This is a genomic window from Hominimerdicola alba, from assembly GCF_900109655.1.
Taxonomy (GTDB): Bacteria; Bacillota; Clostridia; order Oscillospirales; family Ruminococcaceae; genus Hominimerdicola; species Hominimerdicola alba_B.
In genome coordinates, this window is sequence record NZ_FOAT01000007.1 from 115,344 (window position 1) to 161,685 (window position 46,342).

Consider the following 46,342-nt stretch of genomic DNA (forward strand, 5'->3'; position numbering starts at 1 on the left):
CGCACCTCCGAGATGTGGACATCCCCTGCGCCCCGCCCTCGGGCATCAGGCTGCAAGAGGTTAGAAAAAGCGTCCGAACTTCGAACCCCTTTTCTAACCTCTGACATCTTATACAGACATCAGGGGATAGAAATATAATTGCTTATCATTATTATTCAGAAGATATCCCGCACAAGTCCCCGACCAGCGGGGACTTGATGCAGCATATAAATTTCGTAAAAGGATCAGTCACCGACTGTCAGAAGATAATTACTTACCTGCTGCTACGTCGATTCTTCTCTGGATCTCCTTGTTGAATGCGGGCAGCAGAGTGCCGTCAACATCGCATCTCTTCTTGTATTCGCTCAGATACTTATCCCAAGCGGCATCGAAATCTTCAGCGATACAAACCTGAGGCAGATACTCATGCTTAACAGTTGACATTTCTGTCCAAACCATACCCTCATCGGTCTCGGTTGTCAGAGCGTTGGAGTAAGACCACATGGGGAACCATGCCTCGTTTTCGGGAGCCTCGTTCAGCATCTCAACGTAGGTCTTAACGCCGTAAGCGTCGAAGCACTCCTTGATCTCATCGTTCAGTGACTCATAGAACTCAGCAGCCTGGTGGTTAGCGTCACAGCCGTTGACACCGTCGTGATCCATACCGTTGGAGTAGTTGGGGAAGTAAGCGTAAGGACACAGGTTAGCATTGATGTAAGTCTGATCGTTAGCATTGTTTCTCATCTCATCGGTACGAGTGAATATGCCGTTCTCGTCCTTGTTGTAGTTAACGCCTTCGATACCCCAGTTTCTCAGAGTGAGGATCTCGGGTTTAAGAAGGTCGTTCATGAACTGCATAGCGCCCTCGATATCCTTACAGGATTTGGTGATACCGATACCATTGGAAACGTCCAGAGCAGGATTGGTGTGCCAGTGCTCCTCAACGCCCTTGTCAATAGTGATACCAACAGGTACATATGTGCAGTCATCAAGTTTGCCGTTAGCCTTTATAGCCAGCTCAGCATCGTTGAAATCCCAGTGCTGGTCAACCATACCGCAAACTCTGCCGGTGGAGAGCTTGGAGATGTAAGCGTCATACTTCATTGTGAAGGTCTCGGGGTCAACGATACCCTTCTTGTACTCTTCGTTCAGCTTTTTGAAGTATCTCTTAGCTGTATCAGTGGTGTTGTAGTCGATAGCCTGATGAGTTTCTCTGTCAACTATGCAGCAGCCGTCGTTCGGATAACCGTCAAGGAAGAAGGGAGCATTCTCAAGGCAGAAGTATCTCCAGTCATCGCAGAGTATCTCATAGCCGATATTGGGAGTACCGTCTTCCATGGTAGGATTAGCTTCAATGTATCTTTCGATAAGATCGAAGTACTCGTCGAGGGTCTCGATCTTAGGATAATTTGCCCACTTCAGAACTCTTGTCTGGATCCAGAAAGCTTCGTCATTGTGTACGCAGGTTGTATCGTGATCCCAGGTCTTGCCGAACTGAGGAATGATGTAAACGTGACCGTCTTCAGCTCTGATAGAGTTCCACTCAGCCTCGGTGTAGAAGTTCTTTATGTTGGGATAATCGTCCCAGTAGTCATCGATAGCGATGAATGCACCTGCATCGACCATGCTCTTCATACCGGAAGAAGCATCTACGAAGTCAGGATACTCGTCGCCTGCGATCATAACGCCGATAGCTTCTTCAGCGGTCTGACCGGTCAGCCATTCCATCTCGCACTTAGCGCCGATCTTTTCAGCGATCTTGTCCTGTACAACATTTCCGTCATCGACCTTGTTGCCGGGAACTGCGAAGAAAGCTGAGAATACCTTTACTTCAACTTCTTTACCGTCCTCAGTCTTGACTGTATCAGTCTTCTGCTTGCCCTTGTTGGTGTTGCCGCAGGCTGACATACCAAGTATCATTGCTATGGCCATCAGACCGGCAGCTGCTCTCTTGAGTCTTCTCATAATTAACAACCTCCAAAAAACGTTTATTTTAGCTTTGCACATAATAGCTAAATTTTGTTTTGTTTTCGCTAAGATTATTATAGCAAATAAATCTGCTTTTGTGAATAGTTATCAGGAAACTAAGCAATAATTGCAAATATATTTTAGCAAATCAGCAAAATATGTTTAATCCGACAACAAACTCATTTGTACATAGCAAAAATTGTATCGAAGAGCGCAATTTTTGAGTTGTAAATAATTGCGCAATATAGTAATATATAAAGATTTAAATTGACGCAGTCAAATTTCAATACAAATCCATGTCAAAACGCACAAATTTGTACGCATCTTTAAACATCGATTCAAGTCAAATTGTCTGTTTGATGACTTAATTTATTTGCGTCAGTTTAGATTGACAACAGAGCTTATATGTGGTATAATTTAAACAGGAAGTAAACTGCTCTTTAACAAATATATAAAACTGCGCAAACCTATTACTAAACTGTTTACGTTCCCGAATTTAAGGAGAAGCTATGGCTACATATGTAATGAGCGATCTGCACGGTGAATATGACAAATACTGTGAAATGCTTAAAAAGATAGATTTCAATCCCGAAGATACTCTGTTCATTCTCGGCGATGTAGTGGACAGGGGTCCGAAGCCTGTTGACATACTTCTTGATATGATGAAGCGTCCGAATGTCTACCCGTTGATGGGCAATCACGACCTGCTGGCGCTGGACGTTCTTAAAAAGCTGAATATCGAGATAAATGAGGACAACTTTACCCAGAATCTGGATGCAGGCACGATGAATGAGCTTATCGACTGGCTGAAGGACGGCGGACAGACCACGCTAATGCAGTTCCGCAGTCTCACCAACGAGGAAAAGGCTGATGTACTTGACTATATGGACGACTTCCGGCTGTGCGAATTCGCTGAAGCAGGGGGCAAGACATTTGTTATGGTACACGCTGGTCTGGGGAATTTCAAAAAAGGAAAAAAGCTTCGTGATTACACTCTCAAGGAGCTTCTGATGGACAGACACGACCCTGAGATAGACTGCTTCGGCGAGGACGATATCTACGTTGTGGCAGGACATACGCCAACCATGATATATACGGGAAAAGCGGAGATTTACCATAAAAATCACAACATCTTCATCGACTGCGGTGCCTGCATGGGCGGACGGCTTGCCTGCCTTTGTCTGGACACAATGGAAGAATTTTACGTCTGAATATTTTTACGCGGAGCGTGGCAGAGGAATCTGCCGTGCTCCTTTATTTTTTCCGCCGCGACCTCATCACAGCCATCCGGAATGTAGGCATATACACCGTTCAGGATGTAAAGTTCTCCGCCGTTATCGCCGTATTTCAGGCGATTATAAGCTTTTTGGGGGTCACCATAAAACTCAGCAGGCAGGCGCAGAGTCAGCTCGATACGCACCCCATCACCGCGGTTTATCACCCTTATATCACCGCTTATCTCAGCATCAAATCTGGTCATCAGCTGTGCCCTGAGCGCCGCTAGAAATATCTTTGCGGAAATGTCACGGGCTTTCAGGGAATCAAAGTCAAGACCAAGCTCGGAAAACTCGGCATTATCAACGCGAACTGTCACACGCGGACCACTGCGTTCTATCTCCATAAACTCACCCCTATGCATACTATGCCGCGGCTGAAAATTTTGCCACAGCGCGGAATTATTCAACATGACATCGGATTTGTCCACCCACAGGCAGTGTTTTGAGTGATATAATATATGCAGAAATATTTTATCTTACGGAGGTACACATCTATGCTGAAAGCACCGAATTTAGAGGATTGCAGGGTCACAAGCGGAGTTTTCCGCGAGCGTATGGAGCTCAACAAAAAGTATCTGAAAGAGCTTGACCCCATATGTTTATTGCAGAATTTTTATTTGGAGGCAGGAATAATCCTCCCCGATATGCAGGTGATATCCGAGCCCGAAAAGGCAAATCTGCACTGGGGCTGGGAATCTCCCGCCTGCCAGCTAAGAGGGCATTTTCTTGGACACTGGATGTCTGCCGCGGCTATGTTGTCGGTGAGCGATGATGACAGCGAACTCAAAGCAAAGCTGTCCAAAATTATAGACGAATTGGAGCGCTGCCAGATCCGCAACGGCGGGAAATGGGTTGGAAGCATACCCGAGAAGTACTTTAAATTTATGGAGAGCGACGACTACATCTGGTCTCCCCAGTACACCATGCACAAAACGCTGATGGGACTGGTGGATGCCTACCGCTATGCGGGCATCGAAAAGGCGCTGAAGATCGCCGATGCACTTGCTGACTGGTACATCGAGTGGGCGAAAAGCATTGAAAATACAGCTCCTTTCACGGTTTTCAAGGGCGAGCAGGGCGGTATGCTTGAGGAGTGGTGCATACTTTTTGAGCTGACCCGCGACCCGAAGTATCAGAAGCTGATGGATATTTACCGTGAAAACGCCCTGTACCACAAACTTGAACAGCACAGGGACGCCCTCACCGACGACCATGCCAACGCAAGCATACCGCTTTCTCACGGTGCTGCTGAATTATACGAATCAACAGGTGAAGAGCGCTGGAAGATCATCAGCGAAGAGTTCTGGGCGCAGGCTGTAACTCAGCGGGGTATGTTCGCCACATCAGGCGCAAATTCCGGGGAATTCTGGATTCCTGCTAACTCTCAGGGCAGCTATCTCGGGGATACAGATCAGGAGTTCTGCACGGTTTACAATATGGTTCGTCTGACTGATTTTTTGTACAGAAGAACAGGCAACACCGATTATGCCGACTACATCGAAAGAGCCCTCTATAACGGGTTCCTTGCACAGCAAAATATGCGCAGCGGAATGCCCGCATATTTTCTGCCTTTAGCAGCAGGAAGCCGCAAGAAATGGGGCAGCAAAAGGCACGATTTCTGGTGCTGTCACGGCACGATGGTACAGGCGCAGACCCTCTATCCGCGGCTGATATGGTACACCGAGGGCAACACCGTTACCGTTGCCCAGTATATCCCATCCGAAGCCAAACTGGATATCTGCGGCAGCAAGGTCAGGCTTTCCCAGTGTACAGAGCTTAAAAACCTGAATAATCAGGTGTTCTTCGATGAGGACGAGGGCGGTGAGAAGAGCAGATGGTCACTGAGGTTTGATATCGAATGTGATACCCCCACAGAATTCACGCTGAGATTCAGACTTCCATGGTGGCTGAAAACCACACCGCAGGTAATTCTTGACGGCGAACCCATACAGGCGGATATTGCGGACAATTACCTCATGATCTCAAAAGCATGGCAAAAAAGTACCATACAATTATTGCTCACTCCCAAGCTCACCGCCGAGCCCCTGCCCGATATGCCCGAGACTGCCGCACTCCTCGACGGTCCCATCGTGCTGGCGGGCATGACCGACAAAGACATTGGTTTGCAGGGCGATCTCTCCGCACCTGAGACCTTCCTGCACCGACGCACCACTCACGAGTACAAGACATACGTCTGGAAACAGAACACCTACGTCACACGCCACCAGCCTGTAAACATCGAATTCAAGCCGCTCTACGAAGTTACTGACGAGGTGTACACGGTGTATTTCAGCAAGAGATAACAATTAGCTTTGCAGACAAAAAAGCAGCAGCACAAATTTGTACTGCTGCTTTTTCATGTATAAAATTGTACGTACACCATTAGTTTTGTCCAAGAAGTGTCTGGTCAAACCTGAACAGCGCATCATTTATCTCGAAGATATCGTATATGCCGTGGACGATGTGATACCTTACTATCAGATCAAAGTCCAATGAATTGGACAGTGCATATCCCGCCTTGGAAAGCAGATCCTCAGTCTCGCGGATATCCAGTTTCAGCGCCACCGCGAAAGCCACCGCAGTCTGCTTTTTGGGCTTGTAATGGACATCACTGCGTATCTTTGAGAACAGCTTGCGGTCGATATTTGCCCGCTTGTAGGCTTCAACATCGGTCATCCCACGTTCATCGATGAGCCTAAGAAGCGCCTGTGAGAAAGATTCGTCCCGCATCGAGAAATAGTCCTCTGCCGCGCATTCTTCCGCGGCATCACAGGCATCATAATTCGGTACAGCTGATTCTGTCTTTTTCGCCCGACCGAACAAGCCTTTCTTTTTGGGCTTTGCTTCCTCGTCTTTCAGCACAGCGGCAGCCGCGGCGAGCGCATTGAAGCAAGCCGCATTTCCCATCATCTCACGTCGTCCCCGCTCCTTGTCCTCGCGGATCTTCGCGTAGGCATCGTCGATGAACTGCCTTATGCCCTCAAAACGCTCTGCGCTTATCTCAAAGCTGTCCTTGTCGAATATCACCAGCGTGATATCCATTTCGTGGTCTTCAAGGAATCTCCGCGCTTCGCTTTCGGCGACCTCTATCGCTTCACGTTTTGGATAGCCGTACACCCCCGCCGATATCAGCGGAAAAGCTATGCTTTTACAGCCCAGACTTTCAGCCAGCGCCAGAGAATTTCTGTAACAGCTTTGAAGAAGTTCCCTCTCGCCCTGTTCACCGTCCTCCCAGACAGGACCCACCGTGTGGATAATATGCTTACAGCCCAGACCGTAGCCCTTAGTCGCCTTTGCCTGACCTGTCTCACAGCCCCCGAGAAGCCTGCATTCCGCAAGAAGCTCGGGACCCGCCGCGCGGTGTATCGCGCCGTCAACTCCCCCGCCGCCCAACAGCGAGCTGTTTGCTGCATTCACTATCGCGTCCGCCGAAAACTTAGTAATATCGGCACGCACCAGACAAAATGGCATAACTATCCCTCCGTTTACTGATTTTCCGTTTCCCCGTTATCCTCTAACGAAAGCTGACCTAGGTCATCGCCGTAGGCGCTCTGCATAAGCATCGTCCTGAGTGCGGTGCATCTTCGGTTCTTGCCGTTATTCATTATCATGAAGCCTATCCTCTGGGCCGTGCCCAGTATCACCAGCAGTTTCTTCGCCCTTGTGACCGCGGTGTACAGCAGATTTCGGTAGTAGAGGCTGTCCATGCCGTCATAAAGTGTGAGTATCACCGCATCGTACTCAGAGCCCTGGCTTTTATGTACCGTGACAGCGTAGGCAAGTTCAAGGTCGTCAAGCATTTCGCCGCTGTAATCGGCTATCCTGCCGTCAAAATCTATGGTGACTATCTTCAGCAAAGGTCTGACACCTATCACAATGCCGATATCGCCGTTGTAGACACCCTTTCCGTTTTCCTCTTTTCCGCCGTCAGTTTTCGTCCAGCTTATCTCGTAGTTGTTCTTCGTCTGCATGACCTTGTCACCCACGCGGTAGATGGCGTAAGGCGTTTTCAGCTCGTCCTTTTTCTTGTCGGCAGGATTCAGCTCCTCCTGCAATATCTTGTTCAGCTCGGGAGTGCCGATGCGCCCCTGTCTTGTGGGGGAAAGCACCTGAATATCCCTTATGGGGGAAAAGCCGTACTTCTTCGGCAGCCTGTCACTGCAAAGCTCCACCAGAGTTGTGTAGATATCCTCAGCTTCGGGGCGGCGCAGGTAGACAAAATCCCTATCCCGCTTTTTGAGATCTATCATATTTCCCGAAACTATCCTGTGGGCGTTCATGACTATGTCTGATTCCTGTGCCTGCCTGAAAACTTCCGTCAGCCTGACCACCGACATAACTCCGCTGTCGATGATATCCTGCAATACATTTCCGGGACCCACAGGCGGAAGCTGGTCGCTGTCCCCCACGAGTATCAGTTTACAAGTAACACTCAGTGCCCGCAGAAGCGCTTCAAACAGCACGCTGTCCACCATGGACATCTCGTCCACCACCATGACCTCGCAATCCAGAAGGTCGTCCTCATCGTGTACGAACATCATTCTGTCGTCGTCCGACGGGATAACTTCCAGCATACGGTGGATAGTCTTGGCTTCAAATCCTGTCATATCGCTTATGCGCTTTGCCGCACGACCTGTGGGCGCGGCTATCATTACATCAAGCCCCTGCTGTTCAAACAGTGAGATTATGGCGTTCAGGGTAGTGGTCTTGCCTGTGCCGGGACCGCCCGTCAGCACAAGAAAGCCCTCGGATATGGCAAGATTTATCGCCTTTCTCTGCTTCTCCTCGTACTTGATGCCGCTCTCCTGCTCCTCCATGTCGATTATCTCGGAGTAGTCTATCTTGTTATCGTGGGTTATACTGCGCATAACTTCCAGTCGGCGGGAGATATACTCCTCAGCCTTGTAATAGCAGTGGAGCATGGCGTAATTCACGCCGCTGATATCCAGCTCGAATATATCCTGCTCCGATATAGCGACTTCTTTCACCTTGTCGAAAAGCTCTCCGCTGACATTCAGCAGGCGCACAGTTTCACGCTTCAATACTTCCATGGGGATACAGGTATGACCGCCCTCACGCGCCGCACTTCTCAGCACGAAAGCCATACCCGCCCTTATCCTCTGCTCGCTGTCGCGGGGTATAGCCTCGCTTTCGGCTATCTCGTCCGCCTTTGCAAAAGCGAGCTCGATACCATCGGTACAGAGTATGTATGGGTTTGACTTTATCAGACCTTCCGCCGCATTGCCCAGCTTTCTCCAGGCGCGCACCCCGAATTTCGTGGCAACTCCGTTCTTGCTCATGTAGACCAGCAGAGCACGCGCCGCAAAGGTCTTTTTGAAATCATCATGTATCGCATCGGCTTTTTTGGGGTCTATGCCCTTGACTTCCGTGAGCTTCTCGGGCTCGTTCTCGATAATCTCAAGTGTCTTGCCGCCAAATGCCGCCACCAGCCTTTTTGCCATAACAGGATTCACCGAATCCAGCGCACCGCTGACAAGATACCTGAGTATCGAAGCCTCCCCCGTGGGCAAACTTCTCTCGAACATCTGAACTTTGAACTGCCTACCGAAAGTGCGGTGCTTCACGTATTCACCTGTGAGTATTACGCTTTCGCCCTCTTCGATGTTGCCAAGCTCACCCACAGCCTTTATCAGGTCGTCCCCCGTGTTTACGTCGATCACACAGAAGCTTCCGTCATCGCTCTTGAACTGAACGCGGTCTACCTCGCCCTCTATCTTTTCCGCTTCACTCATTTTTGACCTCCCATGTGTCCGCCTTGACCTGCTTATCTTTCTGCCCGCAGATGATATCTGCAAGCTCATCTGCCGCCGCAAGGATAATTCCATACTCCGCGGCAAATTCCCGTATACGTCGGCTGAATCTGCCGTCAGTGCTGACAAGTATCACCTTTTTACCGTACTCCCCTGCCGCTTCCTCGTCCCTGATGATACCGAGGATATCCTCTTCGCAAGATATATCTTCACCATACCGCACAACTACCGCGGCGCGGCATTTTCTCTTTCTGCTTGATATCATCTGCACCGCCAGCGAAAACGCCGTCAGCAGAAATATCATCACCGCAACTACTGCCATAGGCTCACCCCCATATATCCTATGCCCGCGAGCCTAAAACGTTACGCCCCCAAGACCCGCAAACCGCGGTCTCGAGGGCATTAACAACATCACTTGTCGATTTTCAGAGATTTATATATATCGTCCATTTGATTTTTCATCTTGTCCTTGCGTTCGCTTGAACACAGCACGCTGAACTGATATACTTTCTCGTCAACTACCTCGATATGCATCTCAACGTAGTTGTTGGTCATGGCAGTATCATTATATGTGAATTTGAGCACGCCGTTCTTATTTTCGATAAGCTCGTAATCTTTAAGCTGTTCGGTGAATGTTTCATCCAGTCCATCGGCAAAATCCGTTTTCAGCGTTACCAGCTTATCCTTGCCGTCATAGTACTCCATCAGCGCATCAACGTCATTTGAAGCGGGAGTCATGCCAAGTTCGGGAATGAGTGTCGTCACATCATATATCACATAGGTGAATTCAATATCTGTATTTGCAAAGGATCTGCATTTTTCAGACCTCAGGACTTCAAAGGTAAAATCATCCACCTCCCTCATGGAGGCCGGGAGTGTTGCCTCGAAGCCGTCAACCTTTATCGTTGTACGTTTTCTGTCGTATATAAAGAACACCAGTGTGAATATCGCAAGTGCCAGTGCTATCAGGATACAACTGATCATTTTCGGATCAATACTCGCAAAGATAGTTCCGCGCCTCTCCTTTACGGTTATACCGCCGAACTGCTCTGCTTTCTGCCTGAATTGATCCTGTGGAGTTATTCCCTTGTTCAGGCTGACTTTATTATCAACGTCAACTCTTATGGTATCACCACAGTTATTGCATATCTTATCGCCGTCATTTATGACTGCTCCGCAGGTCTTGCAAACCATAACTCCGCCCCCTTAGTTTTTGTATTCTATGGAATCATACATCTTTTTGAATTTGCTTATATACTTATTTTCGTTTTCTGTACGGCAGTATGCAATGTACATATAACAATTATCATCCCTCAGATCGATCATCATGTCGCAGAAATGATTTTCGCCATCTACATCACAGTAGAACCTGAGGTGGTTATCAAGCTGATCCTTTCTCTTATAATTTTTCAGGCTTTTTTCAAAGCCACTGTCCATAAGAGTAAAAATCAAGTTGTATAAAGCCTCGTTGTTATCTTTTCCAAGGTTTAAAGCACTTGTATTTTTTTTAATATAAGCAAACCTCATTTTCCCGTTCGAGTACATATGTGAGTCATCCGCATCTATACTATCAAACACAGAGCTCGTTTCCACTTTCAGTTTCTGCGGAAAAGTAATGCTGATATCTCCGAAGCTTTCTTTATGCTCGGAATTCATGTTATACTGATAAACAAAAAATGTCAGCAGGAAGACCAGCACAGCCACAAGAGTCAATATAAGCTTGCGCACATCCGGCGAGCTTTTTTGGGTTCGGGTATAACTGTTGTTCCCGAAAGACGAGTTCATGCCGTAATTCCCATAACCCGAACCGCCGTTCATGGTATTTCCGCCATATCCGTTCATTCCGTTACCGCCGTAGCCGTAACCGTAGCTGTTCTGCTGGGAATAGCCTGCATTGTTGTTATATGCAGGTCCCATTTCCGATCTTCTGGTACCGCAGTTTTTGCACTCGTTGTCATAGTCGCCCAGGGGCGCACCGCAAATAGGACAATTCATATTCTGTTACTCCTTTACTTTTCATCTTTTTGTTACGCATTTATGTATATTCTGTTATGCGAATATCCCGTAACCCGACTCATTTTCATATAATTACAGCTATGCAGGGCGCACCCGTAGATACGTCCTGCATAAAGCCATTATTGATATAGTTACCGACATTGAAACTGCTGCTTTGCGAACTTCGCAAGGTGCAATATCTGATGTTTTTTACTATAAATATTATTCCTTGTTGGCAGCTCTCTTAGCAAGATCTGCAAGAGCGTCTTTTCTTGAAAGGTTGATCCTGCCCTGCTCGTCGATCTCCATTACCTTTACAACGATCTCGTCGCCGATGGATACAACGTCCTCTACCTTCTCAACTCTGGACTTGTCCAGCTTGGAGATATGTACAAGACCATCCTTGCCGGGAGCGATCTCAACAAATGCGCCGAAGTTCATGATACGAACGACCTTGCCCTTGTAGATAGCGCCGATCTCGGGATCATTTGCGATGGTGTTGATGATGTTGATAGCAGCCTGTGCCTTCTCCTTATCGAGACCGCTGACAAATACGCTGCCGTCCTCAGAGATATCGATCTTGACATCGCACTCAGCGGAGATCTTCTGGATGACCTTTCCGCCGGAGCCGATAACTTCTCTGATCTTATCAACAGGAACCTTGGTGGAGAGCATCTTGGGAGCCCACTTGCTTACCTCAGGTCTAACCTCGGGGATAGCCTTGAGCATGATCTCATCAAGGATATACATTCTTGCTTTTCTTGTCTTCTCGAATGCGCTTGCGATGATATCCATAGTCAGACCATCGACCTTGATATCTACCTGTATAGCAGTGATACCGTTCTTGGTACCGCCAACCTTGAAGTCCATATCGCCGTAGAAGTCCTCAAGACCCTGGATATCAACCATTGTCATCCAGCTGCCGTCTTCCTTGGTGATCAGACCGCAGGAAATACCTGCAACGGGTTCCTTGATGGGAACGCCTGCGTCCATCAGAGCCAGGGTAGAACCGCAGATAGAGCCCTGAGATGTGGAACCGTTGGAAGAAAGTACCTCGGATACGCATCTGATAGCGTAGGGGAATTCCTCAACGGAAGGCAGTACAGGAACAAGAGCTCTCTCAGCCAGTGCGCCGTGACCGATCTCACGTCTTCCGGGGCCTCTTGAAGGTCTTGTCTCACCTACAGAGTAGCTGGGGAAGTTGTACTGGTGCATATATCTCTTGCTGGTCTCTTCATCAAGACCGTCAAGCTTCTGTGCGTCGGAAACAGGGCCGAGAGTACAGATAGTCATTACCTGTGTCTGACCTCTGGTGAAGATACCTGAACCGTGAACTCTGGGCAGTACGCCAACTTCAGCAGCGAGCGGTCTGATCTCGTCGATGCCTCTGCCGTCAACACGCTTGCCCTCATAGAGCCAGTTTCTAACGATCTTCTTCTGCAGCTTGTAGAGTACTTCCTCGAGCATAGCGCCCTGATCGGGATACTGCTCGTCATACTTCTCGTGAACTGCATCATATATAGGCTGCATTCTTGCATCTCTTACGTTCTTGTCATCGGTATCGAGAGCCTTCTTAACGTCCTCGCCTACCATAGCCTCGATCTCGTCGAAGAGGTCGTGGTCAACTTCCATAGACTCGAACTCGAACTTAGGCTTGCCGATCTCCTTCTGGATGCCCTTGATGAACTCTACCATCTTCTTGATCTCAGTGTGACCTGTCTCGATAGCCTTCAGCATCAGATCATCGGGTATCTCCTCAGCGCCTGCCTCGATCATAACGATCTTCTCAGCAGAACCTGCAACTGTCAGATTCAGCTTGTTGTTAGCTCTCTGCTCAAGAGTGGGGTTCAGTACCAGTTCACCATCAACATAGCCTACGTTGATGGAAGCAACAGGTCCGTTCCATGGGATATCGGAGATAGATATAGCGATAGCAGCAGCAATCATACCTGTGATCTCGGGTGAGTTATCGGGATCAACTGCCAGTACTGTCATAACAACAGTTACATCGTTTCTCATATCCTTTGGGAACAGAGGTCTGATAGGTCTGTCAACACATCTTGAAGTCAGTATAGCCTTATCGCTTGCCTTGCCCTCTCTCTTGGTGAAGGAGCCGGGGATACGGCCTACTGCATACATCTTCTCCTCAAAATCAACGGAAAGAGGGAAGAAGTCAACGCCCTCTCTGGGCTTCTTGGAAGCTGTAACGTTAGCCATTACAACGGTCTCGCCGTATCTTACCCAGCAGGAGCCGTTGGCAAGTCCGCAGGTCTTGCCAGTCTCAACAACGACGGGTCTGCCTGCATAAGTAGTTTCAAAAGTCCTTGCGTTCTCAAACATATTAATTATCCTCCTTAACACTGTTCGGCAAAGGCTTTAGCATAAAGCGCAGAGTGCACATATTCCCGACTTTTACACTCTCCGATCAATGCTAAAAAACCATCACACGAACATAATTTTACTGTTTTTAAAAACACCAAAAGGCAGTGACGGATTACCGCCTCTGCCTTGATGATCTTAACTTGATTACTTACGGATACCCAGCTTGTCGATAACAGTTCTGTATCTCTCGATGTCGTTCTTCTTCAGGTAGTTGAGAAGGTTTCTTCTCTTACCGATCATCTTGTACATACCTCTTCTGGAGTGGTTATCCTTCTTGTGGACCTTCAGGTGTTCTGTCAGGTCGCTGATTCTCTTTGTCAGGATAGCGATCTGTACCTCGGGGGAACCTGTGTCGGTCTCATGAGTTCTGTTAGCCTCGATTACGGCTGTCTTTTCGTCTTTTCTCAGCATAATTTTGTACCTCTTTCTTAAAATATTTTCCTCTGCGTCGGCATACGGCAGGTACTTTCTTCTTACCGAAGCGTGACCCGTATTCTGATGCAGGGATACTTATGCCTGTGCGTTCTTGCCACGCACAATATGACTTATATATTATACAATATATCCCGCTGTTTGTAAAGAGAGTTCACAGAATTTTTACATATTACTCCGAATCTTTCTTTTATCAGAAACTTATACGCGCATCAATTTATTTTCCTTGAATTTCGCTTTTCCATTCTCCGCTTTGAACTTTTATGAAGCAGAAAGCCGAACGAAAGCACCAAAAACACAATCAACCCGATCAGGAGATACCAATTATATACCGTTACAAAATGTTTATCATCACTGCTTCGGTCAACAGTTAATTGGTCGTCAGATATATCATACTTTATCTCACCACTGATATATCCGCTCTTATCATTCAGCGCTTCAAAAGGCTCGGACACCTGAATGATATGACCCCTTTCATCAAGCACTGCAATTTTGAAAATTCTTTTCTTCTCATATATTTCATTCATCTCGGTAATATCAAGGCTAAGGTCTTTACCCATAGTGAAGCAGTTTACCGAGATCATAGTATCGCGCCATTTCATTTTATCTATAACAATATCTGTATAGACATCTTTATAATGGCACGAGAAACTTATATAGCCATCTTCGTCCGAATAATTTTTCAGTTCCTCAGCGTTAAGTTCAAACTGCTCCATATTGTTTTGGTTGAGATCCGTATAATAAGCATCGGAGCTGTCCATTTTCACAAGCAGGTCGATATAATATGCATCGTTAGTTAAATGGTGTAGCTCAACCGAAAGATTGTCTGCATTTTGGCGCGCAAATGCCGTAATTTCGGACATACACAATACTATTAAAGCCACCACAAATATTATCATTTTTTTCATAGGTTTTCCTCCGATATTCTTATCATCAAGTCTGCGTTGTACTACCGCTGACATTATATATACGTTTCAGAGAAAGGATTTTATGGTGTTATTTTTTACAAATATTGGCGCAGTGAGGTGTTAGATTTTCACAGAATTATGATCGGTGGACAAGGTCACTCCTCGTTTCTCGGGCAGAGACAGCGACTACGTCGGCTGTGACGCACCGCCGATTTCAGGCGCGGCAATAGTTTACGCAGATAGAAAGAGCGTGGACGTTTGATTGTCCACGCTCTGATCATCTTGATATTGCAACGCCTTTATATCGTCCCCTGTGAGTGTCTTGTTACATGACAGCCCACATTCACCGATACAGGAAGTCCTGCTATATGTGTGGGTGCTTCCTCGATATTTACAGCAAGGCAAGTCTGTGTGCCGCCGAAGCCCTGAGGACCTATGCCCAGCTTGTTGATCTTTTCCAGTATTTCCGCTTCGAGATCAGCATACAGCTTCTTGTGGTTTCTCTCGCTTACAGGTCTGCAAAGGGCTTTCTTTGCAAGGTAAGCGCACTTTTCAAAATCGCCGCCGATGCCTACACCTATCACTATGGGTGGACATGGATTAGAACCTGCTTTCGCACATACGCCCACTACCCAGTCAACTATCTCTTCTCTTGTAACAGAGGGTGTCATCATCTTCAGCTGAGACATATTCTCACTGCCGAATCCCTTAGGCGCTACCATGATGTTCACCTTGTCACCGTCAACTATTTTAAGGTGTACCACGGGAGGTGTGTTGTCACCTGTATTCACTCTCTCCAGCGGGTCGCTGACTATGGAACAGCGCAGTCTGCCGTCGATGTAGCCGCGGGATACGCCCTTGTTCACAGCCTCGTTCAGCGAACCGCCCACAAAGTGAACGTCCTGACCTACCTCCATGAATATTACCGCCATGCCTGTATCCTGGCATATCGGTATAGTCTCATCGCGGGCTACGTTTATATTGCTGATGATATCATCAAACACGTTTTTGCCCACAGGCGAGCTCTCCTTTGCAGCCCCCGCCTTTATGCACTGCTCCATATCCTCGGGCAGATAAAGGTTCGCCTTGATGCAAAGCTCTCTTATAAGCTCTTCTACTTCACTGACATTGATCTCTCGCATAATAGCTCCTCCTGTTTTCGCAGACGATATCAATCGTATTCTTCCGCGATGAATCTGTAATCTTCGGTCTTTTCCAGCGCAGGTTCTGCCATGCGCCTTATACCGTTTATGACTGTTTCTATTGCTGTATCCGTAAGCTCCTGACCCGTACCCGCAGGGGAACACATTATCATTATGCTGATAGTGTAGGTGTCCCAGGGTATGCGCTTGGCATTCGGATAATCGCCGCTGTTGTTTTTTACGTATTCTGCCAGACGTTCCGTCCGTTTTTCTTCGGGGATACTTTCCAACGCCGCCTGCATTTCTTCGGGTGTGCCTATTTTCACGGCTAAGTCTGTCCACATATCTCTGTGATATTCCACGAACAGCCTTGCAGCCTTTTCGTGACGTGAAACAAGCTCCGCCGAAAGTATCTCCACGGTCTGTTCGGCAAAATCCAGAACTTCTGCTTCTGCTGTTTTCTCATCAGGAAGATGGATATACAGCAGCCTGATTTCTTCGCCGTCATGAAGCTCAGCGAACCTGATATCGCCATTTTCGTCATAGGTGACTTTTAGCTGACGCTCAAATGTATCGCAGCTGAGTTCGTAAAGCTCCACCCGACAGCCACTTGCGGGAACATTGTACATCATCATATCGCAGGGACACACGGCGAATTCGATACATTCACCGCCGCTGTCTTTCAGCTCACCAAAGCTGTAACAGCCTGTCTTGAAATGCATTGGTATGCGGTAGTTTTCAGCCATAGGAAATATCCTCCGTTACTCTGCGGTCAGTCGTCACATACACTGTATGTGAACATCTGGGGTAACTTTTCTTTTCTCAGCAGATATATCGCAATTCCCACATATATAATAACGCCTAAGTACTTGGATGGATCTGACATTGTAGTGTTGATAGATTCAACTATATCCGCGTTGTTTTTCATGCTTGAGGGAAGCACAACGCATATATCCATGAATGCGTGCAGGAAAACTGTTATCCAGATATTTCCCCATCTTGCGTATACGGCGGCGAGGAAAACGCCCACGCCTGCGGTGGATATCACCTGAGGGATAACGGCATCAATGCTTACTCCCGCAAAAATGTTCAATAAATGATACAGTCCAAAAAGCACGCCCGATGTGAAAATAGCGGCTATGGTGCCTTTGGTGCTGTCTCTGCCGAAGAGGTCTCTCAGCACGTTGAAAATTATCCCTCTGAAAAGCAGTTCCTCGCATATGCCCGCCGCAAACAGCAGAGCCAGTATACACCAGACCTGTTCAGAACCGAAATTCAGCCCTGTTGGTGTGACGATTTTCACCTTATTGTCAGAAGTTTCCAGAAACAGCGCATTTAATATAGAAGTTACACTGCCGTAGATCATGAAAAAGCCTGTGATAAGTCCGCCGAAAAAGCCGTTGCCCTTTGTGTACAGGACTTTCTTTTTATGCAGAAGCGCAAGTATAGTGGAGTAAAACACCAGCGTTATCAGCGCGCATATGAACTGTGCTTTATAGCCTGAAATGTCAAGAAATTTGCATATCTTGCTGCCAATTATCGAGGAAAGCAGAAAACACCCTACTGAACCGAGGATTATTCCCGCCGATATCAGCACCCTTTTTGCAGTCAGCAAATTATCGCTTTCCTGAATATTATCCTGTAAAAATTCTTTTTCCATAATTATTGTCCCTTCTATTTAATTCTGTCATTCTTCAAAACTGAATATCTCTTCTACCGATACGCCGAATACTGCAGCTATGTCCATAGCAAGCTTCAAAGAGGGGTTGTACTGCCCTTTTTCAAGCCTGATGATAGTTTCTCTTCTCACGCCCACAAGTTCTGCAAGGTCGCCCTGCTTCATATCCCTTGAAGCCCTGAGTTCTTTTATTCTTGTTTTAAGTTCGGGCATATCATTCCTCCTCAGCTTCGGGAGTTCTGTCGAGCCAGAGATAGAAAGCATTCCTCAGCACATAATAAGCACCTATCATCAGGTAGCCGTACCACATGACCATTTCTCCTGTTATGCACACATTAGCTTTATGGGCGCGGTTGCACGCCATATGAACTATCATGCCAAAGACCATGGTGAAGATTATCAGACCCTCAGCCGAATATGCCGTAGCTTTCAGCATAAGCTCCTTGGCGAGTTCGTCCCCGGGCTCTTTTTTGTATCTGCACGAGATCATCATCAGCACGACATACACTGCTGCCGCCGCCAGAACAGTCGGGGTCTGCTGTTTTATGCTGCCTATCGATCTTGATATCATTGCCGATACAGCTATCACCGTCATGACCACACCCAGCAGCAGGTTTACAAGTGCCTGTCCCTTGACGCTTATGGGCTTTCTGGGGTCGGTCTTATAGCGCTCGCGGGCTATCTTTTCAAGCATTTCCCGTCTTTCGGCGCGTGTAATATCTCTGCGTTGATACTCCTTGTACAGTTGTCTGATCTTGTCATTGTCGCGCATAATAACGCCTCCGTATTTCTCCTTTGTTCTGCTGTCTTTTTGTTTTTTATCAAAGCTTTGATATTCCGCAAGAAGTGATATATTCATCACCTTATGTGACAATAATATCACACCGGATTGCATTTGTCAATCCTTGATGTGATAAATTTATCACTTTTGTAACATCTCACAGCAGAGGAACGGACAACGGACAGCCGATAGTGCATATCGCCTAACATTTCAGCCTGTTTATATACGCAAAAAAGCCCTCAAAAGAGAGCTTTCCGCGTTTAATGGGTATATATGAGAGAGAGTAATGCTGGTTTATGTGCGCCTCACTTGGTTATATCAACGCTTGCGCACTTGATGCCTGTCAGCTTTTCGCTGAGTTCATCGGGCTGAGATGTACCTGCAAACAGTCTGAACTTATTGCCGAACACCTTTCTCACGCCGTTATCGTCAACTGCAGTGAATGCCTTTTCGGGCACTTCTATCTCGAATACAGAGGTCTCGCCTTCATTCAGCTTAACGCGCTTGAATCCGCACAGGCTTACATTGGGTACTGCGTGCTCGCAGTAGTCCTTCATGTAAAGCTGGATAACGTCCTCGGTAGCCTTGCCGCTGTTTTCTGCGGTAACAACTGCCTTGCCGTCCTTGTATTCTACCTTTGTTACCTTTACGCCGCCGTAGGTAAGACCGTAGCCGAAAGGATACAGCACGTTATCGGTGGTATAGCGGTATGTTCTGCCCTTCATGGAATAATCAGTGAATTCGGGAAGCTTGTCGGTATCCTCGTAGAATGTTACAGGCAGCTTGCCCGAGGGTGAAACGTCACCGAAGAGAACTTCTGCCAGCGCCTTGCCGCCCATTTCACCGGGATAGAATGCGTGTATCAGTGCATCGGGCTTGCTTTCGGGATTTATAGCCGAACCTGCGCATACAACAGTTACAACAGGCTTGCCCAGTGCCATTATCTTCTTTACCAATTCTCTCTGGGGAGGAGGCAGTGTCAGACCGTTCTTGTCGCCGGAGGAGAACTCGTTGCCTGTATCGCCCTCTTCGCCCTCGATAGTAGCGTCAAGACCCAGACAAAGGATGGTCATATCAGCGAATTTAGCTGCTGCAACAGCCTCGGCATAGCGGTCGCCTGCCTGTGCCAGATTTGAAACTCTGTCCTTGTACAGGTGACAGCCCTCAGCAAAGATGACTCTTCCGCTGAATCTGTCCTGTATGCCGTTGAGGAATGTGATATATCTGTCGGAGAGACCGTTGTAGTTGCCCTCCAGCGCTGTTCTGCTGTCCGAATTGGGACCGATCACAGCGATAGTCTTGTACTTGTTTTCATCGATAGGCAGTATGCCGTTGTTCTCCAGCATAACAAGGGACTTCTCAGCACACTCCAGAGAGATAGCCTTGTGTTCCTTGCAGGCAACCTTATCATAGGGGATATCGTCGAACTCGGTCTTCTTATCGAACATACCAAGTCTCATTCTTGTGCGCATCAGATGTACGCAGGCAGTACGGATATCCTCTTTAGTCACAGCACCCTTTTCGAGTGCGACCAGAAGGTTCTGATAAGTACAGCCGCAGTTAACGTCGCAGCCTGCTTTCAGTGCCATAGCGGTTGATTCGATGGCATTTGCTGTTACCATGTGGTTCTCGTGGAAATCGCGGATAGCCCAGCAGTCAGAAACGAAATAGCCGTCAAAGCCCCATTCCTTCAGCTTTGCCATCAGGTAGTCACTTGCGCAGGCAGGCTCGCCGTTTACACGGTTGTACGCGCCCATAACGCTCTCTACCTTTGCTTCCTTTACCAGTGCCTCAAATGCGGGGAGATAGGTCTCCTCCATATCCTTAGCGTTTGCCTTTGCATCAAAGGAATGACGTATAGCCTCAGGACCGCTGTGTACTGCGAAATGCTTTGCGCAGGCAGCAGCCTTCATGACCTTGCCGTCACCCTGAAGACCTCTTACAACAGCCTTGCCGTTGCGTGCGGTGAGATAAGGATCCTCACCAAAGGTCTCGTGACCTCTGCCCCAGCGGGGATCACGGAATATATTTATATTAGGTGCCCACAGAGTAAGACCCTTATATATATCACGGTCTTCCTCCTTAGTGTAGACATTGTATTTTGCTCTCACTTCCTCAGAAGTTACCTCGGCGGTCTTCTTTGTCAGCTCGTCATCGAACATAGCTGCAAGACCTATTGCCTGTGGGAACATTGTAGCAACGCCCGAGCGTGCAAAACCATGTATGCCCTCGTTCCACCAGTTGTATGCGGGTATTCCCAGTCTCGGAACGGCAGGTGCATCATATCTCAGCTGAGATGCCTGCTCCTCCGTAGTCATCTCATCTGTGAGCGCTTCTGCTCTTTCCTCCGCAGAGAGGGTTTCATCAAGGTACTTTTTCATGACCTTCCTCCTAACCTTTCATTTCATATCATATCGGATCATCCGATCATTTGCCAACAGCCGCTCTTATCTTATCCAGCTGAGGCTCTATATCTCCCTTGTTATCCAGCAGATGCCATGTCTCTGTGACCTCGGCAGTCTCGCCGGGCTGATACTTTCTCTTTTCGCCAAGTATCTCACATTCAAGGAATTTGCTGTTTGTATACATTTCAAAATTACAGGAATAATCGGGGTATTCAACAAACTGATACTCACCGAAGCACTTAACGAATATCTGCTCGTTAACAGCGTAAGCCGCAAAGCCGTCCTCAACATTGAAACCTGCCTTGAAAGCGCCCTGTATGAACTTATCCTGTCTGATGCGGACATACTCGTTAGTCAGCTTGAAGCGTGGGTCGTTCACATCGGAATAATCCCAGAGGCTCATAACTCTGTTAGGCAGATATCCCGATTTTCTGGTACACATAGGTATAACAGCCGTACCGCCTGCGGTAAGACCTGTTATGGACCACAGTGCGAAATCAGCTTCCTTATCACCGATATTCTTAATGCGCTGTGTAACTGTAACTATCGGCTTGCTTGCATCGAGAGTAATAACAGTTTCAAGCTGCTTGCCGAATGGCGTAGCGGGGGGTGTGAATGTTACGGTATCGCCGTCTGCTTTGTATGCAACGGGGTCATTATCGGGATTATAGGTCTCGGGGATAAGCTCGGGAGCTACCCAAAGTCTGTGACCGCCTCTGTTGCGCCAAGTTCCGTACCCCTCAACATCAACAGTGAAGCTGCCCTCTTCGTCTTCCAGCATAACATTTTCTTTGCCGTTAAGCGCGAAGTAAATAACTCTCGGACCGAACTCAACAGTCACAGCGAGAGCACAGGACTCATTCTCTATAAACACGCATTTACCGTAGCTTTTATACTCTTTTTCAGATATCTTAACGCTCATAAAAAGCACCTCCGCTTGCATATTGTTCTTTGATTATACACTGTATGCCCGATTTTTGCAACTCAATTCTTGCGTTATCGGTTACAAATATTGCTTATTTATATAAAAAAATTGTGATAAATTACGGAATTCTCTGTTGAATATATTGAAAAATCAAAAGGTTTGTGTTATAATATGTAACAAGGTAGAGCAATTATTTGTCTGTCAGGTGTAATGCAGACAAGTCATTTTGGAATATCAGATAGTAATAAAGTGGAGTTATTTTTGCGCGGCATGGGTAGTAAGCCGCGACATCAGACGGGGGTAGAAACGATCATGATAGTACATCTGGACGGGGATTTTGAGACAGTCGATTATATCGAGAACCGAAGTGTGCTTATCTACGACAATGTAGATACCGAAGAATATCCTACGCACTGGCACAATGCGATAGAGATAGTGATGCCGCTGACAAACGGTTATACGATGATATGCGACGGTAAGACTTACGAACTGCACGAGCGGGATATAATGATAGTACCTGCGGGCACACTGCACGCAATGAAAGCGCAGTCGGGGCGCAGGCTCATCATGCTGTTCGATAACAGGAGCATAAGCTCGAATCCTGCGTTATACGACCTTTACTCGGTGCTGAAATCGCCTGTGATGATAGGCGAGGAATCCGACGAAGAGCTCAGGATATCTCTGGGCAACCTTATTAAAGAGGTATACACGCTGTACAGCAATTTTGATGTTCTTTCAGAAGTGTATATCTACATCAAGCTGCTGACACTGCTGGCGAGGATCAAAGAAAATCAGATAAGCGCTGTGAAGTATGACGATGAGAAATATCTGGAGAAATTCGGAAGCATCATCAAGTACATCGAGCAGAACTATATGTACAACATCACACTTGATGATCTGGCAAGAATGGCAGGTTACAGCAAGTATCATTTTTCGCGAATATTCAAGAAATACAGCCGAACTACATTCATCAGCTTTTTGAACCACAGAAGGATAAAGGCAGCGGAGATGCTGCTGCTTGACGAGAATATCTCGGTAACAGAAGCGGCTATGCAGGTAGGTTTTTCCAGCCTGACTACCTTTAACAGAGTATTCAGGGAGATAAAGGGCTGTACACCCACGGAATTCAGGAAGCTGTATAAGCTGACGAATGTTTCTGGGGATTGAGTAAAAACATGCAAATATACACAACGAGCGTGGACGTTTGATCGTCCACGCTCGTTTTTTCCTTATTTCTGCGAATCTATCCGCGTCATAGTTTCCTGCGCTTTCCGCCATGCTATCCCAAGCACAGCAAAGTCAGCGCCCCTGCCAACAATTATGAATTGTCATATTCTGCTGCTATGTTCTTGCCGTCGCATTTTGCGATAACGCTGTCCGTCCTCGTCAGAAAGACCTCAGCACCGCATTTTTTAAACAGGTCAACAGTATCCTTGTCCTCGGGTTCTTCATCGGAACTCGTTATCACAGCTATCTCCGCCTTGATGCTCTGGGCAAAGGGTTTCAGCTGTTTCTGCCAGTGACCGTGGTATGGCACTTTCACAAATCGGTAGGTTTTATTGTTGTTCTGCGTGAACTCTGCCAACCTGTCATTCTCGGCATCTCCCGCGAACAGCATATTCACATCGCCGAGAGTTACTTCCGTTATCAGCGAGGAATTGTTGCTGGGCTCTTTTTCATATGCTTCCTGCGCTGGCGGGTCAATGGTGAACACAGCTTCACCCAGGGTGAAAGTCATATCCTCACGGACGGTCTGCGCCGTTATTCCTTGGTTTTTCAGCTCTTCAAGATAATTATCGTACTCTTCGCTCTCCTTGGGAGAGTTGCTTTGCAGTACCGTTCCCACCTCGCAGGATCTCAGTATCTTAGCAGCACCGCCCACATGGTCTTTGTCAAAGTGGGTGATTATCAGGTAGTCCAGTTTTTTTATGCCCTGTTCTTCCATATATGCAGTTATGTGCTTGCCGAAGCCCTTTTCACCGCAGTCGATAAGCACTGCCCAGTCATCGCCGTAGATAAGTTCAGCATCAGCCTTGCCCGCCTTGAAGCTGTATATGGTCAGCCCTTTGCCGACTTCGTCTATGCTGACTTTGTTCGTCTTCGCGGTACAACCCGACATAAATGCCGTAAGCGCTGCAGCCGCGATGCAGAGAAATTTTTTAAGCATAAACATTTTCCTTTCCATTCCCTTGTATCTACAATTTTTTATCTGTTTTTGGGATATTATTCTTCACCGCTGTTATCTGTATTGTAGGGGCCATCATATCTGCTGTCAGCCGAAGGGTTCAGCTTTCGCAGATACTTCTTTTGGGCTATCAGGAAACACAGCACGCAGTACAAGCCTATGCATACAAGCACTATACTGCCTGTTATCCTGAAAAGCTTCGACTTGAAATACGCCTTAGTTATCCTCGCCCTTTCCTTTACGGGAGAGCGCTCGACTTTCGTGGTGGAGATAAGGTCTATCTCCGCAAGGGTCTCGCCCTTGTAGATAAGCTCCATCTTGCCCAGAACATCGCCCTCTTCAACGGGGGCAACGATGTTCTTCCGCACGGTTATCCTCTTTTCAACATCATCTATGGGGATATTCACAGGCCACATTCTGCTGTAGCCGCCGGCAGGTTTTAGGTTGGCGTAATCGCGCTTTTTACCGTAGCTCACCTTTACGTCCCTGACCTCGCTGAATTCGTTGATGAAATCCTTCTGCACAAGGGTATCAAAAGCCCATTCGTACAGATTTATATGGTCGATGAAATTGTAGTACACCACATCGTCCGCATACATTGATTCGGGGTCAGCTTCACCCTTTTTGATATCCTCGGGAAGCTTCTCCATGGGCGCACCCATTGTTACCGCCAGATAGGTTATGCCGTCCCTGGTGGCATAGCTGGCGAAACAGCGGCCTGCGGCTTCGGTAGTGCCTGTTTTTATGCCGCGGCAGTCTGTGTAGTAGTAGTCTGTAAACTCGTTTATCATGTAGTCTGTGCTGACTATGTATGTGCCCTCTGGGTGATAGTCAGTGGGCGCCATGGTAAATGATGGACTGCCCACAAGTTCCCTGAAAACAGGGTACTTGTCGAGAGCGTACCTGCATATGGTGGAGATATCCTTTGCAGTGGAGTAATTCTGCTGAGTGAACAGACCGTGTGCATTGGAGAAATGAGTGTGCTTCAGCCCTATCTCTGTACACTTTGCGTTCATCATATCCACGAATGCGGGGATATTGCCCCCAACGTTTATAGCAATTATATTCGCGGCTTCGCAGGCAGACGGTATCAGCAGTGCCGCCAGCAGGTCGTAAGCGCTGACAGCTTCATTTGGCTGGATATCAGCAGTAGCCGCACCTGTGTCGTAAAGCTCGTCAAAAGCTTCTGTACCCGCGGACATCATCTTGCTTTTCAGGGTGCTTTCATCGCCCCCGAGCGTGTCCAGAAGAACAACAGCCGTCATCAGCTTTGTAAGCGAAGCAGGCGGGACTTCCTTTTCACCGTTGATATCCACGATAACTTCGCCCGAATCCATATTCACCATATAAACGCATTCGGAATACAGCCTTATATCCCTTCGTTCACCGTCAGCATCCACAGCAGTTGGCACAAAGCTAAGCGCCGACGCGCGGAAACTGCCTATATCAGCAAATATCAGCACAGCGCACAGCAGTGCCGATATAACACGCAATTTATTTTTCATCTATATATGACCCTCTTTGTTCGGAAATTCAATATTATCAGTATAGCACAATCCCGTGTCATTTGCAAGCGGCTTTTGGCGAAAATGGGGTGAAAAATTTCATGACGAGGAAACTGCCAAAGAACCAAAGCGCGCGGTTTATGCGACTGCGTCGGCATATGCCTCGCGCTAGCAGGCTTGCGGGGAGCCACAGTCAGCAAAGCTGACTGTTAAGGGCAGAGCCCTCGCATCAAGGCACAAAAGCGACGTGGCAACAAAGCAATAAATAGAACAGGGTACTACCGACCAAATATGGCGCGGCAATAAAAGAGTTCAGAGCGTGGACAAATCAATCGTCCACGCTCTTTCTATCTGCGTAAATATATTGCCGCGCCCGAAATCAACGGCGGTAGCACAGCCGACGCAGTCACTGTTAGTTGATTTCTCGACCCGAGGAACGAGGGGCGACCTTGCCCTCCGCAGTACAATAAGCAAGTGAAAATGTTCCACGTGGAACATTTGTTCACAAACAATGAAATGATCATGCGACCGCAAACGACTGTATCCCACCGCATAGACCCGCACTATCAGCAGAACGTGGTCACACTTCCGAAAGGTCGGGGGCGAAAATAACAGGTGTGCCGTTTTTGATATCCAAACGCAGATTCTTCCCGCAGCCCGAAAGTATATTATCACAGAGGATATCCTCTGCTTCCTGCTCGGCGAAGCGGCGGATATCTCTTGCAGAGCCGCCAGATGAAAGACATTTTTCGGCGGCGTAGGCTTCACATTCGGGGGATATCTCAAGCTCATAGCCCAGATTAGCGGCGCGTGCTGATAGCTTTGCAAGTTCACGGCGGGCGATACCGCAAAGGGTCTCTCTGCCCAGAGGCTCAAAGACGATAATGCCGTCCATACGGTTTATAAGCTCGGGGGAAAGCACCTTTTTCACCGCCTGCTCGATATCCCGCCGGAAGCTTTCACCGCCGCGGCTGAAAAATCCCGCGTGCCTGCTTTCTGCCAGTTCTGCCGCGCCTGCGTTGGTGGTGAGTATCACCGTGAGTTCGGATAATTCGGCGGTTCTGCCTGCGCTGTCGGTGATGACACCCTCTTCAAGCATTTGCAGTAGCACCCCGAAAATATCCCTGTGGGCTTTCTCTATCTCGTCAAAAAGAAGTACACCGCATGGGTGTCGGCGGATAAGCTCAACCAGCCTGCCGCCGTCCTCGTAGCCCACATAGCCCGCAGGCGCACCTATCAGCTTGGCGACACTGTGGGGTTCCATATACTCGCTCATGTCAAGGCGGATAAGGCTTTCCCTGCCGCATATCAGATTTGAAAGTTCCCGCGCAAGAAGAGTTTTTCCCACGCCCGCCGCGCCTGCGAAAACAAAGCTGCCCACAGGTCTGCCGCCCCTGCCAAGACCAAGCCTGCGCCGCCTTATTGCCCGCGATACCGCCGCTACTGCCCGCTCCTGACCTATGACCGCTTCACCAAGCTGTTCTTCAAGGTGCCTGAGAGTTTCACGCTCGTCTGTATCGGCGGCGGTGCATTTCATCCCTGTGCATCGGCTGACGGTCTGCTCAACTATGCCGCGTGTGAGGACTGTCCGCCTGCGGGCATTGGAGATAGCATCAAGATATCCGCTCCTGTCAATCTCACCCGCCAGATACTTTTCAAAGGCGCGTTCGGGTATCTTCTTAGTCCCCGCTTCAAGCTTTGCCGCACTGCACGCTCCGTCAAGAAGCTCCACCGCCTTATCGGGGAAATGCTTATGCTTCATATACCGCCCGCTGAGTTCCACCGCACAGCGGCATATCTCGGGGGATATGGTCACATCGTGGAAGTCCTCCAGCCTGCCTTTCAGCCCCAGCAGCATGGTGTATGCCGAATCTTCATCGGGCTCGCAGATATCAACGCGGCAGAAACGCCTGTCCATAGCCCCGTCTTTTTCGATGGTGCGGCGGTATTCCTCGGAGGTGGTGGCACCTATCACCTGTATCCTGCCGCGTGCAAGGTCGGGTTTGAGGATATTCGCCGCGTCGATGGCGCCCTCAGCCGCACCCGCCCCCATGATGTTGTGAAGCTCATCTATAAAAAGTATGACGTTCCCCGCCTGTGCGGCTTCATCGATGCAGGCTTTAAGGCGTTCCTCAAAATCCCCGCGGTACTTCGCACCAGCCAGCAGAAGAGTTATATCCAGTGCGAATATCCGCTTATCCGCCAGCTGAGATGGCACGCTCCCCGACACTATCTTCACCGCAAGACCCTCGGCAAGGGCAGTCTTGCCAACGCCTGCTTCACCCACAAGACAGGGATCGTTCTTTCGGCGGCGGCAGAGTATCTCCATCATAAGGCGCATTTCTTCATCCCGCCCTATGATAGGGTCAAAACCCATACATACAGCAGGGTCGGTGAGTTCGGTGCCGTAGCGTGAAAGTGTTTTCAGCCGCGGATAGTTCCTGCGCAGGACATCACTGCGGGTGCTTGTGAAGCTTTCGGAAGCTATCCTGCGCTCATCAGCCCGAAGCCTGCGGAGTATCTGCACAGCACAGGAATTTCCGCAGCGCAGAAGCCCCGAAAGTATATGCTCGCTGCCCACGCTTTTTCCGCCGAAATTTTCGGCAGTTTCCAAAGCGGCACAGATGTTGGCTGTCTTGGCAGTTTCAGGGGTCATGCAGGGCGTGCCCCTGCCGATGAGTTCATCTATCTCGCCGCTGACACCCTCGTATGTCACACCATACCGCCTGAGTACAGCCTCAGCCGCACCACCGCAGCAGGTCAAAGCAAGCAGAAGATGTTCGCTCCCGAGGTAGGTATGTCCCCTCTCCCCTGCAAGCACCGCCGCCCTGCGCAGGACTTCTCTTGCTGTTTCCGTATAATTCTCATAGCTCATGCAAAACACCTCCGCTGAAAGTATAGGCTTATAAGATAAAAGTATTCGGGAGACGGGGAAATATGACTGGCGGAAACAAACTTGCGGGGAATGACAAGGAAGGGAGCTTTGGGTCAAGAGTTAAACAATAGCAAACAAGCGTAAAACTGCCAAAGAGACAAAGCTCTCCGCAAGCCTCGCGCTTTAATTCGCACACTACTTTGTTGTGCTTACCTCGCTTAGTCTGCGTCATAGCTTCCCACGCTTACCGCCTTGCTATCCCCAGCACAGCCAACCCGCGCCCCCTGCCATGAATTATGAATTGTGAATTATGAATTGAACAGCAGTAACCTTTTTTCATCCCCCGCATAATATGTACCATAAGGCTCACGGAGCCTTAAATAAATCACAAAGGAGAAATACTATGAATTTCGGAAATAACAACTGCTTCTGGATCATTATCCTTATCCTCATCATCTTTATGGCAGGCTGCGGCAATAACGACTGCGGATGTGGCTGCGGATGCGGTAACAACGGCGGCTGCGGCTGCTGATATCCCGGCATGAGAAATGGGGACAGCTGTACTGCTCGGCTGTCCCCGCTTTTTATTATAGGATAAGGCATATCAGCCCTGAACAGCCCTCGTTTATCATGCGCTCGACTGTTTCTTTAAGGCGCATACGTGCATCATCGGGAAGCTTTGAAAGCTTGGTGTGAAGCCCCTCGCTGACAAGTTCATGCAGTGATTTGCCGAAGATGTTGGAACTCCATATCTTGTCGGGGTCTTTCTCGAAATCGCTCATCATGTACATAACAAGCTCCTCGGACTGTTTTTCGGAGCCTACTATGGGGGCGACCTCGGTGTTTATCTCGGTGCGCAGCAGATGTATGGCGGGTGCCTTGGCTTTCAGGCGTATGCCGTATTTGCCGCCCTGACGGATTATCTCGGGCTCTTCCATGGTGAGTTCATCGGGTTCGGGCATAACTATGCCGTAGCCTGTGCGCTCCATTTGGGATATGGCGTCCTTGTATTTGGCGAAACGCTTGCGTATCTCCACAAGCTCCAGTATTCGTGGCAGAAGTTCGTTCTCGCCGTTGATCTCCAGACCTGTGGCTTCGCCTATAACGCGGTAGAAAAGGTCGCTGTAAAGCTGTGCCGAGATAACCGCCGAGCCGCTGCCCGCATCGATATTCTTCACCCCGCAGTTTTCGATGTACTCACATTCTCCGATGGTATCGGCGCACACAGCTATCTGCCTGAGAGTTTCCACACCCTCTGCGGCTTCACGGATATGGGCGAAAACTGCTTCTTTCAGCCAGTGACCTTTGCCAAGGGTGTTTATCCACTCAGGCATGGCTATGCCTATCTCGCGGACAGGGAAAGAGTACAGCACGTTTGCCATTATCCCGCGGATATCCTCTTCTTCAAGGTCGGTGCAGTTGACGGGCATAACGTCCGTTTCGTACTTCTTGCTAAGTTCTTCGCAAAGTCTGCGGGCTTCGGCACTGTGTGGGTCAGCGGTGTTCAGCAGTACCGCAAAAGGCTTGCCTGCGGCTTTCAGCTCGCTTATTACCCTTTCTTCCGCTTCCTCATACTCGTCGCGGGGGAGATCGGTGAAACTGCCGTCGGTAGTTATCACAAGACCTATGGTTGAATGTTCGGTGATGACCTTGCGCGTGCCAACCTCAGCCGCCATATTGAAAGGTATCTCGGTATCGAACCAGGGTGTCATGACCATCCGCGGGGCTTCTTCCTCGATATAGCCCTGTGCTGAGGGTATTATGTAGCCCACGCAGTCAATCAGCCGCACATTGAAGCTTGCGCCGCCCTCAAGGGAGATGTTCACCGCTTCCTCGGGTATGAATTTCGGCTCGGTGGTCATTATGGTGCGCCCCCCTGCGGACTGTGGAAGTTCGTCCTGCGCCCTTTCGCGGCGGTACTCACTGCCGATGTTGGGTATCACCAGCTTTTCCATGAACTGTTTTATGAATGTGGACTTGCCTGTTCTCACAGGTCCTGCCACCCCTATGTAGATATCCCCACCTGTTCTGCGGGCTATGTCCGTGTATATGTCCCTGCTCAATTCATTTGCCCCCTTATCCTCTTATGACTATCATTCTGCCGCCGTCAATGCTGTCAGCGCCCTCGGGAAGACTGTTGTCTTCCATGATGGCTTCAACAGTAGTACGACAGCGCTTGGCTATATCCCAGATATCCTCGTTTGTACCGCATCTGCAAAGCCTCAGCGCACAGCCGCTGTCACGCCGGGCAGGCTTTTCCTTATCAAGCGTAACACTGCCCACCAGCTTAGTGCCCGAGCCGCTGAAAAGCTTATATACTATGCGGATATCCGTCCTGACTTTGATACTGCCGCCATCTCCAAGATAGTAGGAACAGCCAGCTGTTTCGGCATAGGCTTCAAGAGTGCAGTCGGTACAGCCCTCGGGGAAAGCGACTTCGGCTTCGTAGGGGCTCTGACCCTCGATGCAGAAAAGTCCACCCTCGCTGCCTTCGCCCATGACAGAGCAGGTAACACTGCCCGATATACGGAAAGTGCCGTTTTCAGCCCTTACAGCTGGTCGGGTACAATAAGCATAGTGGTCGTATACCGCGCCCACAGTGCCATCGGGGGCGGTGAGGGTACATTCAGATGTGCAGGAGAGTTTCTGCTCGCCGCCGCTGTCAGCTGATATCTCAACCATGTCATCGGGCTGACAATCGTATTCGGTGGAATAAACATCCGTGACACCAACACCTGTGCCAAGCTTTTCGGCAGTGCAGAAAACATTCAGGTCGAGTTCCCACTCCACCGTCTTTTCTTCACCGCTGCCCGCCGCCAGACCACAGCCCGCAGGAGTTACTCTTACACTGACAGTGTAGCTATCGTCCAGCCCATCCATATCTATTATGCGGCTGAAAGGCAGGGTAAAGCGGAGATTCTGCACGCAGTCCGCACCGGTTTTATCTATGCAGGCACAGAGGGCTTCAAGCTCGGCTTCGCCCTTTACCGCCAGCTTTCCCGCAACAATGCGCTGTTCCGTCCTTGTGACCGTACAGCCTGTGCGCAGTACTGTTCCAATGGCGGGCTTGTCATCAGGCAGAGCGGTCTGCTGGATGACGGTTATGCGCTTGGATGCAGAAAGCCTTTTAACAGGGTAAGTGACGGTCTGCCTGCGCAGCTGTATGCCGCAGCCCGAACCACCTGTTATGACTGTCTTTTCGCGGCGGCAGCTGACTTTGACAGCGGCGCACACCGTCCCGCGGACATCTATCCGCCTGCTGCCCTTTGCCCTGCATGACAACCCTCGGCAGGCAAGGTCTATCATCACCTCGGGAGAACTGCAGTCCCCCTCGATATCTATGGTACGGCTGAGTTCCGCATTCTGCTCGATACAGTTTATGCGCCTGCTTCCCTCGGTAAGGTACAGCACTTTCACCGCCACCGTGATATCAAAGGTCAGCCGACCGCCGCTGATGCTCTGGGATGTCAGCTGAGGTTCAGCCGTACACCTTAGTATGCGGAAAACATCGGGGTAGTAGTCTGGCAGGACAATGTCCCGCTCCAGCGGAAGTTCCTCGGTGCAGTCCAGTGCTTTTTCCGTCACGCAGACAGTATCCGTGGTTAGTCTGAGTTCATCGTTCATGTATGTTTCCTCCTGTTTCTCGGATAGCCTTTTGCTATAAACATGATATGCCAGACTTTGCAGGTTTATTCCCCTTTGCAGATACAGCTTTACTTTCGGCTGAAAATGTGGTATGATACTAAAAAGTATTTTCGTCCCGCTGACGCATAATGATGTGTATATTAATTCAATGGAAGAAAACATCACCATAAAACATTTACGGAGGTGGCGCTATGCTGAAATTTCTTGGCAGAGGTTCGGCTTTTCATACAGATAACAACTGCGCGTTTTTTATGCACGAGGGCAGGCTTGTTATGCTGGACTGCCCCATGTCGGCTTTCCACAAAATGCGAAAGACAGGTGCTGAAACGCTGGCGGGGTGCAGACCCGAAAATATCACCGTGCTTATAACTCACACTCATTCCGACCATATAGGCGGGCTGGGTATGCTGGTGCATTTCAGCTATTTTGTGTGGCATATCCCAGTGGTGATAGTGGCGGCTAATGACGAGATAAGGCAGGATATCCGCTTTGTGCTTGAAAGGCTGGACGGCTGTGAAAGCTCTGCATATACTATCATCTCTCCCGACGGCACGGGCTTCACGCCAATAGCTGTGCATCACGCTATCCCTCTTGAAGGCAGGTGCTTCGGGTGGAGTTTTGATATAGACGGACAGCGTGTAGTCTTCACGGGTGATACCTGTTCCCTTGAACCTTTCATGCCATATCTCACCGATGGCGCGTACCTTTACACAGAGGTGTCGGCTTATAACTCGCCTGTGCATCTGCATATAGATAAGCTTCTAGCACTTATGCCCGAAATGAAAAGCAGGAACATCAAGGTGTTCATAATGCATCTTGACGATGAAAAAGCCCTATGTTCAGCCGCCGAGGAGATAGGCGCTGTGCCTGCGCCCCTTTATGTTCAGTTGTGACGTCGCAACCGAACATAAAACTGTTGCAATTCCGCTAAAAATATGTTATACTGAACATCAGAAAAGTTACGGCGGGACAGGCATAATATCTGCCCGCCATGAATAATATATACCGAACAGACGGCAGTACCGCGTGCACTGTGCAGTCGGGCTGACAGGCAGCAGATGATGCATCTGCGGGACAAGATCGTTCCGCGGGTGTATTTTTATAGGGAGATGATATAATGAGTGTTGAGATAATAAATACTGAAAACAAGCATGAAAAAGAGGCGATGAAAGTCTCGGTGGTGAGCATCATCGTGAATATAGCCCTTTCACTGCTGAAACTACTGGCAGGCATACTTGCAAAGTCGGGGGCGATGATATCCGATGCTGTTCATTCTGCTTCGGACGTTTTCAGCACATTTGTGGTGATAATCGGCGTTAAGCTGGCAGGCAAACAGCCCGACAAGGAACACCCCTACGGTCACGAGCGAATGGAGTGCGTAGCTTCGGTGATACTGGCGGTGGTACTGGCGGGAACGGGTATCGGCATTGGTTACAAGGGTATTCAGAAGATAGCTGGAAGTCAGACAGAAAAACTTGTCGTACCCGGTGCACTGGCACTGGGGGCGGCGGTGATATCTGTTATAGCCAAGGAGCTGATGTTCCATTACACTAAGCGCACGGCGGTGAAGATAAATTCGGGGGCGCTGATGGCTGATGCATGGCATCACCGTTCGGATGCGCTTTCGTCCATCGGTTCATTTGCGGGTATCCTTGGCGCGAGAATGGGTCTGCCTGTGCTTGACCCTCTGGCGAGCGTTATAATCTGCGTATTCATCGAAAAAGCGGCGCTTGAGATATTCATTGATGCTGTCAACAAGATGATAGACAAGTCATGCAGTGATGACACCCTCACCAAGATGCAGGAAGTTATCCTCGGCACTGAGGGCGTGCTGGGCATTGACGAGCTGAAAACAAGGCTTTTCGGTGCTAAGATATATGTTGAAGTCGAGATACGCATGGATCCCGCCAAGACCCTTGTGGAAGCCCATGACACAGCAGAAATGGTACACGATCAGATCGAAGAGACTTTCCCCGAAGTAAAGCATTGTATGGTACACGTTAACCCGGACATCTCGGAATAATTCATAATTCACAATTCATAATTGTTGGCAGGGGCTCGGGTTTTGCTGTGCTTAGGATAGCATAGCTGTAAACGATGGGAAACTATGATGTGAACTGTGCTTTAAAGTTCAACAAAGCCATTATCTGACAACGCTATAATTCAAAAACAACATAAGGACGATAACGAATATGTCAAAGAAGAACAAAACGAAGGATCAGAAAATATCACCAAAGGACAAGAAACCATCTGTCATTTGGCTATTTGTCGCACTGCTCCTGTTTGTGCTTATGTCACTGTTCGGTGTGGTTATGATAAAAGGGTCTGTTGATGAGATATCATACAAAAAAGCCTGCACAGTTGAAACAACCGGTACTGTGGGAGAGGTCTCCGTTAAAAGTAAGAAAACAAGGGACAGTAAAGGTCGTCAGCACACCAGCTATACCTACACCGCAACTTATACTTATGAAATAGACGGAGAATCCATAAATGATACTCTTGTGTCATCTAACAAGCTGAAAGATGGTCAGACTGTCAAGGTCAGATATGACCCTGACGATCCCGCACATAAATATGTGAAGGGGCATGAGCAAGCCGGAAGTGTGGGTATGTTTATCTTGGGTATTGTCTGGGTCGGCATATTTCTTGTGATAATCTATGCTATTATACGGGCGATCATACATAAGTTATTTAAAAAGAAAACTGATGTTACAGATAAGGATAATGTGTGATCTTTTTGATTTGATCGTATACTGCGAACTCGATGACAGTAACTGCAATAATATCCGCTGATAGTTTGAGCGTATGCATTAGTTTGCATACGCTCGAATTTTAGTTAGCGGTGACTGCATCGACCGCGTGCCTTTTGGCAGGGCGTATATTACCATGTTCTATTGACAGCACTATTAACGCATCGCTTTTGCGGCTTGAGCTGAGGGCTCTGCCAACAATTATGAATTGCCACAAGGTTTACAATATCAAAAAAGGATAAAAATATTACATAAACGGATATTTTTACAATAAGTATTAAAATGCTTTTATGTTTTTGGTGAGTATTTCTCAAAATCATCAAAATATACATAAAATATCAACAGAATAAATACAATAAAGGCTTGTAAATATTTAAGTGGTATGTTATTATAATTTACAAAAGATGTTGCTTTTGATCAATATTTTTTTCAGGAGGTTATAATATGAGAAACGCAATAAAACGAATCGCAGCGGCAGCAGCTTCTCTGTCTGTTGCGCTGAGCGGCTTTGCAGGCATCCCTCAGCTGACTGCAAGTGCTGCATACGGTCAGGGGGGCAACGGCACCGCCATTATGGAGTATCTCGACCGCGGCATTTACGCTATAAAGTCGGGCAACGGTATGTTCATCAGTTGGAGATATAATGCCAATGATGCTGACGAGAGCGAGTTCCGCCTTTACCGCGATAATCAGCTCATCTACACCAGCAAGGCGGGTCAGGCTACCAATTACTGGGATGCTTACGGCAGTTCAAACTCGGTATACCGCGTGGATACCTATGTTTACGGTGTCCTGAAGTCTTCCGAGACCAGCAATTTCACATCGGGCTCCAATTATTTCGATATCCCGCTGAACAATCCCGATTCAAGCAAATATTCACCCAACGACTGCTGTGTGGGCGACGTTGACGGCGACGGTCAGTACGAGATATTCCTGAAATGGGATCCCAACGATTCACAGGATAACTCAAAGACAGGCTATACCAGCAAGGTATACATCGACTGCTACACCCTTAAAGGCAAACAGCTGTGGCGAATCGATATGGGCAAGAATATCCGTGCGGGTCAGCACTATACACAGATGTGCGTAGCTGATTTTGACTGCGACGGCAAGGCTGAGCTCATCACCAAGACCTGCGACGGCACTATCGACGGCACAGGCAGTGCTATCGGAAATGCCTATGCCAACTATGTTGACAGTTCAGGAACTGTTCTGACAGGTCCCGAGTACCTGACACTTTTCGAGGGTGCAACAGGCAAGGCACTGGATACCATTGATTTCCCTGTACCCAGAGGTACTGCAACAGGCAATACCGCAAAGAGCACATGGGGCGATAACTACGGCAACCGCTGTGAGCGCTACAATGCGGCTATCGCTTATCTGGACGGCGTACACCCCTCTGCTGTATACGGCAGAGGCTATTATACAAGGCTTTCACTTTCCGCGGTTGATGTTCGTAACGGCAAGCTGGTTAAGCGTTGGGTATACGATTCGGGCTTCAACACCAGCGACCCCGCTTACGGTCAGGGCAACCACAACGTTATGGTAGCTGACTTCGATAACGACGGCAAGCAGGAAGTCTGCATGGGTGCATCATGCTTTGATGACAACGGTTCTCTGCTGTGGACAACAAGACAGGGGCACGGCGATGCTATGCACGTAGGCGACCTTGATCCCAACCACGAGGGTATCGAAGTATTCCTCTGCCACGAGAGCGGAAGCTATGGCATATCCCTTATCGACGGCAGAAACGGCAACAAGATCTGGCACTATGACGGCGACAAGGATACAGGCAGATGCTGTGCCGATAATATTCTGGCAGGCAACGGCTCCGCTGAATTCTGGGGTTCAAGACCCGCAGGCGCTGTTTACAACGCACATGGCCAGCAGATAGCAAACAAGCAGCCTTCCACCAACTTCCTTATCTACTGGGACGGCGACCTTGAGCGTGAACTGCTGGATAACATCTACATCACAAAGGCGACAGCAGCTAACAACTATCAGACCATATTCACAGCTGACGGCTGTGCTTCAAACAACGGCACAAAGGCTGTTCCCTGCCTTACTGCCGACCTCTTCGGTGACTGGCGTGAAGAGCTGGTACTGCGCACCGAGGATAACTCCAGACTGCGCATATTCTGCACCAATACCGAGACAAATGTCCGCATGACAACACTGATGCACGATATGCAGTACCGTATGCAGAACGGCTGTCAGCAGTCCTCTTACAACCAGCCCCCTCATACAAGCTACTATCTGGGCAGTGATGCGGCTGTTCCCGGCAGACCAAATATCAAGCTGAACAACACTCCTCCCGAGCCTGTTAACGGCAAGCTGATAAAGAACTTCCTCGTTAAGGACAGCGCTAATGCTGACGGCTGGAAGCTGATGTCTTCAAACACCACAGGCGGACTTATCTACGGCGACAGAGATTTCACCTATACATCTCTGGCTTCTGATCTCCAGAACTGCGAATACATCATGACAGCCTGCAACTCCAAGAACACAGATGCTGATCTTGCAGAGTTCACAGCTGACAAGGATATGGAAGTTTATGTAATGGTAGATGACCGTGAAACATCAGCAAGCATGATACCCTACTGGCTCAGCGGCTACACCAAGACTTCCCTGACAGCAAGCTCAAGCAACGATGTAACATTCACCGCTTACAAAAAGGAGTTCAATGCAGGCGATAAGGTAGTACTCGGCACTAACGGTATGACAGGCTATGTTGTAAACTACACCGTATTCGTTAAAGAGAAGTCACAGCCCAACTGCCCTCCTCCTTCCATGAATATCAGAGTTAATTACAACACTCAGTACCACCAGATACAGTTCGTCTGGGACAAGGTCAGTGGCGCTGACAGATACGGTATCGCTGTATATCTGGCAGGCAAGTGGAGAGTCCAGACTTCCAGCATCACTACAAACAGCTATGTAACTCCCAAGAACCTGACACCCGGCATGACATACAAAGTAGCTATCGCAGCCAGGGTAAACGGCAAGTGGGATACAATGGATGCTATCAAGAATTATGTAACTGTTACTGTAAGGTAATATAGTTACCCCGATAAAATACATACTTCCCAAAACGAAGAGAGCTCACAGGCCGATGCCTGTGAGCTTTTCTTCTGCAAAAATAACAGCCCACGTCTTCACGAGGGCTGTTTATCTTATCCGTATAAACGGAATAATATTTTTCCGACGGGCTGCCAGGTCAAAAGGAGAAATGAGCAAGCTTCTTGATAACACAAAATTTAAAAGCAGCCCAATCGGCTTTGGAGAAAAGAGTTTAGGAAGGTTTTAAACATTTTTTGTAAATGACGCCGAAACTATCCACATACCGTTCGCATATACTGTGGTTCCTGCAAATGTGTACGCCATATGAATACAGACTTCATCATTTACTGTAATACGGCAGCCCTTTTCTTTTGGACTCATGGCAAAATTTCCAGAAGTTTCCACCGTGTTGCACATCGTTAAGGTTAACTTACGATATGATTTTGTCTAAAAATGCCAACCTTTCTACTGCCATCATTATAGCACATATAAATTTAAATGTCAATAGAATTTATAAATTTTTATTTTATAACAAATTAATAATATAAATTATCTCACCAGTACAACATTCTAAACATCTTTTTGAGGTACAATATCAATAGTTGACAGTATTCTTCCCCCCGCCGCAGGCGGAGGGAAGAATACATCTAAAATAAATATGTCGTTTACTATAACAATATCAATGCATTATCTGTAACTGCCGTACTTCTTCTTGAATTCTGTCTTGTTTTCGTACATGGCTTTGTCGGCACGCTTGAAAACGAAATCCAGTGTCATATCATCGGATGCTTTTTCTGCCATGCCCACAGCCGCCGAGAATCTGTCCCAGGGGTCGGCTTCGGTGTGGGAATAGCTTTCTTCAAAGTCATTTTTGATCTGGTCAAATATCGCCCAACGGTTCTGATAATCAGTGCCCTGCAGCAGTACCAGGAACTCGTCGCCGCCTATCCTGTACACGGGAGAGTGTTTGTAAGCCTCGCATATCATGCGGCAGCAGCCCCTTATATAATGGTCTCCCGATTTATGTCCGTGTTCGTCGTTTATCTGTTTGAGATTGTTCATATCCACCATTACTATGGCAAATTCCTTCGGGTAGCTAGGTGTGAAGTCCTCAGTCTTCTTGATGTATGCCGCCTTGTTGCCAACACCTGTGAGAGCGTCCTTGTAGGTCTCTATACTCAGCTGACCTATCTGCTGCTGTTTCGCCTTTATGTCCTCTTCGGCTTTCAGCTTGTCAGCCTGCAGATTGTAGAGTTCGTTCAGCTTGTCGATGGTATCTATCTCCATATGGCGTATACAGCGGTATATCTCGCCTATCTCATCATTGCGGTCGATATCTAGGTCGATGACACCCGCTTCTTCATAGCTTAGATGTTCCGAGGGCTTGAACTTTTTTATCTCCCTTGTCATAGCGTCGAGAGGACGTATCAGCAGTTTTTTGATGAAAAGCACCGCACCTGTCAGCACCACAGCCACAAATCCCAGTGAACCCAGCACAAGGTATACCAGCAGTCTCCTTCGTGCTTTCATAACATCGTCCATGCCGAAATCACAGCCAACTACACACACACATTCGCCCTTTGAATCGTAAACAGGCTCAAAATCCGAGCAGAGCCAGCCCCAGTCGCCGTTGGATATGGTAGGCTCGGGCAGGGCGGCAAGATCCATACCTTGAAGTTCTTTTTCGCGGTCTTCACAGTAGCCGATATCGTAGAGAGGCGATGTATCATCGTTAACAAGATACATATCCTGCACAGCATTCTTATCGCCGTAAGCAAGCACGTAGATATATTTCATATCCTTGATATTGCTCACATACTGCGATATATAATCACGGGTACGGCAGTACTGCTCAAACAGACCTTTCTCTTTCAGGTATTCCTCGATGGGAGCGTCGTTCTTGTCTTCAGCCGCTTTTGCCCTGATCTGCTGGTAGTTTTCATCTTCCGCCACGGCTTTCAGCTCTGCAAGATAATCGCCGTCCATGAAAGAAGCAACATTCTTTGCGTTGTCTGATGCACACTGCTTATAATATGAGTTTATTCGGCTGACGCTTGTCATGAAAGCTATCATGGCAGTACCCGCCGCCACCGCGAACACCGTCAGCGTCACGAAGATGTACATTTTGATTTTTATAGAAAAGCGTTTCTTATCATCGGTCATATATTTACTCACCTCTTTGGTTGTTTGATGTTCAAAGTAGTTCATCTATATTATACTATATTTTAATAATTTAGTCAATAATATTGTTGAATTTTTTCAATTAATTATATTCAGCCCTTGGTTTGTAAAAATGAAAAACTTATTGCTAAATGCTTGACTATCATTTATGAACGTGGTATAATATAACTAATAATCTTGGATAATTTTTTGTTTTTTGGTAATCAAGCACAAAAATTTCTATGTGTTTAAAATTTTTTGGTCGAAGAGTCGGTGGGACAGTAATTTAACGGCAATTTTATAAAGTGGTGATAATATGAACAGCAAAAGCAAAGGTATACTGCTGATGAAGGAATACCTTGAAAAAGCGTCAGGGGCGGGGAGCATGAACGAGCTTGCAGACCTTGACGAGAGATACAAAGCTATGCTTGCCGATGTGGGTGAAGACGGATTGATGGAGCTCCATCAAGCCTTTTCCGTTTACGCCCACAGCGTCATGCAGCAGCTTGAAGAGAAGAACAGCTCGGGCGGTGCTGCCGAGCTTTCGGGTGCTGCAAGGAACGAATATCTGAAAGTGCAGCAGTTGCTTGATGTCAATCAGCTGACCTACCATTTTCAGCCTATAGTACGTGCCGATAACGGACAGATATTCGCCTATGAAGCCCTTATGCGCGCTGACGGAGTCGAGGGTATAACCCCATTCCATATACTGAAATACGCAGAGCTTTCGGGCAGGCTCAGCGAAGTGGAAGAATACACTTTCCTGAATGTGCTGAATCTGCTGAAAGAGAACAGCGAAAGTCTCCACGGCAGACCTGTGTTCATCAACAGCATAGCCAATGTGCGCACTTCTCCCGAAAAGGAACAGGAGATAGAGCTTCTGCTTGAAGACCATGCTGATATCGTGGTGGTGGAGATAACGGAGATATCGGAATTCGATGACAGCAAACTGGAAAAGATAAAGGAAAAATACGATTCTCTCGGCATACCCATAGCCATAGACGATTTCGGCACGGGATATTCAAACATATCAAACCTGCTTAGATACACGCCGAATTTCGTCAAGATAGACAGAATGCTCATCACGGATATAGCAAACAATACCAATAAAAAGCACTTCGTCCGTGAGATAATAGATTTCTGCCACGAGAACGGTCTTAAAGCCCTTGCTGAGGGCGTTGAGAATGCAGAAGAGCTCCGCACGGTGATACTGCTGGGTGTTGACCTGATACAGGGATTCTACACTGCACGTCCCTCGGCGGAGATAATACCCGAGATACCCTACGAGCGCCGTCAGGAGATAACCGAATACCGTCAGGAGCTTGAAGAGGGCAGACGGCTGAAGATATATTCGGCTGAGAAGTACGAGAAAGTATCACTGGAAAGACTTGGCAAAGAGGGATACAGCTGTATACACATCGGATTCAGGTACCATGACGGCAATGTTACCATAGTCGGTTCGGAGAATTACGATTCGGGCATACATATACTCTGCTCGGACGGCTTCAACGGCATGGTGATATTGGAGAATGCCCATCTTTCAAACATCGTAGGCAGGCCCTGCATAGACATCGGCAACGAGAGCTGTATAACCCTGCGCCTTTTGGGCAGCAATAAGCTGACAGGGGGTGGCATAAGGGTGGATGAAAGCTCCACGTTCATCACCGAGGGTACGGGCGACCTTGATATACAGCTGGGTGATGCTGACTACTACGGCATCGGCAACGACCTTTCGTCTGCCCACGGCAGGCTTGAATTCGGGCATGACGGCACTATATCTGTAAACGCCAAAAGCCATACGGGTGTATGCATCGGCTCGGGCAGAGGCGGTGAGATATCCATCGGCAGGGGCAGATACACGTTAAAGACGGCAGGAGCTTCCAGCGTTGGCGTAGGAGCTTTTGACGGCAATTCAAAGATAGAGATACTGGGCTGTGACCTTTCAATGGCTCTCAACGGAGCTTTCAACGTGGGCATCGGTGCTGTGGGCGGCAGTGCGAAGATACATATGATATATTCCAGCGTGAATATCACCCTGAACAGCCAGATGGCCACAGGCGTAGGCACACTCACCTGCGGCAATGCAGATATCCATATCGAACAGCTCAACATACACGAGAATATCCATGGTTCCGAGGTTACAGCCCTCGGGGCACTCAGGGGCGATTCGGATATAAGAATAGAGAGCGCCAATGTAGATATCTCGGCTGACGGCGCAAGAGCGCTGGCTTTCGGTTCGGTAAACGGCAAGACCGATATTTCTACCGACGGCATCACACTTACTGTTGATATTGCGAACTCGCTTGGTTATATCACCACAGCCAAGAACATCAGTAATCTCGGCGGCAGAACTTCCATAACCCTCAACGGCAGCGAATGCAATACTATCCTGGTGAGCAGCAGTAAAAGAGAATAATACCACTGTCAGAAAGATCTCATCTTCGGGAGGAGGTATAGAACTTGAAGATATTCCGTACCAAAAGGCTGATAATATTTACCGCTTTGCTTCCTCTTGCAATACTGCTGTTCGTCATCGCGGGAGAGATCTTCATAGGAACTCCCGAGAGCGAAGCGTCGCCTGCCTGTGATCTTTCGGAAGGCTGGGTAACGGAAGACGGCGAAGAGATATCCGTAAAAGCGCCGCCGAAGGAAAAGGTGATCATAAAGCACAGCCTTGCCGATACAGAAGTTTCGGGAAGAGACCTTTGCCTGCAGACCCATGACGGTGATATAGCGGTATGGTTTGATGGCGAGCTCGCCTACGAATTCAGTTATTCCGCTTCTGCACCGCTGTACGGATTCTCCTACGGTATGCGCGTACATATGATAGCTATCCCCGATAATGCTTCATCGGTAACGCTGGAGATAACACCGCTGTATAAAAATTCTGCGCCAAAGATAAAAAATATCAAGATAGAAGAATCGGGCGTATTCCTCAATGACCTCTACCAGAAAGAGCTTCCCGGATTTGCAGTCTGCGTGCTGATACTGCTGTACGGTTGTCTGATGCTGATAGGCGGCTGTATACGGGGAAACTCTTCCGAAAGCAACAGCGTTGATTTCTTTTCACTGGGAACATTCGCGGTACTAGTGGGAGTGTATGCCGCCAACGAGACACTGGTGCTTCAGCTGATAACAGAAAGGTCGGCTTTTGTGCGATTTTGTGCGGCGCTGGCGCTGATGTTCATATCATACTTCCCTGTGTCATTCGTGGCAAGCGTTACGCATCAGCGGGATACGGTATTCCTGCCAATAATGTTCGTGTATAATACCCTAAACTTTATAGCGACCTCCGTGCTTTCGCTAATGGGTAAAAGTGATGTGGCACTTATGCTGACTTTCTCGCACATCGGCATAGCTGTGGCGCTGATAATGACCATAGTACTGATGGTGCGGGCATTCAAAAAGACAGATACAAACCGCAACCTGCTGTATATGGTAATAATCGGAATGGGTTCGGCACTGGCGGGTGCCGCTGCAGATATCCTGAGATTCCGCCTGGTAAATATAAGGATATTCGGCAACAGCTTTTTTACACGTATAGGCGTGCTGGTCTTCCTTATAATGATGGGCATATACCTTATGAGCGAGCGCACACGTCTTGCGGTAGAGAAAGAACGCTCGGCACTGATGGAAAAGCTGGCGTACACCGACAGCCTTACAGGTCTGAACAACCGCCTTGCTTTCCACCGCAAGGAGAACGAGATACGCACAGAGCATATCAGCTGTACCATTATACAGCTGGATATCAACGACCTTAAAAAGGTGAACGATGTGTACGGCCATGCCGAGGGCGACAAGCATATCATCAGTGCGGCTAACCTTATCACCAGCTGTTTTGATAATATAGGCACCTGTTTCCGCACCGGCGGCGACGAATTCATAGTTATCGCCCAGAAAGGCGGAGAATCAGAAGTATCCGCCGCGTTGACAAAGCTTGAAACAGCTTCATCAGAATACAACAAAGATTATGCTCCCCCCGTACCGATGCAGATAGCCTACGGCTACGCCCATTATACAGCCCAGGTAGATATGCTTGAAACAGCTGAACAGCTGGCGGACAAGCGAATGTATGAAAAGAAAAAGCAAATGAAGACTCAATTCACAATTCATAATTCATAATTGCCCTCGGCCGGGCACGTTCGACGCAGTCAACGTTGGCCATTTCCGCCTATTTTATGTTCGCAATGAACATGAGTTTCGTGTGACGGCGGGTCATAGTATCGTGATTAAGATGTAGAATATTGTTTACTGCCCTGACAATTTAGAACACAAAAAAGTGCGCTTACCGCTAAATCTGCGATAAGCGCATTATTATTTATCAGGACATCAAACTCATATATTCGCAATACAACCGACAGAACAAGAAACTCTCGTCCCTGCCAACAATTATGAATTATGAATTGTTTATATCATGTAGAACCACGCAGTGTCGTCTTCTTCGACCTCCATGCGCTCTACGGGGTGGGCGGCGTCGTAGTTGTATCTCAGTTCCTGATTCTTCACGCTGACCTTTGCGCCCTCGTTAACGGAACGTGTTATGAATGCGTTACCGCCGATGACAACGTCCCTGCCGATGACAGTATCTCCGCCGAGAATGGAAGCTCCCGAATAGATAGTAACATTGTCCTCGATGGTGGGGTGACGCTTCTTGCTTCTGAGCGACTGACCGCCCCTTGTGGACAGCGCACCCAGGGTCACACCCTGATATATCTTTACGTTATTGCCGATGACAGTGGTCTCGCCGATAACTATGCCCGTGCCGTGGTCGATGAAGAAGTACTTGCCTATGGTAGCACCGGGGTGGATATCTATACCCGTTACGCTGTGGGCGTACTCGGTCATCATTCGGGGGATTATGGGCACATTCAGCAGGAAAAGCTCATGGGCTATCCTGTTGACCAGTATAGCGAAAAGTCCCGGATAGGAGTAGATTATCTCGTCCTCGCTGTAAGCCGCAGGGTCGCCGTCGTAAGCCGCATGAACATCGGTAAGGATATACTCCCTTATAGTGCGCAGACGTTTCACAAATTCAAGGCAGATATTCCGCGACCTTTCGAGGATATCACTGCTGTCCTCCGTATCGTTATCCAGCACGATGGTTATCTGCTTTGTCAGCTTGAAGATAACGTCCTCCAGCAGCATGGAGAGGTTGCTTTTCATGGTGTATACCTTGATATCCCTGTTCCTGAAATAGCCGGGGAAGATTATCTTTCGCAGGCTGTAGATGATATCTATGATTATCTCTTTATCGGGGTGGTTGAATATTTTTATGTTCTCGCCGACCTTTTCGCTTTCATGATCTGCAAGCAGTTCATTAACTATACCGCCGACGGTTTCTTCAAATGTGTTCATCAGAATAACGCTCCTTGCATTGTTATTTTATATCAACTTTATATATTATATCATATTAGTAGGATAAAGTCAATAATCCAGCCATTGATCTATTATAAAATATCGAAATGATGCGATCATACAGAGTATCTGCCGAATTTATACCGCTGCTGACATCCTCACAACCGGCAGGCAGAGAAGGCATAATAAACGCAAAGAGCAGGCAACAGCTGACACAGCCGCTATTAAAGCCTGCTCTTTTATATTTATTTTTTATATCCCATAGTTTCTCAGTTTAGAAAAAGTCGTCTTCATCCCCGAAATATGATACTTCGGGGAGCACAGTGACAACTACATCCCTGTTTGACCATCCTTCCTCTGCATTATGGTCGATGAAAGAAAAACCAAAGCTCCGCCCGAATGGATAAGTAACTTGTTTAATTCAAATCTTTTGCACAAATCAAAGCTTTCATCAAGACCATATCCTTTTCTGAGTTCAGATATGATAAGTGCATCGAGTTCTTCCTTGCGTGAAAGATATTCACGGAAAGCTTCTTCCTGTTCGGTTTCCACAGGCTCATTATCTTCGGTATCGATAAGAACTTTTACTGTGTTTTTTTCCCGAACAGTCCGATCTCGATATGACCCTTCCAAAGGGAAGTGTATATAAGTTTGATATCCTTGAACAGCCTGACACTCCCGTGAAGTATCGTGCTTTCTTCCAGCTCGCATTGTTCGGCGGCTTCCGCAGGGGTGAGATACTCGGGCTTGAATGGTCTGACATAGACTTTGACACGGGTGTTATACACATTCGCAGAACGGTTCACTATGGCTCTCCCTCAAATATCCGTAAATCTCTTGATTATCCCCCTTAGATATGCTATAATAATATCAATATCATATCAAGGCGGTGATTCTACATGACATCTTTAGATATCAATAAGTTCTTTCCAGAGCAACTTAAAATACAAGAGATTTCTGAAACTAATGAAAAGATCAGCATAGAATTGGAATCTCAGACAAAGCAGGGAATCTGTCCATGCTGCGGCGTTGTCAGCCAAAGTTGTCATGGTACTTATGTAAGAAAAGTACAGGATCTTCCGATGATGGGAAAAGCCGTCATTTTGCAGATAAAGGCTTATGAATACAACTGTGAAGACCCTGATTGTGAAGTTGTTTCTTTTG

General features: G+C 48.0%; 38 protein-coding genes and 1 riboswitch. Of the genes, 13 read left to right on the forward strand and 25 right to left on the reverse strand.

The window, feature by feature from the left end; translation table 11 throughout:
- Positions 1–249: 249 nt before the first annotated feature.
- Complete coding sequence (locus BMY75_RS09650; RefSeq protein ID WP_074833175.1) at positions 250–1,944, reverse strand: extracellular solute-binding protein; 1,695 nt, start codon at positions 1,942–1,944, stop codon at positions 250–252.
- Positions 1,945–2,456: 512 nt separating this feature from the next.
- On the opposite strand from BMY75_RS09650, the gene BMY75_RS09655 reads away from it, so the two are divergent.
- Complete coding sequence (locus BMY75_RS09655; protein ID WP_074833177.1) at positions 2,457–3,158, forward strand: metallophosphoesterase; 702 nt, start codon at positions 2,457–2,459, stop codon at positions 3,156–3,158.
- Here the strand turns inward: BMY75_RS09655 and BMY75_RS09660 are convergent.
- The gene (locus BMY75_RS09660) at positions 3,149–3,568 is read right to left on the reverse strand and encodes a hypothetical protein (RefSeq protein ID WP_074833179.1); all 420 of its coding nucleotides are present in this window, start codon (positions 3,566–3,568) and stop codon (positions 3,149–3,151) included. The two genes, BMY75_RS09655 and BMY75_RS09660, sit on opposite strands and share 10 nt — an antisense overlap.
- A gap of 150 nt (positions 3,569–3,718) precedes the next feature.
- Here BMY75_RS09660 and BMY75_RS09665 point away from each other — a divergent pair, with 150 nt between their 5' ends.
- The gene (locus BMY75_RS09665; protein WP_074833181.1) at positions 3,719–5,527 is read left to right on the forward strand and encodes a beta-L-arabinofuranosidase domain-containing protein; all 1,809 of its coding nucleotides are present in this window, start codon (positions 3,719–3,721) and stop codon (positions 5,525–5,527) included.
- A gap of 79 nt (positions 5,528–5,606) precedes the next feature.
- On the opposite strand, the gene BMY75_RS09670 is transcribed toward BMY75_RS09665, so the two are convergent.
- The 15 genes from BMY75_RS09670 to BMY75_RS09740 all read right to left on the reverse strand — a co-directional run bounded on the left by BMY75_RS09670 (position 5,607) and on the right by BMY75_RS09740 (position 21,640).
- Positions 5,607–6,695: an O-acetyl-ADP-ribose deacetylase gene (locus BMY75_RS09670; RefSeq protein WP_074833183.1), complete on the reverse strand. Its 1,089-nt coding sequence runs from the start codon at positions 6,693–6,695 to the stop codon at positions 5,607–5,609.
- Between the two features lie 14 nt (positions 6,696–6,709).
- Positions 6,710–8,977 (reverse strand): SF1B family DNA helicase RecD2, encoded by a 2,268-nt coding sequence (gene recD2 / locus BMY75_RS09675; RefSeq protein ID WP_074833185.1) that lies wholly within the window; start codon positions 8,975–8,977, stop codon positions 6,710–6,712.
- The gene (locus BMY75_RS09680) at positions 8,970–9,317 is read right to left on the reverse strand and encodes a hypothetical protein (protein WP_074833188.1); all 348 of its coding nucleotides are present in this window, start codon (positions 9,315–9,317) and stop codon (positions 8,970–8,972) included. Before BMY75_RS09680 ends, recD2 begins: the two co-directional genes overlap by 8 nt.
- A gap of 89 nt (positions 9,318–9,406) precedes the next feature.
- On the reverse strand, positions 9,407–10,189 hold the full coding sequence (locus BMY75_RS09685) for a zinc ribbon domain-containing protein (RefSeq protein WP_074833190.1): 783 nt from the start codon (positions 10,187–10,189) through the stop codon (positions 9,407–9,409).
- 12 nt (positions 10,190–10,201) lie between these two features.
- Complete coding sequence (locus BMY75_RS09690; RefSeq protein ID WP_074833193.1) at positions 10,202–10,990, reverse strand: zinc ribbon domain-containing protein; 789 nt, start codon at positions 10,988–10,990, stop codon at positions 10,202–10,204.
- Between the two features lie 222 nt (positions 10,991–11,212).
- Complete coding sequence (locus tag BMY75_RS09695) at positions 11,213–13,330, reverse strand: polyribonucleotide nucleotidyltransferase (RefSeq protein WP_074833195.1); 2,118 nt, start codon at positions 13,328–13,330, stop codon at positions 11,213–11,215.
- Between the two features lie 186 nt (positions 13,331–13,516).
- Positions 13,517–13,783 (reverse strand): 30S ribosomal protein S15, encoded by a 267-nt coding sequence (gene rpsO / locus BMY75_RS09700; RefSeq protein ID WP_074833197.1) that lies wholly within the window; start codon positions 13,781–13,783, stop codon positions 13,517–13,519.
- Between the two features lie 233 nt (positions 13,784–14,016).
- Entirely contained in the window at positions 14,017–14,712 is a 696-nt protein-coding gene (locus BMY75_RS09705; protein ID WP_074833199.1) for a hypothetical protein, read from the reverse strand.
- A gap of 299 nt (positions 14,713–15,011) precedes the next feature.
- Positions 15,012–15,854: a fumarate hydratase gene (locus BMY75_RS09710; protein ID WP_074833202.1), complete on the reverse strand. Its 843-nt coding sequence runs from the start codon at positions 15,852–15,854 to the stop codon at positions 15,012–15,014.
- 29 nt (positions 15,855–15,883) lie between these two features.
- Complete coding sequence (locus BMY75_RS09715) at positions 15,884–16,600, reverse strand: hypothetical protein (protein WP_074833205.1); 717 nt, start codon at positions 16,598–16,600, stop codon at positions 15,884–15,886.
- Positions 16,601–16,626: 26 nt separating this feature from the next.
- On the reverse strand, positions 16,627–17,514 hold the full coding sequence (locus BMY75_RS09720; protein ID WP_074833208.1) for a CPBP family intramembrane glutamic endopeptidase: 888 nt from the start codon (positions 17,512–17,514) through the stop codon (positions 16,627–16,629).
- 27 nt (positions 17,515–17,541) lie between these two features.
- Positions 17,542–17,745, reverse strand: coding sequence for a helix-turn-helix transcriptional regulator (locus BMY75_RS09725; protein WP_074833211.1), 204 nt, complete (start codon positions 17,743–17,745; stop codon positions 17,542–17,544).
- Position 17,746: 1 nt separating this feature from the next.
- A complete protein-coding gene (locus BMY75_RS09730) occupies positions 17,747–18,304 on the reverse strand; it encodes a hypothetical protein (protein ID WP_139199777.1) in 558 nt (185 codons plus the stop codon).
- Positions 18,305–18,618: 314 nt separating this feature from the next.
- Positions 18,619–20,694, reverse strand: a complete 2,076-nt coding sequence (locus BMY75_RS09735) for a glycoside hydrolase family 3 C-terminal domain-containing protein (protein WP_074833215.1) — start codon at positions 20,692–20,694, stop codon at positions 18,619–18,621.
- 46 nt (positions 20,695–20,740) lie between these two features.
- A complete protein-coding gene (locus BMY75_RS09740; RefSeq protein WP_074833217.1) occupies positions 20,741–21,640 on the reverse strand; it encodes a hypothetical protein in 900 nt (299 codons plus the stop codon).
- A gap of 315 nt (positions 21,641–21,955) precedes the next feature.
- On the opposite strand from BMY75_RS09740, the gene BMY75_RS09745 reads away from it, so the two are divergent.
- Complete coding sequence (locus BMY75_RS09745; protein WP_074833219.1) at positions 21,956–22,810, forward strand: AraC family transcriptional regulator; 855 nt, start codon at positions 21,956–21,958, stop codon at positions 22,808–22,810.
- 151 nt (positions 22,811–22,961) lie between these two features.
- Here the strand turns inward: BMY75_RS09745 and BMY75_RS09750 are convergent, their stop codons facing one another.
- From BMY75_RS09750 to BMY75_RS09760, 3 genes are all read right to left on the reverse strand, one after another.
- The gene (locus tag BMY75_RS09750; protein ID WP_074833221.1) at positions 22,962–23,828 is read right to left on the reverse strand and encodes a ComEC/Rec2 family competence protein; all 867 of its coding nucleotides are present in this window, start codon (positions 23,826–23,828) and stop codon (positions 22,962–22,964) included.
- Between the two features lie 38 nt (positions 23,829–23,866).
- Entirely contained in the window at positions 23,867–25,333 is a 1,467-nt protein-coding gene (locus BMY75_RS09755) for a D-alanyl-D-alanine carboxypeptidase family protein (protein ID WP_074833223.1), read from the reverse strand.
- Positions 25,334–25,913: 580 nt separating this feature from the next.
- Positions 25,914–28,208, reverse strand: coding sequence for an AAA family ATPase (locus BMY75_RS09760; RefSeq protein WP_074833226.1), 2,295 nt, complete (start codon positions 28,206–28,208; stop codon positions 25,914–25,916).
- 403 nt (positions 28,209–28,611) lie between these two features.
- On the opposite strand from BMY75_RS09760, the gene BMY75_RS18660 reads away from it, so the two are divergent.
- Positions 28,612–28,740 (forward strand): hypothetical protein, encoded by a 129-nt coding sequence (locus BMY75_RS18660; protein ID WP_278287624.1) that lies wholly within the window; start codon positions 28,612–28,614, stop codon positions 28,738–28,740.
- Between the two features lie 55 nt (positions 28,741–28,795).
- Here BMY75_RS18660 and spoIVA read toward each other — a convergent pair whose 3' ends face one another.
- A complete protein-coding gene (spoIVA, locus tag BMY75_RS09765; RefSeq protein ID WP_074833228.1) occupies positions 28,796–30,271 on the reverse strand; it encodes a stage IV sporulation protein A in 1,476 nt (491 codons plus the stop codon).
- A gap of 13 nt (positions 30,272–30,284) precedes the next feature.
- Positions 30,285–31,832: a DUF3794 and LysM peptidoglycan-binding domain-containing protein gene (locus BMY75_RS09770; RefSeq protein ID WP_074833230.1), complete on the reverse strand. Its 1,548-nt coding sequence runs from the start codon at positions 31,830–31,832 to the stop codon at positions 30,285–30,287.
- A 212-nt stretch (positions 31,833–32,044) separates the two neighbouring features.
- On the opposite strand from BMY75_RS09770, the gene BMY75_RS09775 reads away from it, so the two are divergent.
- From BMY75_RS09775 to BMY75_RS18240, 5 genes are all read left to right on the forward strand, one after another.
- Positions 32,045–32,746: an MBL fold metallo-hydrolase gene (locus BMY75_RS09775; protein ID WP_074833233.1), complete on the forward strand. Its 702-nt coding sequence runs from the start codon at positions 32,045–32,047 to the stop codon at positions 32,744–32,746.
- 102 nt (positions 32,747–32,848) lie between these two features.
- Positions 32,849–32,933: riboswitch (NiCo riboswitch) on the forward strand.
- Positions 32,934–32,970: 37 nt separating this feature from the next.
- Positions 32,971–33,876: a cation diffusion facilitator family transporter gene (locus BMY75_RS09780; RefSeq protein ID WP_074833235.1), complete on the forward strand. Its 906-nt coding sequence runs from the start codon at positions 32,971–32,973 to the stop codon at positions 33,874–33,876.
- 169 nt (positions 33,877–34,045) lie between these two features.
- Positions 34,046–34,585, forward strand: a complete 540-nt coding sequence (locus BMY75_RS09785; protein ID WP_074833237.1) for a DUF3592 domain-containing protein — start codon at positions 34,046–34,048, stop codon at positions 34,583–34,585.
- 462 nt (positions 34,586–35,047) lie between these two features.
- Complete coding sequence (locus BMY75_RS09790; RefSeq protein WP_074833239.1) at positions 35,048–37,660, forward strand: rhamnogalacturonan lyase; 2,613 nt, start codon at positions 35,048–35,050, stop codon at positions 37,658–37,660.
- Between the two features lie 55 nt (positions 37,661–37,715).
- Positions 37,716–37,910 carry a hypothetical protein gene (locus tag BMY75_RS18240; protein ID WP_074833241.1) on the forward strand — a complete coding sequence of 65 codons (195 nt, stop codon included), beginning with the start codon at positions 37,716–37,718 and terminating at the stop codon, positions 37,908–37,910.
- A gap of 440 nt (positions 37,911–38,350) precedes the next feature.
- Here BMY75_RS18240 and BMY75_RS09800 read toward each other — a convergent pair whose 3' ends face one another.
- Positions 38,351–39,826: a GGDEF domain-containing protein gene (locus BMY75_RS09800; protein WP_074833243.1), complete on the reverse strand. Its 1,476-nt coding sequence runs from the start codon at positions 39,824–39,826 to the stop codon at positions 38,351–38,353.
- A gap of 313 nt (positions 39,827–40,139) precedes the next feature.
- Between BMY75_RS09800 and BMY75_RS09805 the strand changes: the two genes are divergently transcribed.
- Positions 40,140–42,239 (forward strand): EAL domain-containing protein, encoded by a 2,100-nt coding sequence (locus BMY75_RS09805; RefSeq protein ID WP_074833245.1) that lies wholly within the window; start codon positions 40,140–40,142, stop codon positions 42,237–42,239.
- A gap of 44 nt (positions 42,240–42,283) precedes the next feature.
- Entirely contained in the window at positions 42,284–43,945 is a 1,662-nt protein-coding gene (locus tag BMY75_RS09810; RefSeq protein ID WP_074833248.1) for a GGDEF domain-containing protein, read from the forward strand.
- A 285-nt stretch (positions 43,946–44,230) separates the two neighbouring features.
- On the opposite strand, the gene BMY75_RS09815 is transcribed toward BMY75_RS09810, so the two are convergent.
- Positions 44,231–45,178, reverse strand: a complete 948-nt coding sequence (locus BMY75_RS09815) for a serine O-acetyltransferase (protein ID WP_074833251.1) — start codon at positions 45,176–45,178, stop codon at positions 44,231–44,233.
- A 330-nt stretch (positions 45,179–45,508) separates the two neighbouring features.
- Entirely contained in the window at positions 45,509–45,730 is a 222-nt protein-coding gene (locus tag BMY75_RS09820; RefSeq protein ID WP_074833253.1) for a hypothetical protein, read from the reverse strand.
- Positions 45,731–45,798: 68 nt separating this feature from the next.
- On the opposite strand from BMY75_RS09820, the gene BMY75_RS18725 reads away from it, so the two are divergent.
- Entirely contained in the window at positions 45,799–46,032 is a 234-nt protein-coding gene (locus BMY75_RS18725; protein WP_074833255.1) for a tyrosine-type recombinase/integrase, read from the forward strand.
- 45 nt (positions 46,033–46,077) lie between these two features.
- Positions 46,078–46,342 (forward strand): transposase family protein (locus BMY75_RS09830; protein WP_139199779.1); only part of this gene is annotated, 265 nt, incomplete at its 3' end.

Coding starts and splice junctions, on each gene's coding strand:
- BMY75_RS09740 (WP_074833217.1), bottom strand. CDS start 21,640: ATGAGCGTTAAGATATCTGAAAAAGAGTATAAAAGCTACGGTAAATGC.
- BMY75_RS09735 (WP_074833215.1), bottom strand. CDS start 20,694: ATGAAAAAGTACCTTGATGAAACCCTCTCTGCGGAGGAAAGAGCAGAA.
- BMY75_RS09790 (WP_074833239.1), top strand. CDS start 35,048: ATGAGAAACGCAATAAAACGAATCGCAGCGGCAGCAGCTTCTCTGTCT.
- BMY75_RS09780 (WP_074833235.1), top strand. CDS start 32,971: ATGAGTGTTGAGATAATAAATACTGAAAACAAGCATGAAAAAGAGGCG.
- BMY75_RS09685 (WP_074833190.1), bottom strand. CDS start 10,189: ATGGTTTGCAAGACCTGCGGAGCAGTCATAAATGACGGCGATAAGATA.
- BMY75_RS09815 (WP_074833251.1), bottom strand. CDS start 45,178: ATGAACACATTTGAAGAAACCGTCGGCGGTATAGTTAATGAACTGCTT.
- BMY75_RS09670 (WP_074833183.1), bottom strand. CDS start 6,695: ATGCCATTTTGTCTGGTGCGTGCCGATATTACTAAGTTTTCGGCGGAC.
- recD2 (WP_074833185.1), bottom strand. CDS start 8,977: ATGAGTGAAGCGGAAAAGATAGAGGGCGAGGTAGACCGCGTTCAGTTC.
- BMY75_RS09705 (WP_074833199.1), bottom strand. CDS start 14,712: ATGAAAAAAATGATAATATTTGTGGTGGCTTTAATAGTATTGTGTATG.
- BMY75_RS09800 (WP_074833243.1), bottom strand. CDS start 39,826: ATGACCGATGATAAGAAACGCTTTTCTATAAAAATCAAAATGTACATC.
- BMY75_RS09755 (WP_074833223.1), bottom strand. CDS start 25,333: ATGAAAAATAAATTGCGTGTTATATCGGCACTGCTGTGCGCTGTGCTG.
- BMY75_RS18660 (WP_278287624.1), top strand. CDS start 28,612: ATGAATTTCGGAAATAACAACTGCTTCTGGATCATTATCCTTATCCTC.
- BMY75_RS18240 (WP_074833241.1), top strand. CDS start 37,716: ATGCCTGTGAGCTTTTCTTCTGCAAAAATAACAGCCCACGTCTTCACG.
- rpsO (WP_074833197.1), bottom strand. CDS start 13,783: ATGCTGAGAAAAGACGAAAAGACAGCCGTAATCGAGGCTAACAGAACT.
- BMY75_RS09720 (WP_074833208.1), bottom strand. CDS start 17,514: ATGGAAAAAGAATTTTTACAGGATAATATTCAGGAAAGCGATAATTTG.
- BMY75_RS09680 (WP_074833188.1), bottom strand. CDS start 9,317: ATGGCAGTAGTTGCGGTGATGATATTTCTGCTGACGGCGTTTTCGCTG.
- BMY75_RS09690 (WP_074833193.1), bottom strand. CDS start 10,990: ATGAATTGTCCTATTTGCGGTGCGCCCCTGGGCGACTATGACAACGAG.
- BMY75_RS09715 (WP_074833205.1), bottom strand. CDS start 16,600: ATGGCTGAAAACTACCGCATACCAATGCATTTCAAGACAGGCTGTTAC.
- BMY75_RS09745 (WP_074833219.1), top strand. CDS start 21,956: ATGATAGTACATCTGGACGGGGATTTTGAGACAGTCGATTATATCGAG.
- BMY75_RS09760 (WP_074833226.1), bottom strand. CDS start 28,208: ATGAGCTATGAGAATTATACGGAAACAGCAAGAGAAGTCCTGCGCAGG.
- BMY75_RS09785 (WP_074833237.1), top strand. CDS start 34,046: ATGTCAAAGAAGAACAAAACGAAGGATCAGAAAATATCACCAAAGGAC.
- BMY75_RS09650 (WP_074833175.1), bottom strand. CDS start 1,944: ATGAGAAGACTCAAGAGAGCAGCTGCCGGTCTGATGGCCATAGCAATG.
- BMY75_RS09750 (WP_074833221.1), bottom strand. CDS start 23,828: ATGGAAAGGAAAATGTTTATGCTTAAAAAATTTCTCTGCATCGCGGCT.
- BMY75_RS09710 (WP_074833202.1), bottom strand. CDS start 15,854: ATGCGAGAGATCAATGTCAGTGAAGTAGAAGAGCTTATAAGAGAGCTT.
- BMY75_RS09665 (WP_074833181.1), top strand. CDS start 3,719: ATGCTGAAAGCACCGAATTTAGAGGATTGCAGGGTCACAAGCGGAGTT.
- BMY75_RS09725 (WP_074833211.1), bottom strand. CDS start 17,745: ATGCCCGAACTTAAAACAAGAATAAAAGAACTCAGGGCTTCAAGGGAT.
- BMY75_RS09655 (WP_074833177.1), top strand. CDS start 2,457: ATGGCTACATATGTAATGAGCGATCTGCACGGTGAATATGACAAATAC.
- BMY75_RS09730 (WP_139199777.1), bottom strand. CDS start 18,304: ATGCGCGACAATGACAAGATCAGACAACTGTACAAGGAGTATCAACGC.
- BMY75_RS09695 (WP_074833195.1), bottom strand. CDS start 13,330: ATGTTTGAGAACGCAAGGACTTTTGAAACTACTTATGCAGGCAGACCC.
- BMY75_RS18725 (WP_074833255.1), top strand. CDS start 45,799: ATGACCCTTCCAAAGGGAAGTGTATATAAGTTTGATATCCTTGAACAG.
- BMY75_RS09660 (WP_074833179.1), bottom strand. CDS start 3,568: ATGGAGATAGAACGCAGTGGTCCGCGTGTGACAGTTCGCGTTGATAAT.
- BMY75_RS09770 (WP_074833230.1), bottom strand. CDS start 31,832: ATGAACGATGAACTCAGACTAACCACGGATACTGTCTGCGTGACGGAA.
- BMY75_RS09775 (WP_074833233.1), top strand. CDS start 32,045: ATGCTGAAATTTCTTGGCAGAGGTTCGGCTTTTCATACAGATAACAAC.
- BMY75_RS09805 (WP_074833245.1), top strand. CDS start 40,140: ATGAACAGCAAAAGCAAAGGTATACTGCTGATGAAGGAATACCTTGAA.